This window comes from Novosphingobium sp. (assembly GCF_027486195.1).
Classification (GTDB): domain Bacteria; phylum Pseudomonadota; class Alphaproteobacteria; order Sphingomonadales; family Sphingomonadaceae; genus Novosphingobium.
Window position 1 is genome coordinate 1 of sequence record NZ_JAIXPP010000070.1, and the last position, 57,321, is coordinate 57,321.

At 64.7% G+C, this 57,321-nt stretch carries 51 protein-coding genes (1 of these 51 only partly in view); 34 read left to right on the forward strand and 17 right to left on the reverse strand.

Features of this window, described 5'->3' with window-relative positions:
- The 3 genes from Q0071_RS12945 to Q0071_RS12955 form a co-directional block, all read left to right on the forward strand.
- Window positions 1–1,047 (forward strand): FAD-binding protein (locus tag Q0071_RS12945; RefSeq protein WP_298169880.1); only part of this gene is annotated, 1,047 nt, incomplete at its 5' end.
- Between the two features lie 2 nt (window positions 1,048–1,049).
- A complete protein-coding gene (locus Q0071_RS12950) occupies window positions 1,050–1,460 on the forward strand; it encodes a cupin domain-containing protein (RefSeq protein ID WP_298169883.1) in 411 nt (136 codons plus the stop codon).
- Between the two features lie 121 nt (window positions 1,461–1,581).
- Window positions 1,582–2,001, forward strand: a complete 420-nt coding sequence (locus Q0071_RS12955; protein ID WP_298169885.1) for a hypothetical protein — start codon at window positions 1,582–1,584, stop codon at window positions 1,999–2,001.
- Window positions 2,002–2,004: 3 nt separating this feature from the next.
- On the opposite strand, the gene Q0071_RS12960 is transcribed toward Q0071_RS12955, so the two are convergent.
- Both Q0071_RS12960 and Q0071_RS12965 read right to left on the reverse strand, forming a co-directional pair.
- Window positions 2,005–2,613 (reverse strand): hypothetical protein, encoded by a 609-nt coding sequence (locus Q0071_RS12960; RefSeq protein ID WP_298169887.1) that lies wholly within the window; start codon window positions 2,611–2,613, stop codon window positions 2,005–2,007.
- Between the two features lie 37 nt (window positions 2,614–2,650).
- Window positions 2,651–3,532: a neutral zinc metallopeptidase gene (locus tag Q0071_RS12965; RefSeq protein ID WP_298169890.1), complete on the reverse strand. Its 882-nt coding sequence runs from the start codon at window positions 3,530–3,532 to the stop codon at window positions 2,651–2,653.
- A gap of 180 nt (window positions 3,533–3,712) precedes the next feature.
- Here Q0071_RS12965 and Q0071_RS12970 point away from each other — a divergent pair, with 180 nt between their 5' ends.
- The 4 genes from Q0071_RS12970 (at window position 3,713) to Q0071_RS12985 (ending at window position 8,618) form a co-directional block, all read left to right on the forward strand.
- On the forward strand, window positions 3,713–5,305 hold the full coding sequence (locus Q0071_RS12970) for a M28 family peptidase (RefSeq protein ID WP_298169893.1): 1,593 nt from the start codon (window positions 3,713–3,715) through the stop codon (window positions 5,303–5,305).
- Window positions 5,306–5,385: 80 nt separating this feature from the next.
- Entirely contained in the window at window positions 5,386–6,843 is a 1,458-nt protein-coding gene (guaB, locus tag Q0071_RS12975; protein ID WP_298169896.1) for an IMP dehydrogenase, read from the forward strand.
- 21 nt (window positions 6,844–6,864) lie between these two features.
- Window positions 6,865–8,046: an RsmB/NOP family class I SAM-dependent RNA methyltransferase gene (locus Q0071_RS12980; protein ID WP_298169899.1), complete on the forward strand. Its 1,182-nt coding sequence runs from the start codon at window positions 6,865–6,867 to the stop codon at window positions 8,044–8,046.
- Between the two features lie 65 nt (window positions 8,047–8,111).
- Complete coding sequence (locus tag Q0071_RS12985; protein WP_298169902.1) at window positions 8,112–8,618, forward strand: tetratricopeptide repeat protein; 507 nt, start codon at window positions 8,112–8,114, stop codon at window positions 8,616–8,618.
- Window positions 8,619–8,626: 8 nt separating this feature from the next.
- Here the strand turns inward: Q0071_RS12985 and Q0071_RS12990 are convergent, their stop codons facing one another.
- Together Q0071_RS12990 and Q0071_RS12995 are read right to left on the reverse strand one after the other, a co-directional pair.
- Window positions 8,627–9,112, reverse strand: coding sequence for an RNA pyrophosphohydrolase (locus Q0071_RS12990; protein WP_298169905.1), 486 nt, complete (start codon window positions 9,110–9,112; stop codon window positions 8,627–8,629).
- Window positions 9,112–10,065 (reverse strand): alpha/beta hydrolase, encoded by a 954-nt coding sequence (locus Q0071_RS12995; protein ID WP_298169908.1) that lies wholly within the window; start codon window positions 10,063–10,065, stop codon window positions 9,112–9,114. Before Q0071_RS12995 ends, Q0071_RS12990 begins: the two co-directional genes overlap by 1 nt.
- 247 nt (window positions 10,066–10,312) lie before the next feature.
- On the opposite strand from Q0071_RS12995, the gene Q0071_RS13000 reads away from it, so the two are divergent.
- From Q0071_RS13000 to Q0071_RS13015, 4 genes are read left to right on the forward strand one after another with little or no spacing between them, the layout of a single operon-like run.
- Window positions 10,313–12,202, forward strand: coding sequence for a 2-oxoacid:acceptor oxidoreductase subunit alpha (locus Q0071_RS13000; protein WP_298169911.1), 1,890 nt, complete (start codon window positions 10,313–10,315; stop codon window positions 12,200–12,202).
- A gap of 13 nt (window positions 12,203–12,215) precedes the next feature.
- Complete coding sequence (locus Q0071_RS13005; protein ID WP_298169914.1) at window positions 12,216–13,247, forward strand: 2-oxoacid:ferredoxin oxidoreductase subunit beta; 1,032 nt, start codon at window positions 12,216–12,218, stop codon at window positions 13,245–13,247.
- 23 nt (window positions 13,248–13,270) lie between these two features.
- The gene (locus tag Q0071_RS13010) at window positions 13,271–14,191 is read left to right on the forward strand and encodes a metal-dependent hydrolase (RefSeq protein ID WP_298170209.1); all 921 of its coding nucleotides are present in this window, start codon (window positions 13,271–13,273) and stop codon (window positions 14,189–14,191) included.
- Window positions 14,192–14,248: 57 nt separating this feature from the next.
- Window positions 14,249–15,613 (forward strand): deoxyribodipyrimidine photo-lyase, encoded by a 1,365-nt coding sequence (locus Q0071_RS13015; protein WP_298169917.1) that lies wholly within the window; start codon window positions 14,249–14,251, stop codon window positions 15,611–15,613.
- A gap of 319 nt (window positions 15,614–15,932) precedes the next feature.
- Here Q0071_RS13015 and Q0071_RS13020 read toward each other — a convergent pair whose 3' ends face one another.
- The 3 genes from Q0071_RS13020 to purF all read right to left on the reverse strand — a co-directional run bounded on the left by Q0071_RS13020 (window position 15,933) and on the right by purF (window position 18,597).
- Entirely contained in the window at window positions 15,933–16,295 is a 363-nt protein-coding gene (locus Q0071_RS13020; protein ID WP_298169920.1) for a PilZ domain-containing protein, read from the reverse strand.
- A 68-nt stretch (window positions 16,296–16,363) separates the two neighbouring features.
- The gene (locus Q0071_RS13025) at window positions 16,364–17,110 is read right to left on the reverse strand and encodes an SDR family NAD(P)-dependent oxidoreductase (RefSeq protein ID WP_298169923.1); all 747 of its coding nucleotides are present in this window, start codon (window positions 17,108–17,110) and stop codon (window positions 16,364–16,366) included.
- Window positions 17,107–18,597, reverse strand: coding sequence for an amidophosphoribosyltransferase (gene purF, locus Q0071_RS13030; protein WP_298169926.1), 1,491 nt, complete (start codon window positions 18,595–18,597; stop codon window positions 17,107–17,109). The genes Q0071_RS13025 and purF overlap by 4 nt, the downstream gene beginning before the upstream one ends.
- Before the next feature lie 174 nt (window positions 18,598–18,771).
- Between purF and Q0071_RS13035 the strand changes: the two genes are divergently transcribed.
- The 9 genes from Q0071_RS13035 to Q0071_RS13075 all read left to right on the forward strand — a co-directional run bounded on the left by Q0071_RS13035 (window position 18,772) and on the right by Q0071_RS13075 (window position 28,561).
- A complete protein-coding gene (locus Q0071_RS13035; RefSeq protein WP_298169929.1) occupies window positions 18,772–20,013 on the forward strand; it encodes a lipoprotein-releasing ABC transporter permease subunit in 1,242 nt (413 codons plus the stop codon).
- A complete protein-coding gene (locus tag Q0071_RS13040) occupies window positions 20,006–20,680 on the forward strand; it encodes an ABC transporter ATP-binding protein (protein WP_298169933.1) in 675 nt (224 codons plus the stop codon). Before Q0071_RS13035 ends, Q0071_RS13040 begins: the two co-directional genes overlap by 8 nt.
- Before the next feature lie 70 nt (window positions 20,681–20,750).
- Window positions 20,751–21,239: a glutathione peroxidase gene (locus tag Q0071_RS13045; RefSeq protein WP_298169938.1), complete on the forward strand. Its 489-nt coding sequence runs from the start codon at window positions 20,751–20,753 to the stop codon at window positions 21,237–21,239.
- Window positions 21,240–21,396: 157 nt separating this feature from the next.
- Entirely contained in the window at window positions 21,397–22,098 is a 702-nt protein-coding gene (locus Q0071_RS13050) for a hypothetical protein (RefSeq protein WP_298169941.1), read from the forward strand.
- Window positions 22,099–22,277: 179 nt separating this feature from the next.
- Entirely contained in the window at window positions 22,278–25,871 is a 3,594-nt protein-coding gene (gene dnaE / locus Q0071_RS13055) for a DNA polymerase III subunit alpha (RefSeq protein ID WP_298169944.1), read from the forward strand.
- A 28-nt stretch (window positions 25,872–25,899) separates the two neighbouring features.
- A complete protein-coding gene (locus Q0071_RS13060; protein ID WP_298169946.1) occupies window positions 25,900–27,504 on the forward strand; it encodes a long-chain fatty acid--CoA ligase in 1,605 nt (534 codons plus the stop codon).
- A 1-nt stretch (window position 27,505) separates the two neighbouring features.
- Window positions 27,506–27,931: a DUF1330 domain-containing protein gene (locus tag Q0071_RS13065; RefSeq protein WP_298169948.1), complete on the forward strand. Its 426-nt coding sequence runs from the start codon at window positions 27,506–27,508 to the stop codon at window positions 27,929–27,931.
- A complete protein-coding gene (locus tag Q0071_RS13070) occupies window positions 27,931–28,254 on the forward strand; it encodes a YbjQ family protein (protein ID WP_298169951.1) in 324 nt (107 codons plus the stop codon). Before Q0071_RS13065 ends, Q0071_RS13070 begins: the two co-directional genes overlap by 1 nt.
- Window positions 28,255–28,258: 4 nt before the next feature.
- Entirely contained in the window at window positions 28,259–28,561 is a 303-nt protein-coding gene (locus Q0071_RS13075) for a hypothetical protein (protein WP_298169953.1), read from the forward strand.
- Here the strand turns inward: Q0071_RS13075 and Q0071_RS13080 are convergent.
- Window positions 28,558–29,640, reverse strand: a complete 1,083-nt coding sequence (locus Q0071_RS13080; RefSeq protein WP_298169956.1) for a PA0069 family radical SAM protein — start codon at window positions 29,638–29,640, stop codon at window positions 28,558–28,560. The genes Q0071_RS13075 and Q0071_RS13080 overlap by 4 nt on opposite strands.
- 145 nt (window positions 29,641–29,785) lie before the next feature.
- Between Q0071_RS13080 and Q0071_RS13085 the strand changes: the two genes are divergently transcribed.
- Window positions 29,786–30,481 carry a methyltransferase domain-containing protein gene (locus Q0071_RS13085; protein ID WP_298169958.1) on the forward strand — a complete coding sequence of 232 codons (696 nt, stop codon included), beginning with the start codon at window positions 29,786–29,788 and terminating at the stop codon, window positions 30,479–30,481.
- 43 nt (window positions 30,482–30,524) lie between these two features.
- Here the strand turns inward: Q0071_RS13085 and moaB are convergent, their stop codons facing one another.
- From moaB to Q0071_RS13100, 3 genes are all read right to left on the reverse strand, one after another.
- Entirely contained in the window at window positions 30,525–31,052 is a 528-nt protein-coding gene (gene moaB / locus Q0071_RS13090) for a molybdenum cofactor biosynthesis protein B (protein ID WP_298169961.1), read from the reverse strand.
- Window positions 31,042–32,790: a lytic transglycosylase domain-containing protein gene (locus Q0071_RS13095; RefSeq protein WP_298169963.1), complete on the reverse strand. Its 1,749-nt coding sequence runs from the start codon at window positions 32,788–32,790 to the stop codon at window positions 31,042–31,044. The genes moaB and Q0071_RS13095 overlap by 11 nt, the downstream gene beginning before the upstream one ends.
- 89 nt (window positions 32,791–32,879) lie before the next feature.
- Entirely contained in the window at window positions 32,880–33,743 is an 864-nt protein-coding gene (locus Q0071_RS13100) for a hypothetical protein (protein ID WP_298169966.1), read from the reverse strand.
- A gap of 22 nt (window positions 33,744–33,765) precedes the next feature.
- Between Q0071_RS13100 and Q0071_RS13105 the strand changes: the two genes are divergently transcribed.
- The 6 genes from Q0071_RS13105 to Q0071_RS13130 all read left to right on the forward strand — a co-directional run bounded on the left by Q0071_RS13105 (window position 33,766) and on the right by Q0071_RS13130 (window position 42,060).
- Window positions 33,766–35,412 carry an electron transfer flavoprotein-ubiquinone oxidoreductase gene (locus Q0071_RS13105; protein WP_298169968.1) on the forward strand — a complete coding sequence of 549 codons (1,647 nt, stop codon included), beginning with the start codon at window positions 33,766–33,768 and terminating at the stop codon, window positions 35,410–35,412.
- A gap of 452 nt (window positions 35,413–35,864) precedes the next feature.
- Window positions 35,865–36,662: a 4-(cytidine 5'-diphospho)-2-C-methyl-D-erythritol kinase gene (locus Q0071_RS13110; RefSeq protein ID WP_298169971.1), complete on the forward strand. Its 798-nt coding sequence runs from the start codon at window positions 35,865–35,867 to the stop codon at window positions 36,660–36,662.
- Between the two features lie 90 nt (window positions 36,663–36,752).
- A complete protein-coding gene (locus Q0071_RS13115; RefSeq protein ID WP_298169973.1) occupies window positions 36,753–37,484 on the forward strand; it encodes an N-formylglutamate amidohydrolase in 732 nt (243 codons plus the stop codon).
- 112 nt (window positions 37,485–37,596) lie between these two features.
- Complete coding sequence (ilvD, locus tag Q0071_RS13120) at window positions 37,597–39,465, forward strand: dihydroxy-acid dehydratase (protein WP_298169976.1); 1,869 nt, start codon at window positions 37,597–37,599, stop codon at window positions 39,463–39,465.
- Window positions 39,455–40,852 carry an NAD(P)H-hydrate dehydratase gene (locus tag Q0071_RS13125; protein ID WP_298169978.1) on the forward strand — a complete coding sequence of 466 codons (1,398 nt, stop codon included), beginning with the start codon at window positions 39,455–39,457 and terminating at the stop codon, window positions 40,850–40,852. The genes ilvD and Q0071_RS13125 overlap by 11 nt, the downstream gene beginning before the upstream one ends.
- The gene (locus Q0071_RS13130) at window positions 40,849–42,060 is read left to right on the forward strand and encodes a class I SAM-dependent RNA methyltransferase (RefSeq protein WP_298170212.1); all 1,212 of its coding nucleotides are present in this window, start codon (window positions 40,849–40,851) and stop codon (window positions 42,058–42,060) included. The genes Q0071_RS13125 and Q0071_RS13130 overlap by 4 nt, the downstream gene beginning before the upstream one ends.
- Here the strand turns inward: Q0071_RS13130 and Q0071_RS13135 are convergent.
- Together Q0071_RS13135 and Q0071_RS13140 are read right to left on the reverse strand one after the other, a co-directional pair.
- Window positions 42,050–42,490: an MAPEG family protein gene (locus tag Q0071_RS13135; protein WP_298169981.1), complete on the reverse strand. Its 441-nt coding sequence runs from the start codon at window positions 42,488–42,490 to the stop codon at window positions 42,050–42,052. The two genes, Q0071_RS13130 and Q0071_RS13135, sit on opposite strands and share 11 nt — an antisense overlap.
- A 68-nt stretch (window positions 42,491–42,558) precedes the next feature.
- A complete protein-coding gene (locus Q0071_RS13140) occupies window positions 42,559–43,572 on the reverse strand; it encodes a pyridoxal-phosphate dependent enzyme (RefSeq protein ID WP_298169984.1) in 1,014 nt (337 codons plus the stop codon).
- Between the two features lie 70 nt (window positions 43,573–43,642).
- Between Q0071_RS13140 and Q0071_RS13145 the strand changes: the two genes are divergently transcribed.
- The 5 genes from Q0071_RS13145 (at window position 43,643) to Q0071_RS13165 (ending at window position 49,077) form a co-directional block, all read left to right on the forward strand.
- Entirely contained in the window at window positions 43,643–44,848 is a 1,206-nt protein-coding gene (locus tag Q0071_RS13145) for a saccharopine dehydrogenase family protein (RefSeq protein ID WP_298169987.1), read from the forward strand.
- A 4-nt stretch (window positions 44,849–44,852) separates the two neighbouring features.
- Complete coding sequence (locus tag Q0071_RS13150) at window positions 44,853–45,203, forward strand: DMT family protein (protein WP_298169990.1); 351 nt, start codon at window positions 44,853–44,855, stop codon at window positions 45,201–45,203.
- 13 nt (window positions 45,204–45,216) lie between these two features.
- The gene (locus Q0071_RS13155; RefSeq protein ID WP_298169993.1) at window positions 45,217–46,413 is read left to right on the forward strand and encodes a carboxynorspermidine decarboxylase; all 1,197 of its coding nucleotides are present in this window, start codon (window positions 45,217–45,219) and stop codon (window positions 46,411–46,413) included.
- Window positions 46,414–46,447: 34 nt separating this feature from the next.
- Entirely contained in the window at window positions 46,448–47,680 is a 1,233-nt protein-coding gene (locus Q0071_RS13160; RefSeq protein WP_298169996.1) for a serine hydrolase domain-containing protein, read from the forward strand.
- 173 nt (window positions 47,681–47,853) lie between these two features.
- Complete coding sequence (locus Q0071_RS13165; protein ID WP_298169999.1) at window positions 47,854–49,077, forward strand: type III PLP-dependent enzyme; 1,224 nt, start codon at window positions 47,854–47,856, stop codon at window positions 49,075–49,077.
- 130 nt (window positions 49,078–49,207) lie between these two features.
- Here the strand turns inward: Q0071_RS13165 and Q0071_RS13170 are convergent, their stop codons facing one another.
- The 4 genes from Q0071_RS13170 to murI all read right to left on the reverse strand — a co-directional run bounded on the left by Q0071_RS13170 (window position 49,208) and on the right by murI (window position 55,529).
- On the reverse strand, window positions 49,208–52,120 hold the full coding sequence (locus tag Q0071_RS13170; protein ID WP_298170002.1) for a TonB-dependent receptor: 2,913 nt from the start codon (window positions 52,118–52,120) through the stop codon (window positions 49,208–49,210).
- 219 nt (window positions 52,121–52,339) lie between these two features.
- Window positions 52,340–53,560, reverse strand: a complete 1,221-nt coding sequence (gene hemA / locus Q0071_RS13175) for a 5-aminolevulinate synthase (RefSeq protein WP_298170005.1) — start codon at window positions 53,558–53,560, stop codon at window positions 52,340–52,342.
- A gap of 183 nt (window positions 53,561–53,743) precedes the next feature.
- Window positions 53,744–54,739, reverse strand: coding sequence for a hypothetical protein (locus Q0071_RS13180; protein WP_298170008.1), 996 nt, complete (start codon window positions 54,737–54,739; stop codon window positions 53,744–53,746).
- Window positions 54,711–55,529: a glutamate racemase gene (murI, locus tag Q0071_RS13185; RefSeq protein ID WP_298170012.1), complete on the reverse strand. Its 819-nt coding sequence runs from the start codon at window positions 55,527–55,529 to the stop codon at window positions 54,711–54,713. The genes Q0071_RS13180 and murI overlap by 29 nt, the downstream gene beginning before the upstream one ends.
- An 83-nt stretch (window positions 55,530–55,612) precedes the next feature.
- Here murI and plsY point away from each other — a divergent pair, with 83 nt between their 5' ends.
- A complete protein-coding gene (plsY, locus tag Q0071_RS13190; protein WP_298170215.1) occupies window positions 55,613–56,263 on the forward strand; it encodes a glycerol-3-phosphate 1-O-acyltransferase PlsY in 651 nt (216 codons plus the stop codon).
- Window positions 56,260–57,321, forward strand: the 5' portion of a protein-coding gene (dprA, locus tag Q0071_RS13195) for a DNA-processing protein DprA (protein WP_298170015.1). It continues 78 nt past the right edge of the window; the window shows 1,062 of its 1,140 coding nt (coding positions 1–1,062); its start codon is at window positions 56,260–56,262; its stop codon lies beyond the right edge, outside the window. The genes plsY and dprA overlap by 4 nt, the downstream gene beginning before the upstream one ends.

Sequence of the window (57,321 nt, forward strand, 5' to 3'; positions counted from 1 at the left end):
GGCGTGCTCATCACCGAAGGCGCGCGCGGCGAGGGCGGGTATCTCACCAACTCCGAAGGCGAGCGCTTCATGGAGCGCTATGCGCCTTCCGCGAAGGACCTCGCCAGCCGCGACGTCGTGTCGCGCTCGATGGCGCTCGAAATCCGCGAAGGGCGGGGCGTTGGCCCTCACAAGGACCACATCTACCTGCACCTCGACCACATCGATGCGGGCGTGCTGGCCGAGCGGCTTCCGGGCATTACCGAGAGCGGCAAAATCTTTGCGGGCGTCGACCTGACGCGCCAGCCGCTGCCGGTCGTGCCGACGGTGCACTACAACATGGGCGGCATCCCCTGTAACTATCACGGCGAAGTGGTGACCATCGGCGCAGACGGCAATCCGGAAACGGTAATCCCCGGCCTCTTCGCAGTTGGCGAGGCGGCCTGCGTTTCGGTCCACGGCGCAAACCGTCTTGGCTCCAACTCGCTGATCGATCTCGTCGTCTTCGGCCGCGCCACGGGCCTGCGGCTCAAGGAGATCATCAAGCCGGGCTCGTCGCACAAGGCCTTGCCCAAGGACAGCGCCGACCTTGCGCTTACCCGGCTCGATACCTTCCGCCACGCCAATGGCGGTTCGCCCACTGCGCAAGTGCGGATCGAGATGCAGCGCACGATGTCGGCTCATGCGGCGGTGTTCCGCACCGATGAGCTGATGGACGAGGGCAAGGTCAAGCTCGCTGCGACCTACGAGCGGATGCAGGACATCAAGGTTTCTGACCGCTCGCTGATCTGGAATTCGGACCTCATCGAAACGCTCGAGCTCGACAACCTGATCTCGCAGGCGGCCGTGACGATGCATTCGGCCTCGAACCGCAAGGAAAGCCGCGGCGCGCATGCGCACGAGGATTACCCCGAGCGTAACGATGCCGAGTGGATGAAGCACACCGCCAGCTGGTTCGATGGCTGGGGCGGCAAGGGCGGCACGGTGAAACTCGATTACCGCCCGGTGCACGAATACACGCTGACCGACGATGTTGCGTACATCAAGCCGAAGAAGCGCGTATACTGATCATGCCCGCCCTGTTTGCGATGGGGCGCGGGACATGGCTTCTGATGGCCGGGCTTGCCCTTGTGGCAGGTCCGGCCATTGCCGTTTCTCCGCCGCAAGCGGGTGCCTTGCCCGATCCGCTTGAGGCGGGCTGGAAGGGCCAGCATGTCTGCGTCGTGCTCAAGGAAAACGAGCGCCTGCGCACCCTGCGCTGCACGTTCCCGCCGGGCTGGGGGCATGAACGGCACCATCATGCGCCGCATTGGGGCTATATCCTCCAGGGCTCGACCATGCGTATCACAACGGCGAGCGGCACCGTGGTGCGCGAGCTCAAGGCCGGCGACAGCTGGTGGAGTGACGGGATCGACTGGCACGAGGGCCTCAATATCGGGAAGACCACCGGGGTTTATCTGATCGTCGAGCCCAAGCCCTGACGGGAGATCGCCCGCTGTTCGTCCGGTTCCTGTCTGCCGTTTGACGAAGCGCGGCAGACGCGGGCGGCAGGGCTGGGCATACCGGGGGCATCAGACATCGAACCCCGAGAGGATCTGCCCGATGCATCTTCGCAAATGGACCCTGATCGCATCAGGCACCGCGCTGCTCGCGCTCGGCGGCGTGGCTGCGGCGCAGTCGTCGATGAACAGCGGCATGAGCCCGCCGTCACCGCCCGCGCCCCCGTCACCACCTGCACCCCCTGCGCCGCCGGCTCCTGCCGAAGCACCGACTCCGCCCGAAGCGCCTTATGTGGATCGCGCCGAAATCGACCGCGAAGTCGCCGAAGGCATGGCCGAAGCACGCGCCAGCATGGCAGAAGCCCGCGCCAGCATTGCCGAAGCGAGGAAGGAGATTGCCGAAGCGCGCAGGGAAGTCCTGCGCGAAAAGGACATGCCCGCAGGCGCCCGCGCCCAAGCGCTCGCCGCGCTCGACAAGGCCGAACGCGACGTGGCTAACGCTCTTTCCAGCGCGCGCGACTGATCTTCAGCGGCGGCGGCGGGCTTTTGCGCGCTTGGCGGGCTTGGCCTTTGGCTCGGGCGCAGGCGCGGCGGTTCCCGTCGCCTCTGCTGCCTGGAGCGCAGCGAGTTGCGCTGCGGTTGCCGCGCGCGCCGGATAACGGCAGCCGCGCGCCTGGCCATAGCCCTTCAGGAAGGCCCGGCGGCTTGCCCCGGCATAAAGCGCCACCTGCCACAACCGCTCGCGCGAGGCGGCACCCGTAACTTCGCGCAAGACCCCGCCGAACGGGATGAAGCTGCTGATCACCGATTTCGCCACCTGACCCACGGCATTGCCGCGCTTTTCGCCGCGCGTCTTGTCGGTGACGACATCGATATCGGGTCCGAGCACGGCGTCGAGCCGCCCGACTTCGGCTGCGATCGCGCGGCAGGTGCGCATGCCGGAAACGCCGTAGGTGTCCTCGCGCGCCGCGATCAGGATGGGCGGAATCTCTTCCTTCCTGAGGTTGAGGTTTTCGAGCGGCGACGCCGCGACATCGCCGGCGGTGACGTTCGACGGTGCGACCACCGTTTGCGCGGAGGCCGTGTTGGCCGCCGCTCCGAACAGGAGGGCGATGGCTAGATGGCTGTATTTCATGATTGGTCCCCGCTTCGCCATCACAATGGCTGAGGCCTTATTGTGTTCCCTGCGCTGACCCTGTGCTGAACGTATCGCAGGCATCCTCGTTGCCGGTTTCCAGCCCCTTGCGCAGCCACGCCATGCGCTGGGCGCTGCTGCCGTGGGTAAAGGCCGATTCCACCGGGGAGCGCCCGGCCGAGGCCATCAAGGTATCGTCGCCGATCTGGTGCGCAGCGCGCAGGCCTTCCTCGATATCGCCGGGCTCGATCTTGTCCTTGTTGCGCGCGGCCCAGACGCCTGCATAGCAATCAGCTTGCAGTTCGAGTTTTACGGACAAGCGGTTTGCCATCGGCGGATTGCGGCGCTGCGCCTCGGTCACCTGCTCCGAGGTGCCGACAAGGTTCTGCACATGGTGGCCATATTCGTGCGCCATGACATAGGCCCGCGCGAAATCGCCGCCCGCGCCAAGCTGCTTGTCCATCTCGGTGTAGAAATCGGTATCGATGTAGATGCCCTGGTCCGCCGGGCAATAAAACGGCCCCATCGCGCTTTGCGCCTCGCCGCAGCCCGATTGCCCTTCGCGCGAATAGAACACCAGCTTGGGCGCCTTGAAATCGATCCCTGCCTTGGCGAACAACGGGCTCCACGTCTTGTTGAGCGAGGCGAGGGCATTGCAACTCTCGCGGCTGAAGGCGTTGACCGTGCAGCTTTCGGCAAGGCTTCCGGGCTTGCCGGGCAGGGCCTGCGGGGGCGCAGACCCTTGCATGTTCTGCAAGGTGCCCAGCGTCTGCAGCGGATTGATCCCGAACACCAGCGCGCCCACCAGCGCGATGATCAGACTGCCGCAGCCGATCTTGCCACCCGGTCCGCCAAATCCGCCGCCACCGCCGCGCTGGTCCTCGACCTCGATCGAATTGTCGAAATCATCGAGCCGCATTGTCTGGTCTCCTGTTCCCTGCAAGGGATTGCCCACAACCTTGCCCGGCCTGCAAGAGGGTAGCGCCAGATTGCCCTCGCGGCAGAGGGAACTTGCGCAGGTCCGCCGCTTTTGCCAGCAAGGTGACCACGTTAGGCCGTTCGGGGATAGCGATGAGTCGTTGTGGGTGAACCGCTTGCCATGATCCCCTCTACCCTCACCGATTTCCGGCTTCGGCAGCGCAGGCGTTTGGCGGGGATTTGCCTTGCGGCGCTCTCGATCCTGCCCCTCATGGCCAGCGCTGCGGCACCCACCAAGCGCCAACTCCAGCAGATCGAGGCGCAGCTGCGCCAGCATGTCACCACTCTGTCCAGTGACGAATTTGGCGGCCGTGAACCGGGTACACCCGGTGAAACGCTGACCCTGCGCTACCTTGCCCGCCAATGGTTCGATATCGGGCTGGAATCGGGCACGAACGATCCCGGCAATGCCTGGTTCGCCCCGGTCGAACTGGTCGAGCGCGTGCCGCAGGGTTCGCGCGCGCAGTTCATGCGGGGCAAGCGGCGGGTTGCGGTTGCCGAGGGCGGCTACTTCGTTGTGACCTCCGGCCTGCGCAGCCTGATCGAGAACGCCCCGCTCGTCTATGTCGGCAAGACCACCGGCGGGGATGGCGCCCGGACCGAACTGGCGGGGCGCGTGGCGGTGATCCTTGATAGCGAAGCCCCGCCGCCCGAACCTGCAAAGCCCGGCCCCGGCGGCGCGGCGGCACGTCCGGTGGACCGCGCGGGCAAGCTGCTGGAGAGCGGCGCGGCGGCGGTGCTCACCGTGCTCGATGGCGAACGCACGCTTGAAGACGTGATGGCCCTCCGCCGCCGGGCCGGTTATGCGCTGTCCGGCGAACGCCTTGGCGGCGATATCGAAGTGTTTCTTTCGGCCGACACCGCGAGCCAGGTCCTCGCTGCATCCGGCGCGCCGGATCTTGCCGCGCTTCATGCCGCCGGTGCCGCGCCGGGCTTCAGCGCGAGGCCGCTTGGCATCACCGGATCGTTCGAGGCCACCAGCCGCGAAACGCGGATCAAGACGCACAACCTGATCGGCAAGCTGGAAGGCCGCCGCCCGGGCTCAGGCGCGATCGTATTGATGGCGCACTGGGACCACTTCGGCAAATGCGCGGCGCCGCCGGCCGAAAGGCTGATCTGTCCCGGTGCGGTGGACAATGCCTCCGGCCTTGCGGTCATCACCGAAGTCGCGCGCCAGCTTTCCGGCGGCAAGCCGCTGGACCGCGACGTATACCTTGTCGCAACCACCGGCGAAGAGCTTGGCCTGCTTGGCGCGCAGGCCTTTGCCGAGAATCCGCCGCTGCCGCTTGGCAACGTCGTCGCGGCGTTCAACGTCGACAGCACCGGGCTGGTTCCGGCCGGGCTGCCGGTCAGCGTGGTGGGGCAGGGCATGAGCCCGCTTGATCCGGGCATCGCCAAAGTGCTCAAGACGATGAAGCGCAAGCTTGCGTCAGGAGACGCGGCCAATGCGTTTGCGCGGCGGCAGGACAGCTGGGCGCTGATGCAGCACGATGTCCCCTCGGTCATGGTCAGCACCAGCTATTCGGACCCGGTGCGGCTCGAGGCCTTCATGGACAATATCTATCATCGCCCCGCCGATGATGCCTCGCGCGTCATCTATGGCGGGATGGTCGACGATGTGCTGATCCAGACCGAGCTGGTGCGCTTTTTCGCCGATGCAAAGGCGTGGCCGGGTGTTGGGCCAGGCACTGGACCGGCCCCAAGTGCAAAGTAGGCCCCCGGGGCTAGCCTAACCCGCCCTGCTTGATTACATGGGCCGCCACGATTCTCCCCTAACGGCAAGTGGCGCACCCCATGGATATCCCTCTCGGCCTTACCTTCGACGACGTCCTCCTGCGCCCCGGCGCATCGGACCTGGTGCCGACGCAGGCCGATACCCGCACGCGCCTGACCAGCTCGATCACGCTCAACATCCCGGTGATTTCCGCCGCGATGGACACGGTGACGGAAGCCGACATGGCGATCGTCATGGCGCAGCTTGGCGGCATCGGTGTGCTTCACCGCAACCTTACGGTCGAGCAGCAGGCCGCCGCCGTCCGTGCGGTCAAGCGCTTCGAAAGCGGTATGGTGGTCAACCCCATCACCGTAACCCCCGATGCCACGCTGGGTGATGCACAGGCGATCATGCGCGCCAACAAGATCAGCGGCATTCCGGTGGTGGAGGCGAGCGGCAAGCTCGTCGGCATTCTCACCAACCGCGATGTGCGCTTTGCCGACAATCCCCTGCAGCCGGTGCACGAACTGATGACGCGCGAGAACCTCGCCACGGTCAAGCTCGGCACCTCGGGCGATGAAGCGCGCCGCCTGCTGCATCAGCGCCGGATCGAGAAGCTGCTGGTGGTCGACGATGCCTTCCGCTGCATCGGGCTGATCACCGTCAAGGACATCGAGAAGGCGGTCACTTATCCCGACGCGACCAAGGATGCGAGCGGCCGCCTGCGCGTGGCAGCGGCCACCACCGTCGGCGAAAAGGGCCTCGAGCGCACCCGCGCGCTGGTCGAGGCCGAATGCGATGTGATCATCATCGATACCGCGCACGGCCATAACCGCGACGTTGCCCGCGCGGTCGAGGCGGTGAAGGCCATGTCGAACACCGTGCAGGTAATCGCCGGCAACGTTGCCACCGCTGAAGCGACACGTGCGCTGATCGATGCGGGTGCAGACGGCGTGAAGATCGGCATCGGGCCGGGCTCGATCTGCACCACACGCATTGTCGCCGGTGTCGGCGTGCCGCAGCTCACCGCCGTGCTCGAATGCGCTGCCGAAGCTGCGAAATCAGGTGTGCCGGTGATCGCCGATGGCGGCCTTCGCACTTCGGGTGATGCGGCCAAGGCCCTAGCGGCGGGCGCCAGCACGATCATGGTCGGCTCGATGCTGGCGGGTACCGAGGAAGCGCCCGGAGAGACGTTCCTCTATCAGGGCCGCGCCTATAAGTCGTACCGCGGCATGGGCTCGGTCGGCGCGATGGCGCGCGGTTCGGCGGATCGGTACTTCCAGCAGGACATCAAGGATTCTATGAAGCTGGTGCCCGAAGGCATCGAAGGCCAGGTGCCCTACAAGGGCCCTGCCAAGGATGTTGTCCACCAGCTCGTCGGCGGCATCAAGGCGGCGATGGGCTACACCGGCAGCCCGACGCTAGAGGATCTGCGCACCAATGCGCAGTTCGTGCGCATCACCAATGCGGGCCTGCGCGAAAGCCATGTCCACGATGTGGCGATCACGCGTGAGGCGCCGAACTATCCCTCGCGCTGACCTGCTGCTGAAGGCTCAGCCATGACCCCCGCAGCGCGGGTGCAATCGGCGATCGAAGTGCTCGATGCGGTGATCGCCTCGGTGCGGCGCGAAGGCGCCTCGGCCGAGCGTGTCGCTGCCGAATGGCTCAAGACGCGCCGCTTCATCGGCTCGAAGGACCGCCGCGCGATCCGCGATCTGGCGTGGAACGCGATCCGCCTGTGCGGCGAAGTGCCCGAGACCGGCCGCGCCGCCATGCTCGCGCTCGCCAAGGACGATCCGGTGCTAGCTGCGCTGTTTGATGGCTCGCGCTATGGCCCCGCGTCCATCATATCCGGCGAGCCTGTCGCGGCAAGCGGGCTGGCCCCGGCGTGGCTGGAGGCACGGCTCCTGGCCTCGGGCATCCCGCCTGAGCAAGGCGCTGCCCTGCTGGGCCGCGCGCCGCTCGATCTGCGCGCCAACCGGCTCAAGACCACGCGTGACCGGCTGATGGCAGCGCTGCCAATTCCGGCGACCACGACACAGGCGCCCGACGCGCTGCGACTACCCGGCGGCACCCCGGTCGAGACCTGGCCGGCCTTCGCCGAAGGGCTGTTCGAGGTGCAGGACACCGGCAGTCAGCTGACCTGCAGCGCGCTTGAGGTTTGTCCGGGTGAGACCGTCGTGGATCTTTGCGCCGGGGCAGGGGGCAAGACCCTTGCACTCGCCGCCGCCATGCAGGGCGAAGGCCACCTCATCGCTTGCGATATCGACCGCACCCGCCTTTCGCGCCTGGGGCCGCGCGCCCACCGGGCCGGTGCGCAGGTGGAGACGCGCCTCCTCGATCCGGGCAAGGAGGCGGCGGCGCTGGCTGAGTGGCAGGGCCGGGCCGATGCAGTGATGGTCGATGCGCCCTGTTCGGGCACCGGCACCTGGCGGCGCGGCCCCGAAGCGCGCTGGCGGCTCACCTCGCAGAGCCTTGTCCGCTATGCCCGGGTGCAAGCCGAAGTGCTGCAGATTGGCGCCGAACTGGTGCGGCCTGGCGGCCGGCTGACCTACGTCGTCTGTTCGCTGCTCGATGCCGAAGGGCCGGATGTAGTCGCCGCGTTCCTTGGCCGTAATGCCGGGTGGCGTGCAGCCGAGCAGCAAGTGGGTGCGGGAACCCCGCGCGGCGCTGGCCTGAGGCTTACCCCTTGGGACGATTCGACGGACGGGTTTTTCTTCGCAACACTCCACCGGCTATGATAGGCAACAGGATCATGGACGCCGGGGGACCACGCGCGCCGCATGGCCGGCTCTGGGAGTTGTTGATGCGCTACATGCCTTTGGGGGTTGCCTTGTCCCTTCTCGTGCTGGTTACGGGAAGCGCCGGAACGGCCGGTGTCTCGCTGCCGACAGACCCCCGCGCAAAGGCCCTCGTCGAAACCGGACGTGACCTTCTCGGGCGCGGCGATATCGAAGCCGCCACCGATAGCTTCGAAGCCGCCCTCGCAGTCGATCCGGGCAATCCGACCACCTTCCTCGCCCTCGGTGACGCTGCACGTGCGGCCGGCATGCAGGGCAAGGCGATCCACTACTACCGCGAAGCGCTGGAGCGCGATCCCAACAACCTCGCCGCGCTGTCCGGCGAAGGCGGCGCGATGGCCGAGAAGGGCGCGCTCGACAAGGCCAAGGGCAATCTCGCGCGGCTCGAGGGCCTGTGCGGCCGGACCTGCCCCGAAGCGCAGAATCTCGCCAATGTCATCGCCAAGGGCCCGATCGCGCGGGTGGTCTCTGCCGATGCAGTGAAGCCCGATCCGACCGTCGAGGACAACTGAGGCGCGGCTTAGATCAGCGCGCGGAATTCCTCGACGACCTGCCTGTAGACCCGCTTCTTGAACGGGACGATGAGGTCGGGCAGCTGCTCGGGCTCGACCCAGCGCCAGGCGAGGAATTCCGGGTGCTTGTGCGCATCGAGCCGGATCTGCTCGTCCGTACCGTTGAAGCGCAGCAGTAGCCAGTATTGGCGCTGGCCCCGGTAGCGCCCGCCCCATAGCTTGCCGATCAGGTGGTCCGGCAAGTCGTAGAGATACTCTTCGCGGCTCTCGGCAAGGATCGTGACGAGGTCGGCGGTGACGCCGGTCTCTTCCTCCAGTTCGCGCAAGGCTGCGGGATGGAGTTCCTCACCCTCGTCGATCCCGCCTTGCGGCATCTGCCAGGCGTCCCCTTCCTTGCTGTCGATACGCTGGCCGACGAAGACTCGGCCTTCGGCATTGACCAGCATCACCCCGACGCAGGGGCGGTAGGGGAGCCCGGCAGGATCCTTGCTCATCAGGCCCGGCCCAGCAGCAAGCGGACAGCGGCAAAGATGCGCTGCATGTCGCCATTGGCACTGGGGTACGCCTTGCGCAGCTGGGCAAAGGCGTGGGTCGTGCCCTTCATCTCGAGAAACACCACTTCGGCGCCTGCGCGGATCAGCTCTGCACCATAGACGCGGCCGCTGTCGCGGATCGGATCGAGGCTGGCGGTGACGAGCACTGTCGGCGGGGTATCGGCATGGTTGCCATAGATCGGATAGGCGCGCGGGTTGCCCAGTTCCGCCTTATAGGCGTCCGAAAACCATGCCATCGTCTCGGCAGTCAGCACGAAGCCGTCCGCGAACTGCTGGAACGAGGCGTGGTCGGGCTTGTCGTCGCTGAGCGGATAGATCGGCACCTGCAGCACCACCGGCACCGCTGCCGGGCTTTCAGCGAGCGCCTGCGTGATAACGATGGTGAGGTTACCGCCAGCCGAATCGCCCATGGGGATGAGGCCGGTAATGGTGCGGCCGAGCGCTTCGGGGCTTGTCGCGACCCAGCGCGATGCGGCTTCGCAATCGTCCGGCGCGGCGGGGAAGGGGTGCTCGGGCGCAAGTCGATAATGCACCGCGATCACCGGCAGATCGAGCTCCGCCGCGATTTCGGTGCAGAGCGAGTGGTGGCTATCGAGATCGCCGATCACGAAGCCGCCGCCGTGGAAGAACATGACCGCAGGGCCTGGTTCGCGTGTTTCGCGCGCATCATAGAAGCGCAGCGGTATCTCGCCCGCAGGTCCGGGGCAGGTGAGGTCCTTGATCACCGCCAACTCGCGCGGTTCGGCTTCCGCCAGCAGGCCCATCTGCACATAGCTCGCCCGCGCGCCTTCCGGGCCCATCTGCGACATGGTGGGGCCGGGGACCGAGGCCATGAAATCGAGGAAGCCCTTCACATCGGGCCGGACATACGGGCTGCTGGCAGTGTCTGACATCGGATTCCTCTTCCTCGTGGCGGTCTTGTTCGCTTGAGTCGGCAAGGCTGCCAACTGACAAGACTGTTATTTGCGAGCTTGACGGGCGGGGGCAACCGGATTCATGAACGAGTGCAAGATTTGCGGTGCATCAGTTTTTCTTCTTTGCGCACCGTTAGATGAGGGCATAGGCGCCCCAAGGCGAAGCAAGGTGCGCAAGAGGACGCGGCAGGCCTGAGACCGGCCGGCGCGGATAGCAGAGGATCATATGGCGACAGTTCTTGAGAGCGAACCCGAAGGCCACACCGGCGGGAGCGAGCGTTCCGCCGCGCCCGATGCGGTGGTGGTGCGTTTTGCGGGTGACTCGGGTGACGGCATGCAGCTCACCGGCGGGCAGTTCACGCTCTCGACCGCGCTTGCCGGCAACGATCTGGCGACCTTTCCCGATTTCCCTGCCGAAATCCGCGCGCCGCAGGGCACGCTGTTCGGCGTCTCGGCGTTCCAGATCAACTTCGGCTCGACCGAGATCGATACCGCGGGGGATGCGCCCGACGTGCTCGTCGCGATGAATCCCGCCGCGCTCAAGACCAACGTCGGCGCGCTCAAGGTCGGCGGCCTGATCATTGCCGACTCTGGCGAGTTCAACAAGCGCAACCTCGAAAAGGCCAAGTACGATGTCAGCCCGCTCGAGGATGGCAGCCTCGAAAAGTGGCAGGTCCTCGCGTTCGATATCTCCGCGCTGACGCTGGAAGCCGTGAAGCCCTTCGGTCTCGGCAACAAGGAAGCGCTGCGCTGCAAGAACATGTGGACGCTGGGCCTTGCGCTGTGGATGTTCGACCGTGACCGGCAGCCGCTGATCGATTGGCTCAAGGGCAAGTTCGCCAAGGCGCCGGTGCTCGCGGATGCCAATATCGCGGCGCTCAACGCCGGCCATGCTTATGGCGAAACGGCGGAGCTGTCCGGTCCGCTCAAGCAGTACCACCTCGCCCCTGCCGCCAGCGAGCCGGGCCTCTACCGCACGGTGACGGGTGCCGAGGCGATCAGCTACGGCCTTGTGGCCGGTGCGCAGCTTGCAGGGTTGGAGCTGTTCTTCGGCGGCTATCCGATCACCCCGGCCTCGGCGATCCTGCACAACCTCGCGCGGCTCAAGGAGTTCGGCGTCACTACGTTCCAGGCCGAGGATGAGATCGCCGCGATCGCCGCCGCAATCGGCGCCTCCTATGGTGGGCACCTTGGCGTGACCTCGTCCTCCGGCCCCGGCATCGCCTTGAAGGGTGAGGCGATGGGGCTTGCGATCATGACCGAGTTGCCGCTTGTCATCGTCAATTCGCAGCGCGGCGGGCCTTCGACTGGCCTGCCGACCAAGACCGAACAATCGGACCTCTATCAGGCGGTCTATGGCCGCAACGGTGACGCGCCGATGCCGGTGGTCGCCGCGCGCAGCCCCTCCGATGCCTTCGAATGCGCGATCGAGGCCTGCCGCCTTGCGGTACAATACATGACCCCGGTCATGCTGCTGACGGACGGCTATATCGCCAACGCTGCCGAGCCGTGGAAGGTGCCCGATCCCGCGGAGTTCGAGCCATTCCCGGTCTCGTTCCTCGAAGAACCCAACGGCCCCGATGGCGCGGTGCTGCCCTATGCGCGCGACGCGAAGGGCGCGCGGCCGTGGATCAAGCCCGGCACGCCCGGCCTCATGCACCGCATCGGCGGGATCGAGAAGAACCCCGGCACCGGCAACATCGACTATTCGCCCGCCAGCCACCAGACAATGACCGACGCGCGCAAGGGCAAGATCGACGGCATTGCCGCAGGTATCCCGGCGCAGGACATCACTATCGGCGAAGCCGGCGGCAAGCTGGCGCTGGTCGGTTGGGGCTCTACATACGGCCCGATCCATCAGGCCGTGCGCCGCGCCCGCCGCAAGGGCCTCGATGTGAGCCACATCCACGTGCGCCACGTCTGGCCGCTGCCGGAAAACCTTGGCGAATTGTTGAAGAGCTACGAGATGGTGCTGGTGCCCGAAATGAACACCGGCCAGTTCAAGACCGTGCTGCGCGACCAGTTCCTGATCGACGCCAAGCCGCTGAACAAGACGAGCGGGCAGCCGTTCACCATTGCCGAAATCGAAGCGGCGATTGCCGCGGCGCTGGCCTGAGGGAAGCGAAGCCATGAACGAGATGACCAAGATCGCCGTCCAGACCACTCTGAAGGACTGGGAAACCGATCAGGAAGTCCGCTGGTGCCCGGGCTGCGGCGACTATGCGATCCTAAAGGCGGTGCAGCGCACGCTGCCGGAAATCGGTGCCGATCCGGCCAAGACCGTGTTTGTCTCGGGCATCGGCTGCTCGAGCCGGTTCCCCTACTACGTCGAAAGCTATGGCTTCCACACGATCCACGGCCGCGCCCCGGCCTTCGCAACCGGCCTCAAGCTCGCCAATCCCGAGCTCGATGTGTGGCTGGTGACGGGTGACGGCGACGGCATGTCGATCGGCGGCAACCACACGATGCACGTGCTGCGCCGCAATCTGAACACGCAAATCCTGCTGTTCAACAACGAGATCTACGGGCTCACCAAGGGCCAGTATTCGCCCACCAGCCGCATGGGCACAGTCTCGCCCACCACACCGCTGGGTTCGGTGGACCGTCCGGCCAGCCCCTGTGCCTTCGCGCTGGGTGCAGGCGGGCGCTTCATTGCGCGGGCCTACGACGTCAGCAAGGAACTGCCTGCGGTGCTCAAGGCGGCGCATGCCCATCAGGGCGCGGCGTTCGTCGAAATCTTCCAGAACTGCATCGTTTACAACAAGGACGTCTTCGCCGATTTCACCGAGAAGGCCGGTGCCGCCACGGGCCAGCTCTGGCTGAAACACGGTGAGCCGATGCTGTTTAACAAGGGCACCAAAGGCATCGCGCTCGATACCGATACCTTGTCGCTCAAAGTCGTCGATGTGGTGGACGGTGATTGGGAGACCGCTGGCGTGCGCGTTCACGACGTGAAGAACCGCGCCATGGCGCATCTCCTTGTCGAAATGCCGTTCGGCCCGTTCCCGATGGCGCTCGGCGTGATCTACGACGATCCGCGCCCGACTTTCGAGGCGGCCGTCATCGAGGAACGCGCCCGCGCATCGGCCGGCAAGACCGCCAACCTCGCCGCCCTCCTCAGCAAGGGCCAGACCTGGACGGTCTCCGCCGATCAGGCCTGAGAAGGTAGCCGCCGCTGGACAACATAACGCACAGCCTCGTCGGGTGGGCGCTGGCTGAAACCGGCCTGAAGCGCCGCACCCGGTTCGGCACGGCGGCGCTGGTCCTCGCGGCGAATCTGCCCGATATCGACGTCCTGTTCGGGTGGGTGCCGTGGGAGCCGCTCGCGACGCACCGCGGCTTCACGCATGGGCTGCTCGGCGGCGTGCTTGTCCTGCCGCCGCTGCTGGCCTTGTCGCTCTGGGTCTGGGGCAAGCGCCTACCCGCGCCCGCAGATGCGCCGCCACTGCACTTTGGCTGGCTGCTCGTGCTGACTTGGATCGCCTCGCTCACGCATCCGTTGCTCGATCTGCAGAACATCTATGCTGTGCAACTGCTCTCGCCCTTCAGCGAGCGCTGGTTTCACACTGATGGCCTGTTCATCATCTCGCCGTGGTTGCTGGGCCTGCTGGGCCTTGGCGTCTGGGCCGCCCGGCGTAAGGGTTCGGGAAAGCCGGCCATGGCCGCGCTGGCCGCCAGCGCTGCATTCATCGCGCTCAACATCGGCATCTCGGCGCTGGCGTGGGACGCTCCCAAGGCCAATGCGCCCTATGCCAATCCGGACCGCGTGTTCGCCTCGCCCGAACCGCTGGCCTTCTGGCGCCGCGATGTGGTTTGGCGTGAGGGCGGGGCGATTACCTTCGGCACTTTTGATCCGCTTCAAGGCGGGGCTGGGCTGACGGAATTTGGCAGGACGGTGCCGGACAATATGGCGGATCCGCGCGCCATAAGGGCAGCGCAGGTGACCGCACAGGCGCGCAAGTTCCTCGCATGGTCGCAAATGCCCATGGCCAGAATCGAGACCGAGAGGCGCTGCACAAGGATCAGCTTTGGCGATGCCCGCTTCACCGGCCCGGCACTCAGCCGCAACTTCCGCGCTGTCGTCGATCCCTGCGGGGGCGATTGATCGCGTGCCCCAAGGTGCAGGTGCCCCCCGGAGCCCTGCAAGGTGCAGAGCGCGCTGATGACAACACCCTCCATCGTTTGGCTCCGCCGCGATCTGCGCCTTGCCGATCAGGCCGCCTTTGCCGCCGCCGCTGCTGCCGGGCCGGTGATTCCGGTCTATGTGCTAGATGACGAGATGCCCAAGCACCGCCGCATGGGCGCTGCTTCACGCTGGTGGCTGCATCACAGCCTGGCCAGTCTCGACGCCGACCTCCGGGCCAAGGGCTCACGGCTGATCCTGCGGCGCGGACGCTGCGAGGAAGTGCTGGCAGATCTCGCGCGCGAAACGGGGGCGAAGACCGTCCATTGCCTGCGCCACTACGAACCGTGGTGGCGCAATGCCGAGCGCGCGGTGGGCGAAGTTCTCCACCTGCAGCGCCATGACGGCAACTATCTTGCCCCGCCGGGTTCGGTCACCTCGGGCAGCGGCCAACCCTACAAGATATACACGCCGTTCTGGCGCGCACTCGAAGCCCGCATGCCGCCGATAGCGCCGAGCCCCGCGCCGAGCCATATCCCCGCACCGGAAGTGTGGCCCGCCTCCGACAACCTCGCCGATTGGCACCTTCTGCCGACGACACCGGATTGGACCGGCGGCATGCGCGCCGAGTGGACACCGGGCGAAGCAGGGGCCGCCGCGCGGCTCGAGGCCTTCCTGCCTCGCGCCCGTGCTTATGCCGAGCGCCGCAACCTGCCGTCCGTTCCCGGCACCTCGCGCCTTTCGCCGCACCTGCATTTCGGCGAGATATCGCCTGCAATGATCTGGCACGCGGCGATGGATCGAGGCGGCTCGGTCGGCACCTTCCTCGGCGAACTGGGCTGGCGCGATTATGCGCAGAATGTCATTTTCCAGCTGCCTGACTATGCCGGCAAGCCCGCGCGCGAGCCTTTCGCCAGCTTCCCGTGGCGCGAGGATGCTGCAGGCCTCAAGGCGTGGCAGCAGGGCAGAACCGGCTACCCCATCGTCGATGCCGGGATGCGCGAGCTTTGGGCGACGGGCTGGATGCACAACCGCGTGCGGATGATCGCGGCGAGCTTCCTGATCAAGCACCTCCTCATCGACTGGCGCGAGGGTGAACGCTGGTTCTGGGATACGCTCGTCGATGCCGACTACGGCTCGAACGCGGTCAACTGGCAGTGGAGCGCGGGGACGGGCGTCGATTCCAACATGTTCGTGAGGATCATGGCACCGCTCACCCAGAGCCCCAAGTTCGATGCGGCCGCCTATATTCGCCAGTGGGTGCCCGAACTCGCGCATCTCGGCGACAGCGCGATCCACGATCCCGAGGTCCGCCCGCGCGCCTATCCGCCGCGCATCGTCGGCCATGCTGAAGCCCGCGCGCGGGCGCTGGCGGCCTATGCCGAATGGAACGATCGCAGCTGAGCTTGGGACAAGTGACGTCATCCACCACCATTCCGCCGCCCATGAATGCACAAATGCCCGGGCTGGGCGGGCATCTCATTGCGGGCGGCAGGTCCCTTTCCGGCACGGGCCGAGCCTTCACGCGCCTGTGCGCGCCGGACCGTTTCGCTTGGCCGCATCCTTGAACGGATCGTCGAGCGTTTCGTGCGTCTCTGGTGCTTTTACCTCATGTAGGGCGGGACCGGCTTTGCGGGGGCGGCATCACAGTCAGCCAGTTGACCCTCCTCAAGCGAACTTGAGGTTCGTTGAAAAGTATTAAGAAAAGTTTTACCATCTGGTGTCAGACGACCGGCCGATAGACCCCGTCTCCGCGGTAGCGCAGGATAATGTTGTCGTAGACAATCGGGCTCAGAAGGTGGGCAAAGGCGCAGCCGACCTGCCCGCGCAGCCACCAGACGACCTCGGCCTGTTGGGATTCCAGCCCGGGCAGTGTGAGCCAGCAGGTCGTTCCGACATGCATGCGGTTGAGCGCGGTGGCGGAGAAACCGCCCAGCGACAGATCGTGCACCACGGTATGAAAGCTTTTCGAGCCTGAAGCGCGCAGGCTCGCGGGAATGTTGACCTTGTTGCGCGCCGCGCAGCGGTCTTCCTGAGTCGCGTGGAAATAGGCTTCGTTTGCGTAAGGATCCCAGTCCATGTGCATGGCGATTATCCTGAGCCGAGTCGCGCTTCCCCTGCGGGAAGTCGTGAGCAGACTATCGCCAGACGCGCTTAACCGTTTGTTAGGACTTGTGGTTCCCTGGGCTGGTTAACCGAAACGCGGCTCGGGCTGGCAAACGATTCACCAACAAGCTGGGTGATGAAATCGCCGACCACTTCGGGTGCTTTCACGCTCGCCGGATCTTCGCCCGGATAGGCCTTGGCGCGCATCCCAGTGCGGGTCGCGCCCGGATCGAGGATCGCGACGCGGATCGCCGAAAGGTTGCGCACTTCCTGCGCATAGGCATCGAGCAGGTTCTCGAACGCGGCCTTGGTCGCGCCATAAGCGCCCCAATAGGCGCGCGGGGCGGAGCCGACGCTGGAGGTCACGCCGATCACGCGCGCGTCGGGGCTTTTCTTGAGCATGGGATCGAAGCCCGCGATCAGCGACTGGGTCGCCAGCACATTGAGCGTCATCGCGCGGCTGAGGTCCTTGGGCTCGATCTGCCATACCGGGGTCAGCGTAGGCAGCACCGCCGCGTTGATCACCAGAATGTCGAGCGCCTCCCAGCGCCGGCCGATCGCGGCGGCGAGGCGGGCGATGCCGTCAGGCTCGGCAAGATCGACGGGCGCGATCGTGGCGTTGCCGCCCATCTCGTAGATCGCCTGCTCGGTCGCCTCGAGGTCCTTGCCCGCACGCGCGGTGAGGATCACATGCGCGCCCGCTGCAGCCAGCGCCTTGGCGGTGGCTGCACCGATGCCCCGGCTTGCGCCGGTCACCAGCGCGAGCTGGCCTGAGAGCGGTCCGGTCACGCTCATGCCACCTTGCCCACCGGCAGCGGCAACTGGTCGGCTCCGTCACGGCCGACAAGATCGGTCAGGCGCGTGGGATATTCCCCGCTAAAGCAAGCGTCGCAATACTGCGGGCATGTCTTGTTGCGCGAGGCTTCGCCGACAGCGCGGTAGAGCCCGTCAATCGAAACAAAGGCGAGGCTATCGGCGTGGATGAACTTCGCCATGGCTTCCACGTCCATGCGTGCGGCCAGCAACTTGGAACGCTCGGGCGTATCGACGCCGTAGAAGCACGAATGCTCGGTCGGCGGGCTCGCCACGCGGAAATGGACTTCGCTGGCGCCGGCATCGCGCATCATCTGCACGATCTTCATCGAGGTGGTGCCGCGTACGATCGAATCGTCGATCAGCACGATGCGCTTGCCCGCGACCAGCGCGCGGTTGGCATTGTGCTTGCGCTTCACATCGGCATGGCGCGCGCCGTCCGATGGCTGGATGAACGTGCGGCCGACATAGTGCGAGCGGATGATGCCAAGCTCGAAGGGAATGCCCGACTGGTTGGCAAAGCCGAGCGCGGCAGGAACGCCGCTATCCGGAACCGGGATCACGAGATCGGCATCGACCGCCGATTCCCGCGCGAGCTCCGCGCCGATCGCCTTGCGCACTTCATAGACCGAGCGGCCGCCCATCAGCGAATCCGGGCGGCTGAAATAGACGTGTTCGAAAATGCAAGGGCGGGGGCTGGGATGGCCGAACGGGCGGTGGCAGCGGATTGCGCCGTCGTGATCCACCTGGATCATCTCGCCCGGCTCGACCTCGCGCACGAAATCGGCGCCGATCACGTCGAGAGCGACTGTCTCGCTCGCGAAGACCACTGCATCGCCCAGCTTGCCCATGACGAGCGGACGGATGCCGAGCGGATCACGGCAGGCGATCATGCCTTCGTTGGTGAGGCAGATCAGCGAATAGGCGCCTTCGACCAGCCGCAAGGCGTCGATAAAGCGGTCGAGCAGCGTCGGATAGCGGCTCGTCGCGACGAGGTGGATGATCACTTCGGTATCCGAAGTCGACTGGAAGATCGCGCCCTTGGCGACAAGATCGCGCTTCAGCGTCATCGCGTTCGAGATGTTGCCGTTGTGCGCGATGGCAAAGCCGCCGGTGGCCAGATCGGCGAACAGTGGCTGCACATTGCGCAGGCCCGAACCGCCCGTCGTCGAATAACGCACATGGCCCGCGGCCATGTTGCCGGGCAGTTCGGCGATGGCCTGTCCGCTCGAAAAATTCTGCGCGACGTGCCCAAGGCCGCGGCGGGAGTAGAATTCCTGCCCGTCGAAGCTGGTGATGCCGACAGCTTCCTGCCCGCGATGCTGCAGGGCATGAAGCCCGAGCGCCGCGATGGCTGCTGCGTCACGCGCGCCCAGAACGCCGAAAATCCCGCATTCCTCGCGGAGTTTGTCGCCGTTCTCGTCGTAAAAAGGATGGGCCGCGCCGCAAAGGGGATCGGTGTGGTTCATGGGCGTTCCGGATTCTGCGCTGCGGCGCCCGTACCGACGCCTTCAGCGCGCCATGTGGCGAGCTTTGGGGCGTAACGCAAGTGTCTCCAAACCGCAGCACCGCCTCGTGGACACGGTTGCCACGCCCCGCGCTTGCGCCTAGATGGCGGCACACATGCTGAAGCGAGCCTGCACTTGATCCTCTCGCCCTTCGAATGGACGATCGCCAAGCGCTACATGCTGCCGGGCCGGGGCGAAGCTTTCATCGCTATGGTGGCCGGCATCAGCCTCGTTGCGGTCATGCTTGGCGTTGCCGCGCTGGTTATTGTGATGAGCGTGATGAACGGCTTCCGCGCCGAACTCCTCGACAAGATCGTCGGCCTCAACGGGCATGCGATCATCCAGGCCTATGGCGGGCGGCTCGATGACTGGCAGGATATCCTGAAGCGGGTCGAGGCAACGCCGGGGGTCACCCGCGCGAGCCCGCTGATCGAGCAGCCGCTGCTGGCCACCTTCAACGGGCGGGTCGAGGCGATTCTGGTGCGCGGCAATACCGCCGCCGATCTCAAGCGGCTTGCCGCCAAGCGCGTGGTCGGCAATTTCGCCGAACTCCGTGCCAGTTCGACCAATGTCGCCATTGGCTCACGCCTTGCCGAAAGTCTTGGCGCGCAGATCGGCGATACGATCACGATCATCAATCCGCAGGGCCGCTCCACCCCCTTCGGCACCGTGCCGCGCCAGATCGGCTACCGCGTCGCCGCGATCTTCGAGATCGGCGTCTACGATTATGACAACGCCTATGTCGTGATGCCGATTGCGGATGCGCAGACCCTGCTGCTGACGGGCGATACCATCGGCATGATCGAGGTGACCACGACCAACGCCGATACCGCCGCGCAGACGCTCGCGCCCATCAAGCAGGCGCTGGCGGGCCGCGCGCAAGTGACCGACTGGAAGACGATCAACGCCAGCCTGTTCGAGGCGCTGGCGGTCGAGCGGGTGGCGATGTTCGTGGTGCTTTCGATCATCGTGCTGGTGGCGGTGTTCAACATCCTCTCCTCGCTGATCATGCTGGTGCGCGCCAAGACGCGCGATATCGCGATCCTGAGGACCATGGGGGCGACGCGGAGAAGCCTGCTCAAGGTCTTCGTCACCATCGGCTTTATCATCGGCGCGCTGGGGACTGCGGTGGGCCTCGGCCTTGGTCTCGTGTTTCTCTATTTCCGCCAGAGCGTGGTCAACGGTGTGCAGTATCTCACCGGCCAGCCGCTGTGGGACCCGCAGATCCGCTTCCTCACCGAGTTGCCCAGCCGCAGCGATCCGGTCGAGATCACGGTGATCTGCGTGATGGCGCTCGTCCTCAGCTTCCTCGCCACGCTCTATCCCGCGCTCACGGCGGCGAGCACCGATCCCGTGCAGGTGCTGCGCTATGAGTGAGCCATTCGTGCGCCTTGCCAATCTGCGTCGCAGCTTCAGTCAGGGCGACGAGACCATCGAAGTCCTGCGGGGCATTGATCTGGCCATCCGCCCCGGTGAGATCGTCGCGCTGCTTGGTCCCTCGGGCTCGGGCAAATCAACCATGCTGCAGGCGGTTGGCCTGCTGGAGGGCGGGTTTACCGGGCAGATCGAGATCGCGGGTGTCGAAGCCAGCGCGCTTTCGGCGGATGCGCGCACCACGCTGCGCCGCGATCACCTTGGTTTCGTTTACCAGTTCCACCACCTGCTGCCCGATTTCAACGCGACCGAAAACGTCATTCTGCCGCAGCTGATCGCAGGCAAGAGCGCTGGTGAGGCGAAGGCGCGGGCGGAAGAGCTGCTCACCGCGCTCGGCCTCGGCCACCGCCTCACGCACCGGCCCAGCCAGCTTTCGGGCGGCGAGCAGCAGCGCGTCGCCGTCGCCCGCGCACTCGCCAACCGCCCCGGCCTCGTGCTGGCGGACGAGCCCACCGGCAATCTGGATGAGGCGACTGCCGACAAGGTGCTCGCCGAGTTCCTCAAGCTGGTGCGCGGTGAGGGCAGTTCCGCCCTCGTCGCCACGCACAACGAGCGGCTTGCGCTGCGAATGGACCGCGTGGTCCGCCTGCACGAGGGTTTGCTCGCGTAACGCTCTCCGCTTGATCCGCGCGCGGCCCCGTGCCAGCCTGCGATCAAAGCACATCAGGGGAGCCCGCAGCATGACCAGCCCGCAGACCATCGCCGATTTCACCGTCAAGGTTCCCGGCGGCAAGGACCTCAGCCTTGCCGACAAGGCTGGCAAGGTCCTCCTCGTCGTCAACACCGCCTCCAAATGCGGCTTCACCCCGCAATACGATGGTCTGGAAGCGCTCTGGCGCAAGTATGGCGAACGCGGCTTCGAAGTGCTGGCCTTCCCCTGCAACCAGTTCGGCGGGCAGGAGCCGGGCACGGCGGACGAGATCGAAAGCTTCTGCAAGGTCAATTTCGGCGTGAGCTTTCCGCTCATGGCCAAGATCGAAGTCAACGGCGACGCTGCCGATCCGCTCTACAACTGGCTCAAGGCCGAGGCGCCGGGCGTGCTTGGCACCAAGGGCATCAAGTGGAACTTCACCAAATTTCTGATCGGGCGGGATGGCAAGGTGGTGCGCCGCTATGCCCCCACGGATAAGCCGGAGAAGCTGGCGGCGGATATCGAGGCTTTGCTTTAAAACGGATGCCAGTGATGGATTCATAGATTTCATTGTTCAGAAATAGTTGCGGACAATTTTTCGCTATGTGGGTAATAATGTGAAGATTACTGAAGAGATAATTGCTCGAACGGGAGTTTTCATTCCGGTTCTACACGTATATTCATGCGCTCTATACATGGCTGGATATTCACTAGGTTTCGGAGATCACATTAGCGGATTTTTTACGGCAGGTGATTTTTTTACAATCACAATCAGAAACCTATTATCGGTTTATTTTTTTGGATTGGGACTTCCCTTTATAGTTATCTCTATACGAAACTTTCGCGAGAGTGCGCCGGAGAGTGCTAAGAATATAGATTTAGATGATGAGTGCGGCAGTGATCGTTTGGGAAAAATTTTGGAAATTTTTTATATAAATCCAAGTTTATTTATAGATATTTTTGCGATATATAATCTTATTATTCTTATACTCTGTCTATACTTTAAAGTTCCACCTTGGTATCAATTGACTTTTATTTTTGTGTTTTTTGCTTTTTCTTCTAGATGGTGGAAAATTGCTGTTCAATTAAGTTTATCAAATTTTATCACTGAACTATTATGGTGCATGTTGGTATTTTCGATAAGTGTGTTTGGATTATCTTTGGATCAAGGTTTTTTGGATAGGCATGCGCCATATAAAAGTCTGAGTTATAATAGAGTGAGTTGTGATAAATTTACTGTTCTAACACCAATAGGCAGTAGGTTCATAGCGGTCACATCTGATGATAAACGCCATCTTATTGATGATAAGTGTCAGGTGGTTTTTGAATTTTCGCCTTCATATATTGCGTCATCAGAACCATTATTTGCGACAATGTATAGAATATATAAATATTGACCGTGAGTTTGGCAAATTTTTCTGATAAGAGCTATCTTATATTTCTGAGAAGCGGGCGAGTTATTTGATTTTTTGATCTAAAGCCTCAACTGCTACTGGGGAATTTTCTCGACAGGTTTTGTGGGCAAGCTGCCCCTATGTCCCTCGTAGAATCGCTCTCCACGCCCTAGCGTCTCCTAATGCCCCACGCCTCCTTCGTTCCCCTTCGTGTCTTCTCCTCCTACACGATGCTCGATGGCGCGATCGATCCCAAGGCGATTGCCAAGACGGCGGCGGAGCGGGGATTTCCGGCGGCGGCGATTACCGATCGCAACGGGCTTTATGGCAGTGTTGCCTTTGCCAAGGCCTGCTTCGATGCGGGCGTCCAGCCCGTCATCGGCACCATGCTCGCGGTGGCCCGCCCGGCGCGCGAAGGGGCGGCTAACACCGGCTTCGGGGCCAGTGCGCCCACTATCGACTGGCTCGCGCTCTATGCGCAGGATGCGGCGGGGTACGACAACCTCTGCCACCTCGTCAGCCAGGCGCACCTTGCGCGCCCGCTGGAATTCGCGCCGCATGTGCCGCTGGCCGAACTCGCGGGCCATACCGACGGCCTGCTCTGCCTGACGGCGGCGGGGGAGGGGGCACTCACCCGTCTGCTCGCCGATGGCCAGCAAACCGCCGCCGAGGCCTATCTCGCCGAGATCGAAGCGCTGTTCCCGCAGCGTCTCTATATCGAGCTCGCCCGCCGCAATGATCCCGCGGAAATGGCTGCCGAGGACGCGCTGATCGATCTCGCCTATGCGCGTGATCTTCCGCTTGTCGCGACCAATCCGGCCTGCTTTGCCGAGCGTGCATTCTACGATGCCCACGATGCGATGCTCTGCATCGCCAGCTCCACCCACGTCGATTCCACTGATCGTCCGCGCTCCTCAAAGGAATGGTGGATCAAGCCCGCGCCGATGATGGAAGAGATCTTCGCCGATCTTCCCGAAGCGCTCGCCAACACCCTCGTCGTCGCGCAGCGCACCGCCTACAAGCCGCCCTACCGCAAGCCGATCCTCCCCAGCCTCGCCGGCGACAAGGAAGGCGAGGCGCGGATGATGGCCGAGGATTCGCGCACCGGTCTCGTCGTGCGCCTCAGGCCCTACTACCCCGATGCCGCCGCCGAGGAACTCGCCGCAGCGCTCACCTGTCCGGTCGAGGAGATGGACAGCCTGCCTGCCGAAGTCCTGCGCGCCGAGGGGCACTGGGACGAGGTGAAGCAGTACCGCGACCGGCTCGAATTCGAGATCGGCATCATCAACCGCATGGGGTTTGGCGGGTACTTCCTGATCGTGGCCGACTTCATCAAGTGGGCCAAGGAACAGGGCATTCCGGTGGGGCCGGGGCGTGGATCCGGTGCGGGCTCCCTCGTCGCCTGGGCGCTCACCATCACCGATCTCGATCCAATCAAATTGGGCCTGCTGTTCGAACGCTTTCTCAACCCGGAACGCGTCTCGATGCCGGACTTCGATATCGACTTCTGCGAAACCCGGCGCGGCGAAGTGATCCGCTATGTCCAGCGCAAATATGGCGACGATCACGTCGCGCAGATCATCACCTTCGGCAAGCTGAAGGCCCGCGCGGTGCTGCGCGATACGGGGCGCATCCTCCAGATGAGCTACGGGCAGGTCGACCGCCTGTGCAAGATGGTGCCCAACCATCCGACCGACCCCTGGCCGCTGCCCCGCGCGCTCAATGGCATCGCAGACCTCAAGCGCGAATACGACCGCGATCCCGAAGTGCGCCGCCTCATCGACCTTGCGATGCAATTGGAAGGCCTGCCGCGCAATAGCTCTACCCACGCTGCGGGCGTGGTGATCGGTGATCGGCCCCTTGCGCAGCTCGTCCCGCTCTATCGCGATCCGCGTTCGGACATGCCGGTCACGCAGTTCGACATGAAGTTCGTCGAGGAAGCGGGCCTCGTGAAGTTCGACTTCCTTGGTCTGAAAACGCTCTCGGTGCTGCGCAAGGCGGTCGATCTGATGGCCAAGCGCGGTATCCAGATCGATCTCGACCGGCTCGCGTGGGATGACGCACAGGTCTACAAGCTGCTCCAGTCGGGCGACACCGTCGGCGTGTTCCAGCTGGAATCGGAAGGTATGCGCCGCACGCTGGCGGCGGTGAAACCCACCAATTTCGGCGACATCATCGCGCTCGTTTCGCTCTACCGCCCAGGCCCGATGGACAATATCCCGCTGTTCGGCCGCCGCAAGAACGGTCTGGAAACGATCGAATACCCGCACGAAAAGCTCTCGGTCATCCTCGCCGAGACCTACGGGATTTTCGTCTATCAGGAACAGGTCATGCAGGCCGCGCAGATCCTTGCGGGCTACTCGCTGGGCGACGCCGACTTGCTGCGCCGCGCCATGGGCAAGAAAGTCCAGGCCGAAATGGACGCGCAGCGCCAGCGCTTTGTCGATGGTTGCCTGACCGTTTCAGGGATCGACGCCAAGAAGGCCAATGAGCTGTTCGACTTGATCGACAAGTTCGCAGGCTACGGTTTCAACAAGTCCCACGCCGCTGCTTACGCGCTGCTCGCCTATCAGACGGCCTGGCTCAAGACGCACTATCCGCACGAATTCTACGCCGCCTCGATGTGCTTCGATATGCACCAGTCGGAAAAGCTGGCCGTGTTTGTCGACGACATGCGCCGCTCGGGGATCGCGCTCCATGGGCCGGATATCAACCGCTCCGAAGCTGAATTCACCGTCGAGCGTACCGAAGATGGCTATGCCGTGCGCTATGCGCTCGCCGGGCTGCGCAATGTCGGCGAAAAGGCGATGGACGCCATCGTCGCAGAGCGCGAGGCCTCCGGGCCATACACCAGCCTTGATGACCTTTTTCGCCGCCTGCCTGCGGGTGCGATGAACCGGCGCGGGCTCGAAGCGCTCGCCGCCGCGGGGGCGTTCGATGCGCTGGAGCCCAACCGCGCGCAGATCACGGCCAACGCGGAGCTGCTCATGGCCGTGGCGGACGAAGCCGTCCGTTCGCGCACATCGGGGCAAGCTGGGCTGTTCGGCGCAGAGGACCATGCCGTCCCGGCAACGCGGCTTTCGGAGGCCGCACCTTGGTCGCGCGCCGATCAGATGGCAGCCGAACGTGATACCTTCGGGTTCTATTTCGCCGCGCACCCCGTCACCGAATACCGCGCTGTTGCCTCCGCCAATGGCGCACGCAGCTATGGCAGTCTGATCAGCGGCGACGGAGACGCTGCCGGGGGCCGCACCGGCGCCGTCATGGCCGCGCTCGTCGAGAACGTGAACCGGCGCAAGACGAAGAAGGGCAATGATTTTATTGCCGCCGATTTCTCGGACAGCACCGGCCAGTTCTCCGCCTCGTGCTTCGAGGAAAGCCTCGTCGAGCCCTTCCAGCAATGGGCGCGTGAGGGCACCTGCGTCCTCCTCAATGTCGAGCTGGACCGCCCGAACCCGGATGAGCCCCCGCGCATCACCGTACGCGGCGCGCGCCCGCTGGCCTCGGTCAGCAGCGCCGCGCGCATGCTTTTGAAGCTTGATGTGACCAGGCCCGAGGCCATGTCCGAACTCGCGCTGCTGCTGCCGCGCGCGGAAGGGGCAAGGGGTGAAGTGATCGCCCGCCTGCGCACGGGTACGTCGCGCGAACCGGTCATGCGGCTCGGCAATGATTTCTCACTTGATTCGGATGTAATCGAGCGATTGATTCCGGTGGAAGGGCTTGCCAATGTGGCCCTCACCGCAAGGCCGGACCGGCATCTGCGGCTCGTCGAATAGAACAATCAACGTAAAAGGGGAGTAAGGCATGCAGCTGGGCGCCATGCAGGATTGGTCGCTGCGCGTTACGCGTTTCATCGACCATGCCGCGCGTGAACATGGTGGCCGCGAGATTGTCTCGCGCTGGGCCGATGGCAGCGAGAGCCGCACCACCTGGGCCGGCATCCGCCACGATGCGATGCGGATGGCGCAAAAGCTCGCAAAGCTGGGGATCAAGCCGGGCGACCGCGTCGCGACCCTCGCCATGAACCACCACCGCCACCTCGTGACGTGGTACGGCGCGGTCGGCGTCGGCGGGGTGCTTCACACGATCAATCCCCGCCTGTTCGATGATCAGCTCGATTACATCGCCAACCACGCCGAAGACCGCGTCCTGCTGTTCGATGCTGCCTTCGCGCCGATCATCGAACGGATGAAGCCGCGCTGGAAGACGATCGAGCACTACATCTGCTTCGACAGCAGCGGCCCGGCCGAGCACTTCGAGGACTGGATCGCCAGCGAAGACGGCGAGGGCGAATGGGCCGATGGCGACGAGCGCGATCCTTGCATGCTCTGCTACACCAGCGGCACCACCGGCAATCCGAAGGGCGTGCTCTATGAGCACCGCTCGACCGTACTCCACGCCATGACCGCGATGACCCCGCAGGTCTTCGGCATGGATTGTCGCACCGTCGCGCTGCCGATTGTTCCGATGTTCCATGCCGCGAGCTGGGGTCTACCCTGGGCCGGGGCAGCGGCGGGCGCCAAGTTCGTCTACAGCGCTGTCAACGAGGCATCGGTGCTCTGCGAGTTGATGGAGCGCGAGAAGGTCACAACCTCGGCTGGCGTGCCCACGGTCTGGCTCAGTCTGCTCCAATACATTGACGCCAACAGCAAGGACATCCCGTCCTCGCTGCACACGGTCGTTTGCGGCGGCTCAGCGATGCCGCGCGCGATGATCGAGCGCTTCATGAAGAAGGGCCTGCGCGTCGCCCATGCTTGGGGCATGACCGAAACCTCGCCCATCGGCACGACCGGCACCGAAACCTCGAACTGGGATGAGCTCTCCTTCGACGAGCAGGTCACGGTGAAGGCGATGCAGGGCCGCGTGCCCTTCGGCGTCGAGCTGCGCTGTGTCGATCTCGATGATTACAGCAAGGTCCTGCCCCGCGATGGCAAGGCCTCGGGCGCGCTGCAGGTGCGTGGACCCTGGGTGGTCGGTCGCTACTTCAAGGCCGAAAGCCCCGCGACCGACGCCGAAAACTGGTTCGACACCGGCGATGTCGCGGTGATCCACCCCGACGGCACCCTGCAACTGACCGACCGCACCAAGGACGTGATCAAATCGGGCGGCGAATGGATCAGCTCGGTCGAGCTCGAAAACGCGGCCATCGGCTTCCCCGGCGTGGCTGAGGCCGCCGCCATCGGTGTCTACCACCCGCGCTGGGACGAGCGGCCATTGCTGGTGGTGGTAAAGAAGCCCGGCGTGGATGTCTGCCCGGATGGTCTGCGCGAGTATCTGGGCACCCAGGTCGCCAAGTGGTGGCTGCCCGATGCGGTCGCCTTCGTGGATGAAATTCCCCACACCGGCACCGGCAAGATCAGCAAGAAAGACCTGCGGGACCAGTTCCGCGACTGGCAGTGGAGCGCCTGATATGACCGAAGTCTATATCGATCCAAGCCGCGAGAACTTCGCGAAGTTCAAGGCCCTGCCGCGCGACACGCCGATCCATATGCTCAACCTCGTCCGCTTCCGCGAACTTGCCGCCTATCCCGAAGGCCATCCGTTGGCTGACAAGGGGCTGACGGGTGCGGAGGCCTACCGCGAGTACATGCGGACGATCCAGCCTGTGCTGGCCCGTTCCGGCGGACAGATCGTCTGGGCAGGCGGGTTCGAGGCGATGGTGACCGGGCCTGCCGAATGGGAGTGGGACGAGACCTTTGTCATGGCCTATCCTGATGCCGCATCCTTCATGGGCATGGTCAAGGATCCGGACTATGCTCCGGTCGTCGTCCACCGGCAGGCAGCCGTCGCCACATCGCGGCTCGTTCGCTTTGCTCCAAGGGAAAGCCTGGCCTGATGATCATCGCCACCACCGAAAACGTCGCTGGCCGTGAAGTGACCGAATGCCTTGGGCAGGTCTTCGGCGTGGTGGTGCGCAGCCGGGGCCTTGGCGGCAACATCGTCGCCGGGCTTCGCTCGATCATTGGCGGCGAGATCAAGGAATACTCGGCGCTGGTGGAAGACACGCGCCGCCATGCGATCGACCGCCTTGTGATGAACGCGGCGCTGATGGGCGCGGACGCTGTCGTGATGATGCGCTTCGATTCAGGCTCCATCGGTCAGACGATGAACGAAGTCGTCGCCTATGGCACGGCGGTCAAACTGAAGCCCCAAGGGTGATGGCGTGACGCCGAATGGCCGCATCGCCGCGCTGGTCCTTGCCGGGCTTGCCGCAATCGGCGGCGTGCTGATGCAGGCGGCCGGCAAGGATGGCGGCGGTTTCCCGCTGTTCGTGCTTGCCGCGCTGATCGCGGTCGGCACCGTGTTTGACGCGGGTTACCTCGAGCGTAGACGCCGCCCTCGCGGCACCTGGCAGCTGACGGCTGAGCGCGAGATCGATCACCAGTCCGGCCAGATACTCGAAGTCTGGTACGATCCTATCTCCGGTGAGCGGCGCTATCTCCCCACGGGCGAGCGACCGGATTAGAACAGGTCCAACTGTCCGTCGCGGCTGGGGGCGCGGAACTGGCTGCAATCGAGCACTGGCTTGGCCTGCGGGATACCTGCGCGCTTCATCCCCAGCCGGAAGCGGCCCCGCACCAGATCGGCCCAGACGCCCTTCGGCTTCATCCGGCTGAAAAAGCGCGCGTCGTTGTCCTTGCCCTCGCGCACCGATTGCACAATTCCCATGACCTTGGCGGCACGGTCCGGAAAATGCAGATCAAGCCACTCGCGAAACAGCGGCGCTACTTCGTGCGGCAAGCGCAACATGATCCAGCTCGCCGACTGGACCCCGCGCGCACCCGCTTCGGCGAGGATCTCCTCGATAAAGCTGTCCGTGATCGCCGGAATGATCGGGGAGACGGAGACATTGGCATGCACGCCAGCCTTCGCCAGCGCTTCGAGCGCGGCAAGACGCTTGGCCGGGGCGGAGGCGCGCGGCTCCAGAATGCCCGAGAGCCGCGGATCGAGGCTGGTCACCGAAATCGAAACTGCGGTGAGGCCGCGCTGCGCCAGCGCAGTCAGCAGATCGAGATCATCGAGGACCCGCGCTGATTTGGTGGTGACGGTCACCGGATGCCCGGTTTCGAGGCACACTTCCAGCACGCGGCGGGTGATGCGGTAGCGCGCTTCGATCGGCTGGTAGGGATCGGTATTGGTGCCGAGCGCCAGCGGGGCAGGGCGGTAGCCGCGCGCCGCGAAGGCCTTGCGCAGCAGATCGGGCGCGGAAGGCTTGGCAAACAGCTTCGTCTCGAAATCGAGGCCCGGCGAGAGATCGTGCCAGGCATGCGTCGGCCGCGCATAGCAATAGACGCAGCCATGTTCACACCCGCGATAGGGATTGAGCGATCGATCGAATGGGATGTCGGGCGAAGTGTTCCAGGCGATTGCCGTCTTGGGAAACTCCTCGGTCACCGTCGTGCGCAGCTTGGGCCCCGGTCCATCGACGCTGGCCGCGGTATCGAGCCAGTCGCCGTCAGCCTCCCGCGTGTTCAATCCGAAGCGCGTGGGCACCCGTGCCGATTGCGCCCCGCGTCCGCGTACAATGGAATCGGATCTGCCCATGAACGGAACATATATAGAACATGTATGGATTTCCAGCGCTTTTCCAGCACCCGCGCTGCTGCTCTAGCTCCATTTCGGGGCCGACTGAGATTGCGACGCTGGCGTCAGTCCGCTTCTGTCGGCGAACGGGTGGACGGAGCATGGAATGGAAGACGGCTATCTTCACTATCAGGCGCTCAAGGGCTGGGATGACGCACCGTTCATGCAGCCCTCGCCGACCGATGCGCAGTTCTTCGCGCACTATCTGGGCGGTGCGGTGGCGGCGGGTGCGCTGGTGGCCGAAGTCGGCTTTGGCAATGGCAATTTCCTCGGCTGGGCAGCGGGTCGGGGTGCGCAGGTCTTCGGTTCGGAAGTCCAGGCCGCCGCGCGGGAAAAGGCCGTGGCTGCCGGCGTGGGGCTCCTTCCGCTGGACTTCACCGCGTGGAAGGACGTCCTGCCGGGCCGCCTTCGCGTGATCGCCGCGATCGATGTGATGGAACACCTGACGCGCGCTCAGAACAGCGAACTGCTCGCCGCCGCCGCGCGCCTGCTGGAGCCGGACGGATTGCTGTTCGCCCGGTTCCCGAACGGGCAGAGCCCGCTTTCGCTGCCGATCCAGCATGGCGACCAGACGCACGTATCCGTGCTGTCGGCCCCGATTGTCGAACAGATGGCGCAGGGCCTCGCGCTCGAGGTGGTCTATGCCGGGCGGCCATTCAGGCCCTATGCCGGTGGCCTTCCCGGCCGCATCGCGCGCAAGGCGCAAGATGTTGTGCGCGGCGGATGCGACCGCGCGATCCGCATGGTCTACGGACCGCTGCAGATGCATGCCAACACGGTCATGGTGCTGCGCCGGACGTGACGTTTTGCCGCGAGGGCTCGCAGCGGTCCTAGGTGCGGTGAGCCTACTTTTCGAGCAGGCGGGGCATGAGCTCGACGAAGTTGCAGGGCCGGTTGCGGCTGTCGAGCTGCTCGGCAAGGATTCCGTCCCAGCCGTCCTTCACCGCCCCGTTGGAGCCGGGGAGGGCGAAGATATATGTGCCCCGCGCCACCACCGCGCAGGCGCGCGACTGGATGGTGCTGGTGCCGATAGTCTTGAAGCTGAGCCAGCGAAACAGCTCGCCAAAGCCCGGAATATCGCGGGTCTTCACGCGGTCGAGAGCTTCGGGCGTCACGTCGCGGCCGGTCAGGCCCGTGCCACCGGTGATCACCACCGCATCCACGCTGCGGTCGTCGATCCAGTTGTTGAGGCGGCTCGCGATGCGGCCAGCATCGTCCTTCTCGATCGCCCGCGCGACGAGATGGTGGCCTGCGCCCTTGACCCGTTCGGCGAGGATATCGCCGGAGGTATCGTCCTCCGGCCCGCGCGTGTCCGAAACGGTCAGGACCGCGATGTTGATCGGCTTGAAGGTGCGCGAAGTGTCAATTGCCACGCGAAGCCATCCTCACGCTTTCCGCGCCGGTCAGGCCCGGAAACTTCGGCCACATGCCCTGCGCAAGGCCGATGCGGCTTTCTGAAGGGCCGCCGGCCTGGCGCTCGTACATCCAGTAATTGCGCATCACGATTGAAACGTAGCCGCGCGTTTCCCAATAGGGGATCGATTCCATCCACAGCAACGGATCGCCATTGTCGCGGATCTCGCTGTTCCAGCGCGCGATTGGCATCGGCCCGGCGTTGTAGGCCGCGATCACCTTGGGCAGCAGGCCGCCGGTCGCGCCCGAATCCTTGAGCTGCACCAGATACCCCTGGCCGAACGCCATGTTGACGTCTGGCAGGTCGAGCTGCTTCTCGCGGCCGACCATGGCCGGTTCATTGCGGGTAAGGCCGCGGGCGGTGCCGGGGAGGACCTGCATCAGCCCGCGCGCGCCGGCAGGGCTGACGACTGCCGTGCGGAAGTTCGATTCCTGCAGCGAATGGGCAAACAGCAGCGCCGGATCGACCTTCCAGCCCGTCGCCGGCACCCAGCGCGGCGCAGGGAAGCGCGCGGCGGCATCGGCCTTGGCGCCGGACGGCGCGTTGTAGGCCATCCACAGCTGCGTTGCAGGCAGGCCGAGATCGCGCGCAAGGCGCGAAAGCGGCGCGTATAGCGAGGGATCGCCGATCCGGGCCTGATGGCGCAGCAATTCGTCGGCAAGGCCATCTTCGCCGATCTCGGCCAGTTCCACCGCAAGGCGCACGTTGCTGACCTGACGGAGTTGCTGCCAGTCTTCCGAGGTGAAGTCCGGCGCCGAGGCGAGGCTGGTTTCCTTGAGGCCGAGCGCTTCGCTGGCGATCATGCCATAAAGCGTATCGCGCAGCCGCGCCGCGCTGCGCAGCGCGGTGGCAACCTTTTCCGGCGCCCGGCAGCGCATCCACGCGCGCCCGGCCCAATAGTTGGCGGCGGCGTTCAGTTCATCGTTCTGCGCAGCGCTGGCCGCTTGTTCGAAGCTTGCCGCTGCGTTCTGGCAATCTCCCTGCCGCCAGGCGGCAAGCCCGGCCGTCCACAGCGCTTCGGCTACCCACGGCCCGTTTGCCCCTTGCAGCGCGCCGAGCGAGACATTGCGCGCATTAGCGTCGTCGTTCTCGATATAGAAGGCCCAGCCCACGCGCTGGTGCCATTCGGCCCGTGCTTCGACCGAGAGGCTGGACTCGATCCCGTCGAGCAGCACGCGCGCGCCAAGTGGATCGTCGTTCTTGATGCGGTCCTGGATCGCCAGCGCCACGCTGTCAGGCATCGTGCCGTCTGCCACGGGGCGCGGCTTGATGCGCTTGGGCAGGCCGGGAAGCGAGACCATCGGCTGTGCGCTGGGGAGGGCGGGTAGCTCGGTCGCGCCGCGCTTGAGGGCAAGGCGGCCCAGCTGCTCCGCCCAGGGCAATTCGGGTGCGGTGGACAGAACCTGCGTCAGCGGCGCCAGTTCGGCACGCGGCGAACTCGCCGCGAGGTAGTATTGTGCCCGCGCCACGGCGTGGAGCGGGCCATCGGCGCGCTGCGTGAGCAGCGTCTGCACAGTGGTCCAATCCTCGCGCTCGATCGCGCCGAACATCTGCTTGTAGTAGGCGCGGTCTTCCTGGCTGAGCAGGGCAGGGACCGACGTGCGGTCAGCGCGCGAACGGAAATACTCGGCGGCAGCGCTATTGGCGGCAGCCGGGGCGGCCGTACCGATCGCAAGCACGGCGGCCGCAGCAAGCATGGCGGTGCGGCTCACTTTCATTAATGATTGGCCCCGCACGAATATCCCACTCCGGATCTCTTCCCGTTTCAGTCTGCCAGCTCTTGTCGTCATGCCGCAGCAGCATCCGTTGCTGCCCCGTCCAACCATCGCTGCCAGACCCCCGCCTTCCAGCTCGGCTTGGCCAGCAAAGTCTCGAGATCGTATTCGAAACCCGCCATAACTGTGCCAGTCTCATGGTTAAGTGCGCGTAAATGGTGAGCATTATGCGCTGAGCCGTGCCCCAATAGCGCCGAGATGTCGCCGCGGCCGAATACCAGCATACGCTGCGGTGCGGCGAGCGCGACATGTCGTTTGAGCACGTCACCAAGGCCAGCGCTGCCCAGTCCTGCCCAATCGGGCAAGGCGATTCGGGCGGGAAGAGCGGAGGCGCGGTAGACTTCGCCCGGATCGATGCCCATGGCGGATAGCATGGCATCGAGCAGTTTGCCGCACCGGCCCGAAAGCAGCGCCTCGCCATCGTCCTCGGCCGGCATCGGCACCAGAACCATGAGTTTAGCACCATGTCGCCCAACCGGTGCGAGCCGCTTTGCACCGCGCGGCGCAAGCGATGGTTCGGAGAGCCACCAGGTAGCAAAATCTTCTATTTTTTCGGGCCATCCGCTGCGATCTTCAGCAATTGGCCCAGGTTCTGCCACCTGCGCGGAGACGCGCGGCGGCCGCTTCTCGGTCGGCGGAAGGGCTGGCGCCGCTTTGGCCGCAGGCGTCGGAGCCTCAGCCGCCAGCCAGTCCTGCGGCGCATCGACAAAGGCCATGTCGACCCCGGCCTCGGCCCACCAGCCAAGCGCGGCTTCAAGCGCCTTGCCCAATGACCTGTCACTTGTGTCTTGCAGTCCCATCACCAAGCGGTCTTGACCTTGCTGGCCGCAGCTTTCAAGGCAGGGGCTTGAGCTTTCGGGGCACAGCGTGCCCAATATGGGGTCGGAGCGAGAGAGAATGAGCGAACGGGAATCGATGCCGTATGACGTCGTGATTGTCGGCGGCGGGCCTGCCGGCCTCGCAGCGGCGATCCGCCTCAAGCAGGTCAATTCCGAGATATCGGTCTGTATCCTCGAAAAAGGCTCGGAAATCGGCGCCCACATCCTCTCGGGCGCGGTGGTCGATCCCAAGGCGCTCGATGAACTCCTGCCGGAATGGCGAGAGGCGGGCTGCCCGATGGCGGAAACGCCAGTCACCGACAACTGGCACTGGGTGCTGACCCGCTCCGGCAAGACGGCGCTGCCGCACTGGCCAATGCCTCCCTTCATGTCGAACCACGGCAACTACACTGGCAGCCTTGGCAGCCTCTGCCGCTGGCTGGCCGATCAGGCGACCGAGCTCGGTGTCGAGATCTTCCCGGGCTTCCCCGCCGCCGAAATTCTCTACGACGACAATGGGTCGGTGCGCGGCGTCGCCACCGGCGACATGGGCATCGCCAAGGATGGCAGCAAGAAGCCGGACTATCAGCCGGGCATGGAGCTGCTTGCGAAATATACATTGTTTGCAGAGGGTGCGCGCGGACACCTCACAAAGCAGCTCAAGGCCAAGTACGACCTTGAGCGCGATTGCCAGCCGCAAGTCTACGGCATCGGCATCAAGGAACTGTGGGACATCGATCCTGAAAAGCATGTGCCCGGCCGCGTGATCCACACGCAGGGCTGGCCGCTTTCGGAGAGCAATGCGTGGGGCGGCGGCTTCCTCTATCATCAGGCGAACAATCAGGTCGCCCTGGGCTTTGTTACCGCGCTGGATTACGCGAACCCCTACGTCTACCCTTACGAGGAATTCCAGCGCTGGAAGCAGCATCCGGCGATCCGCGCAATCCTCGAAGGCGGCCGCCGCGTGTCCTACGGCGCGCGGGCGATCAACGAAGGTGGCTGGCAGTCAGTGCCGCGCCTTGCTTTCCCGGGCGGTGCGCTCATCGGGTGCTCGGCAGGCTTCGTAAACGTGCCGCGCATCAAGGGCAGCCACACCGCGATGAAGAGCGGCATGCTCGCCGCCGAAGCGATTGCCTCTGCCATGGCCAATGGCCGCGAACAGGATGAGCTTGGCGAATACGACAGCGCCGTGCGGGAAAGCTGGATCGCCAAGGAATTGAAGCTCGTCCAGAACGCGCAGCCGCTGGTTGCCAAGTTCGGCGGCTCGCTCGGCACCGTGCTGGCCGGTGCGGACATGTGGGCGCGCGTGCTCAAGGTGAATCCGATCGGCGCGATGAAGCACCACAAGGACAGCGAGCACACGATGCGCGCCGACCTGTTCAAGCCGATCGAATATCCCAAGCCCGACGGCGTGATCAGCTTCGACCGCCTGACCTCGGTCTCGTTCTCCTACACAAATCACGAGGAGGACCAGCCGTGCCACCTCGTGCTCAAGGACCCGAGCGTTCCGACCGCGATCAACCTGCCGCTTTACGCCGGGCCTGAAGCACGCTTCTGCCCCGCTGGTGTCTATGAATTCCTCACCGGCGAAGACGGCAACCCGCGCCTCCAGATCAACGCCCAGAACTGCGTCCACTGCAAGACCTGCGACATCAAGGACACGACGCAGAACATCGAATGGGTGACGCCCGAAGGCGGCGGCGGCCCGAACTATCCGAATATGTGATGGAGCGGAGGCCAGAGCTTCTCCAACTTTCCAAGCAAACAGGGTGACCCATGGATGATAGCGCTCAAGGTGCATCCTCATCACTGAGGAAGAGCATTGGGACACTTTCTGGTTTTTTGAGGATATCTATTCCGAGTTGCCGGGTTTTGAGTTCTGGCCTCAGGGGGCAACTCGACGGACTAATCTGGGAGATAGGACGAAGGGGTTTTGAAGCCGGCTTTAAAGCAGCGCATGAAGAATGTGCGAGGAGGGCAGAGAGCACCGGTGAATTTCCAACCTCTATCACGTTTCATGGAAGTCCGCGCCTTGCGCCTCAAGCTGACGGGGCAGTCACAGTTCGCTCATCAGTTCAGAAAACCAAAATCTTTAAAATGCCTAAGTTTGCTCGTGAGGTCTCTTTCTGGGATCGGTTCGACTTTCGTCGCAAGTGACGAAAACAGGAATAAGTCACGATGCGCGAAACCGCCTACGCCAAGATCAACCTTGCGCTCCACATCAGGCGGCGGCGCGAGGATGGCTATCACGAGCTCGAGACGTTGTTCGCGTTCGTCGATGCGGGCGATGAACTGGCAGCGGAACCTGCGGGCGCAGACAGCCTTCATGTGGTGGGCGAGTTTGCCACAGGACTCTCCGATCCTTTCGGCAATATCGTCGCCAAAGCCTTGAATTCCTTGCCCCATGGCAAGGGCTGGGCCGTGACGCTCGAAAAGCGGCTACCCGTTGCGGCAGGTCTCGGCGGCGGTTCGGCCGATGCCGGTGCGGTTTTCCGCATGGTCGAGCGGGAGCACGGGCTGCCGGATGATTGGCACGCCCGCGCTGCGAAGCTTGGGGCAGATGTGCCTGCCTGCGTGCTCAGCACGGCCTGCATCGGGCGCGGCACCGGCACCGAGCTTGAACCTGTGCCCAACGATCTCGCCGGAACCCCGGTCCTCCTCGTCAATCCGCGCATCCCGCTCGCCACAGGGCCGGTGTTCAAGGGCTGGGACGGGATCGACCGCGGCCCCATGCCACCAGGCGATCTGCGCACCATCGCGCTCGAAGGCCGCAACGATCTGGAACCCAGCGCCATCGCGCTCGTTCCTGAAATCGCTGACGTCATCGCCACCCTCGCTGCCAGCGGCGCATGGCTTGCCCGCATGTCCGGCTCCGGCGCTACCTGTTTTGCGCTCTACGACACGCCGGAGGCGCGCGACGCCGCTGCCAAGACAATGCCAGCGGCATGGTGGCATCTTGCTGGCAAGCTTCGCTAACCCCAACCCGTTCGTGTCGAGCGAAGTCGAGACACTATGCGACGTGCGTGGTGTCTCGACTTCGCTCGACACGAACGGCTAAAGGAAATCATGAAGTCTGAAGCCTACGAAATTCTCGGTACACCGCGCTTTGGCGGCATTCTCGTCGTGTCCGATCACGCATCGAACCGGGTTCCTGCCGATATCGATCTCGGCATCCATCCCGCGCTGCTGGATCAGCACATTGCCGTCGATATCGGTGTTGCCGGTGTGGCTGCCCATATGGCCCAGCGCCCCGGAATCGCCGCGTTCCTGGGCGGGGTCAGCCGTCTCGTATGCGATTTCAACCGCGATGAGCATGGCCCCACCGTCTGCCCCATTGCCAGTGACGGCCATGCCATTCCCGGCAATGCGCTTGATCATGCCGGCCACGAAGCCCGCCTCGCACGCTTCTACCGGCCCTACCATGAAGCGCTCGCGGCGCTGCTCGACTCGGCACCGCCAGCGCTGATCCTGTCGCTCCACAGTTTTACGCCGCAGCTTGCGAGCGATCCCGCGCAGCAGCGCCCCTGGCAGGTCGGCGTGCTCTACAACGAAGATGACCGCGCCGCGCGCCTCGCGATTCCGTTGCTTGAAGCCGAAGGCCTCGTCGTCGGCGATCAGGAACCCTATTCGGGCCGCCTTCTCAACGCGACGATGAACCGCCACGCCGAGGCCGAAGGGCGGCCCTATTTCGGCATCGAGGTGCGGCAGGACCAGATTGCGGACCCTGCCAACCACGCCTTGTGGGCCGAACGCCTCGCCCGCATCGCCAATCAGGTTGCCATCGCGCTCGGCGCATAAGGGTGATCCGCAGGATGGTTGCGGAGATTACTTTCGACCCGAAAGCCCGCTTGCGGTAGGTGCGCTGCATGATCGCCTGCGGGCGAATCCCAATCTTCGAGAGAGAATGCCAATGCCGGTCTATCGTTCCAGAACCACCACCCACGGCCGCAACATGGCGGGCGCGCGCGGCCTGTGGCGCGCTACGGGCATGAAGGACAGCGATTTCGGCAAGCCGATCATCGCTGTCGTCAACAGCTTCACCCAGTTCGTGCCCGGCCACGTCCATCTCAAGGACCTCGGCCAACTCGTCGCGCGCGAGATCGAGGCGGCAGGCGGCGTCGCCAAGGAATTCAACACGATCGCGGTCGATGATGGCATCGCCATGGGCCACGACGGGATGCTCTATTCGCTCCCCAGCCGCGATCTCATTGCCGACAGCGTGGAGTACATGGTCAACGCGCACTGCGCCGATGCCATGGTCTGCATCTCGAACTGCGACAAGATCACCCCTGGCATGCTCATGGCCGCGATGCGCATCAATGTGCCCGCGGTGTTTGTTTCGGGCGGGCCGATGGAGGCGGGCAAGGTTGTCCTCAATGGCAAGGAAGTCGCGCTCGATCTCGTGGACGCGATGGTCGCGGCTGCGGACGACAAGTATACCGACGAAGAAGTCACGGCGATCGAGCGCTCTGCGTGCCCGACCTGCGGTTCGTGCTCGGGCATGTTCACGGCAAACTCGATGAACTGCCTGACGGAGGCGCTCGGCCTCTCGCTCCCCGGCAACGGCTCGGTGCTGGCAACGCACGCCGACCGCGAGCGGCTGTTCCGCGAAGCGGGTCGCCGCGCGGTCGCGCTGTGCCGCAGCTACTACGAAGAGAACGACGAGAGCGTGCTCCCGCGCCAGATCGCCAGCTTCCGCGCGTTCGAGAACGCGATGAGCCTTGATATCGCGATGGGCGGGTCGACCAACACCGTGCTCCATCTGCTGGCGGCTGCGCACGAGGCCGGCGTCGACTTCACCATGGCGGATATCGACCGCCTTTCGCGCCGCGTGCCGTGCCTCTCCAAGGTCGCGCCGGCCAAGTCCGACGTCCACATGGAAGACGTTCATCGCGCTGGCGGGATCATGGCGATCCTTGGCCAATTGGAGCGGGCAGGGCTGCTCCATACCGACTTGCCCACCGTCCACAGCCCGACCATGGCGGCGGCGATCGAGAAGTGGGACATTTCTCGTAGCAATGACCCGCAAGTGCATGAATTCTTTAAAGCGGCACCCGGCGGCGTGCCGACACAGGTCGCCTTCAGCCAATCGCGCCGCTGGAAGGAACTCGACCTCGACCGCGAGACTGGCGTGATCCGCTCAGCCGAGCATGCCTTCAGCCAGGATGGCGGGCTTGCCGTCCTCTTCGGCAATCTCGCCAAGGATGGCTGCATCGTGAAGACGGCGGGCGTCGACGAGAAGATCCTCAAGTTCAGCGGTCCAGCCAAGGTTTACGAAAGCCAGGACGCTGCCGTCACCGCGATCCTCACCGGGCAGGTCGAAGCAGGGGACGTCGTCCTGATCCGCTACGAAGGCCCACGCGGCGGCCCCGGCATGCAGGAAATGCTCTATCCCACGAGCTACCTCAAGTCCAAGGGCCTCGGCGCTGCCTGCGCGCTCGTTACGGATGGACGCTTCTCGGGCGGCACCTCGGGCCTCTCCATCGGCCATTGCTCGCCCGAAGCGGCCGAGGGCGGCACGATCGGCCTTGTCGAAACGGGCGACCGCATCGAGATCGATATTCCCGCCCGCTCGATCAATCTCATGGTCGATGACGCCACGCTCGCCGAGCGCCGCAAGGCCGCCGAAGCGCGCGGATGGCAGCCGGTGAAGCCGCGCCCGCGCAAGGTCAGCCTCGCGCTTCAAGCCTATGCCCTGATGACGACCAGCGCCGCGCGCGGCGGTGTGCGCGATCTCTCCGGTATTGTCCGCACGAGCGGCACGCAGGATGCCGGCTGACCTAGACCAGGTCCTCGATGTCGCCGCGATGCGCGCCGCCGAAGCGGCCCTCATCGACGGCGGCATACCTGCGCAGACGCTGATGGAAGTGGCAGGCCGCGCGCTCGGTGAGTGGGCGCGGCGGCTCGGGAGCGGGCGTCCGGTCACGGTGCTCTGCGGTCCCGGCAACAACGGCGGCGATGGTTACGTTGCGGCGCGCTACCTCATGGAACAGGGCGTTCCCGTCACCGTGATCGCCGCGCGTGAACCCCTGACGCCGGAGGCCCGCACGGCGCGCGCGCTCTTCTTGGGCGAAGTCCATGCGCCCGGCGCGTTCCCAGCAGGCGCGGTGCTGCTCGATTGCCTTTTCGGCAGCGGCCTCTCGCGGCCCTTGCCGGACGACTTGTTCGCCCTACTCACCGGCCTCGCCGAGGGGCATACCCTGCGCATCGCCGCAGATCTCCCCAGCGGAATCGAGGCGGATAGCGGCGCTGTGCTCAATCCCGGCCTTCCGACGTGTAACGTAACGGTTGCGCTCGGCGCCTGGAAGCACGCGCACTATGCCATGCCCGCCGCTCCGCTGATGGGTGCGCTGCGGCTTGTCGAAATCGGCGTGGCGGCGGTGCCGGGCGCAGCGCGAGTGCTCGCCAAGCCCCGCATATCGCCGCCCGCGCCGGATGCGCACAAATACAAGCGCGGCCTGCTCGCGGTTGTCGCCGGCATGATGCCCGGCGCGGCGCTGCTCTCGGCCGAGGCCGCGCAACGCTCCGGAGCGGGCTACGTCAAACTGCTCGCCCCCGCGCGGCCCGAAGGCGTCCCGCCTACGCTGGTCTGTGACGTCAGTGATCTTGCCGCGCTTGCCGATCCGCGCATTGCCGCCCTGCTCGTCGGTCCGGGGCTGGGGAGGAGCGCCGAGGCCGCGGCCCGTCTTGCCGCTGCTCTTTCCGCAAATCGTCCCATCGTGATCGACGCGGACGCGCTGGTGCTGCTGCGCCCGGAAAGCCCAGGCATGGCACCACGCGTCCTCACCCCGCACGAAGGCGAAATGGCTGCGCTTGAAGCTGCTTTCGGCCTTGCCGCCACCGGCACCCGCCGCGCCCGCGCGCTGGCCTTGGCAAAGGCCGCGAAGGCCGTTGTCCTCCTCAAAGGCCCGGACAGCCTGATCGCCAACCCCGGCGGTGACGTCATCGTCAGCCCCCGCGCTTCCGCCTGGCTTTCGGTCGCGGGCAGCGGCGACGTCCTTGCCGGGATTATCGCCAGCCGCTTGGCCGTCCACGGAGATGCCTTCCTCGCCGCGCAAGAAGGCCTGTGGCTCCATGGAGAAGCCGCGCGGCGGTGCGGGCCTGCCTTTACTGCCGGAGACCTTGCGGCTGCCACGGGTTATGCCCTAAGCGCCGCGTGTCCATGAACAACCTCGGCCTTATCATTCGCGTCGCCGCCAAGGGCGAAGGCCAGACGGTTGACGGCCGTTACGTTGCGCTTGCCGCGCCCGGTGACGTGCTCGAGGCGGACGGCACGCTGACGCCCGGTCCGGACCATGCCGCGCCGTCATGCCGGCACTTTCCGACCTGCGGGGGCTGCCAACTCCAGCACCTCTCGGAAAGCGCGCTCACCGCTTATGTCGGTGGCCGGGTTGAGGGCGCTGCACGCGGGCAGGGCCTCGATCCGGGCGAAGTCGCGCCGCCGCACTTGTCCCCGCCCGCCACACGCCGCCGCGCCACGCTCCATGCGCAGGCCATCGGCAAGCGCGTCGTGCTGGGTTTTCGCGAGCAGGGTTCGCACAAGATCGTCGATTGTAAGGAATGCCCGGTCCTTGCGCCCGAGCTCGCCGCACTGATCGGCCCCTTGCGCCGCCTGCTCGAAACGCGCAGCGAGCGTAGCCTTTCCGTCGATGTCGCGCTGACTTTGGCCGATCAGGGACCGACCGTCGATATGGCCGGCCTCAAGATGGAAGGGCTCGCGCAGACCGAACGCTTGCTCGATTTCGCGCGCGACAACGGCGTCGCCCGCCTCACGCTCGATCAGGGCGATGGGCCCGAGACGGTTTGGGAGCCCGATCCCGTTACCGTAACGCTCGGAGGCGTGCCTGTCGGCCTGCCGCCCGGTGCGTTCTTGCAGGCCACGCATGATGGCGAAGAGGCGCTCATTGCCGCCGCCCGTGTGTGGCTAGCGAATGCGCCCACCATCGCCGATCTGTTCTCCGGCCTTGGCACTTTCGCCTTCGCGCTGGCGGGGCAGGGGGCAGGCACCAAAGTCCTCGCGGTCGAGGCTGCGCGCGATGCGCATATGGCCTGCCAGGCTGCCGCCCGCATGCACGGAAGGCCGGTCCACGCGCTTCACCGCGATCTGTTCCGCAATCCGCTCCAGAAGGCCGAGCTGGACCGGTTCGCAGCCGTCCTGCTCGATCCCCCCCGCGCCGGTGCGCGCGATCAGGTGGTGCAACTCGCCACGTCGGTGGTCCCGCGCATCGTCTATATCAGCTGCAACCCGGCCAGCTGGGCCAAGGATGCCGTTACTCTGATCGAGGGCGGGTATCGGCTCGCCGGGCTCGTGCCGGTGGGCCAGTTCCGCTGGTCCACCCACGTCGAGCTGGCGAGCCTATTCGTCAGGCCGTAAATACTGCCATCGCGGCGTGCAGGATCAGCGCCATCAGCGCCAAGCTCGAAAGCGCAAATAGCGCAAAGCGCGGCGCCACCTTGTTCACGGTCGACTGGAAGATCGAGTGGACCACACGCAGTCCCACATAGGCCCAGGCGATCATCAGATTGACCCCATCGCCCTGCTGAATCAGCGCCAGCACCAGCGCCACTGCATAGAACACTGTAGGTGCCTCATGCAGATGATTGTAATTGTGCGCTTTCCACTGGATGCTTGGCGATAGCAGGCCTTCCAGTTTGGCACCCGTCCAGCCCACATCAGCCTTGGGATCATCCGTTTTCGGCAGTGCCGTGATCGCGGGGATGCGGGTGGCATACATCCAGAACCACATCACCATCGTCCAGATCGCAAGCGCGACCACCGGCTTCAGGATTTCCATTCCCGTCATGTTTTGCTCCCCACAGTATTGCTGACACTGTGGTGAATAGGCCCGATTCGATTGTCAATTGCAACCGATCATCCCTCCGCGATCACTTTGGCAAACGCAGCCGGATCAACGTTCCCGCCGGAAAGGATCACCGCCGTCCGCCCGTCCGCCGGGACTTTGCCTGCCAGCACCGCCGCAAGTGCCGCCGCGCCGCCCGGCTCGACCACCAGGCGGAGCTTGCTGAAGGCATAGCGCTGCGCCGCGCGCACTTCAGCCTCGCTCACCGCCACGCCGCGCATCCCGTGCGCGGTCATGACGGCAAAGTTGATCGGGAACGTAGCCAAGGTCTGCAAGGCATCGCAGGCCGTCGGCGGCGGCGCGCTGCCGACACTGACAATGGCGCCTCCCGCCAGACTGCGGGTGACGTCATCCCAGCCTTCGGGTTCTACCGGCACGACCTCAGCATCGGGGCACGCCAGCGCCAGCCCCGATGCGAGCCCGCCGCCGCCACACGGCGCAACAATTCTTGTAGGCGCGCCGCCGGCAAAGCATTCCATCTGGCCTGCAAGCTCGATCCCGGTCGATCCCTGACCCTCGATCACCCAGGGATCGCCATAGGCGTGGACCAGCACCGAGCCCTGCTCGGCGCAAATCGCGGCGGCAATGGCATCGCGCGATTGGGTCAGCCGTTCGTATTGCACGACCTCAGCCCCCAACCGCCGCGTCTCGTTCAGCTTCACCGCAGGTGCATCGGCGGGCATCACGATCGTCGCGGCAATCCCCAGCCGCCGCGCTGACCAGGCTACGCCCTGCGCATGGTTGCCGCTCGAAACTGCGACCACGCCGCGCGTGCGCTCTTCCTCGGTCAGGTCGGTCATCCGGTGCCACGCGCCGCGGATCTTGAAGGCCCCCATCGGTTGCAGGCATTCGGCCTTGCACCAGACGGTTGGGCCGCCATTCGGCAGCTCCAGCGCCAGCAGGGGCGTATGCGGGACCAGCGCGCTCACTTTGACAGCCGCGCGCAGCACGCCTTCTCGAGTTGGGGCGCGCGTCGGTTCGCGGACCAAGGGGGCAGGGTTCATTTCGGGACTTGGGTTTGTCATGCCCATACCCTAAAGGCACCGCTTTCGAAGCGCCAGCAGACGCTGTGCCGATCCGGATTGGAGTTTCCCTATGGCCAAGGTCCTTGTCATCGGCGCAGGCGGCGTCGGCTCGGTTGCCGTTCACAAGATGGCGATGAACCCTGATATCTTCAGCGAAGTTGCGCTCGCCAGCCGCACGCTGCCCAAGTGCGAGGCGATTGCCGCCTCGGTCAAGGAGCGCACTGGCCGCGATGTCGCGACCTACCAGCTCGACGCCGACGACGTCGCCGCCACCACCGCGCTGCTGAACGAACTCAAGCCCGCGCTCGTCGTCAACCTCGCGCTGCCCTATCAGGACCTCAACATCATGGAGGCCTGCCTCGCTGCCGGGGTCAACTACATGGACACAGCGAACTACGAGCCGATCGACGAGGCCAAGTTCGAATACAAGTGGCAGTGGGCCTATCAGGAGCGCTTCAAGGCTGCCGGCCTCACCGCGCTGCTCGGCTCGGGCTTCGATCCGGGCGTTACCTCGGTCTTCGCGACCTGGCTCAAAAAGCACAAGCTCGATACGATCCGCACGCTTGATATCCTCGATTGCAATGGCGGCGATCACGGCCAGCCCTTTGCGACCAACTTCAACCCGGAAATCAACATCCGCGAAATCACCGCCCCGGCGCGCCGCTGGGAAAAGGGCGCGTGGGTGGAAACGCCGGCGCTCACCATCCGCCAGACCTTCGATTTCGAAGCGGTCGGCCCCAAGAACATGTACCTGATGTACCACGAGGAGCTCGAAAGCCTCGCGCATCACCTGCCTGAGATCGAGCGCATCCGCTTCTGGATGACCTTCGGTGATGCCTATATCACTCACCTCACCGTGCTGCAGAATGTCGGCATGACGCGGATCGACCCCGTCCTGTACGAGGGCAAGGAGATCGTGCCGCTCCAGTTCCTCAAGGCCGTCCTGCCCGAACCCGCCAGCCTCGGCGCGCTCACCAAGGGCAAGACCAATATCGGCGATATCGCGACGGGCCTGAAGGACGGGGTGGAAAAGACTTTCTACATCTACAACATCTGCGATCACGAAGAGGCCTATGCCGAAACCGGCAACCAGGCGATCAGCTACACCACGGGCGTCCCGGCGATGATCGGTGCGGCCATGCTGGTCACCGGTACATGGGGCGGCGCTGGCGTGTTCAACATCGAACAGTTCGATCCCGATCCCTATATGGACATGCTCAACAAGCACGGCCTGCCGTGGCAGGTGAAGGAGCTTGAGGGGCCGCTGGAGTTCTGAGGGCATGCCGACTTCGCTCTGGCTTCCGCCGTTGATGCTGGTCGGCTCCAACATCGTGATGAACATTGCCTGGTACGCGCATCTCAAGGCGCCGCACCGGGCGCTGTGGATCGCGGTCCTCTCCAGTTGGGCGCTGGCGCTGTTTGAGTACATGCTCGCCGTGCCGGCCAACCGGATCGGGGCGAGCCGGTACTCGCTGGCGCAGTTGAAGACGATGCAGGAAGCGATCACCCTCGTGACCTTCGTGGGTGTCGCCTATTTCCTGTTCGGCACGCGGCCAAATCTGTCGCAGCTGGCAGGTTTTGTGTTGATCGTGGCCGGCGCGGCGCTCGTGTTCCGCTCGCCGTTTGGATGAAGGGACAGGACCGATGGAAACCAGAGCCGGCGATCCGGGCGCCTTTGCCCATTTCGACCTGACGCGCGTCGACAGCCCGGCCTTCGTGGTCGATGCCGCGCGCCTCAGGCAGAATCTGAGCATTCTCGTCGATGTGCGTGATCGGGCTGGCATTAAGGTCCTCGCCGCGCTCAAGGCTTTCTCGATGTGGCGGGTCGCGCCGCTGATCGGGGAATACCTTGACGGAGTGTGCACCTCTGGCCTGTGGGAATCGCGGCTTGCTGCAGATTACTATGCCGGTGAGATTGCCACCTACTGCGCAGCCTACAAGGCGGAGGACCTGCCCGAAATCTTCCAGCACTCGGATCATGTGATCTTCAATTCGCCCGGCCAGCATGCCCGCTTTGCCGCTGAAATCGCGGCCGCACGTGCCGCAGGTGAGCCATTCGATATCGGCTTGCGTATCAATCCCTTGCACGCGGAAGGTGAAGTGCCGCGTTATGATCCCTGCGCGCCCCATTCGCGCCTTGGCTTCCCCATCGACCAGTTGAAGCCCGAGCACCTCGAAGGCGTCAGCGGCATCCATTTTCACACCTTGTGCGAGCAGGATTTCGAGCCGCTCGCACGCACCTGGGCCGCGCTGAAGCCCTATCTCGCGCCATACTTCGGCCAGCTCAAATGGCTGAACTTCGGCGGCGGCCACCACATCACCCGCGCCGACTATCAGCGCGACGAACTTGTCGCGTTCCTGCAAGCAGTTAGGGCCGAAACCGGCTGCGAGATCTACCTTGAGCCCGGCGAGGCCGTCGCGCTCGATGCGGGCATTCTCGTCGGCACCGTGCTCGATACCCACGTCAACGGCATGCAACTTGGCGTGACGGACATTTCCGCCACCTGCCACATGCCCGATGTCATCGAGGCGCCCTATCGCCCGGCCATGCTCGGCGAACTGCCTATTGATGAATACGAGGATGGGGAAGGTGATGTCCCGGTTCGCCTCGGCGGCCCCTCGTGCCTCGCGGGTGACGTCATCGGCGATTACCGCAAGCCGGGCCTTGCCGAGCCCGGCGCGCGCTTCGCATTCCTTGATCAGGCGCATTATTCGATGGTCAAGACCACGACCTTCAACGGCGTGCCGCTCCCCTCGATCTGGCTGTGGGACAGCGAGACCGACGCGCTCGAATGCGTGAAGCGTTTTTCGTGGGAGGACTTCCGCGCCCGCGTTTCGTGAGGCAATCTCGCCGCGAAGAACACAAGGCGGAGAGATGGAAATGGCGGATGTGCAACTGGACGGCGTGACCAGTGACCCGGTGGCAATGGGATGGATGGTAGGCGCCCCGCCACCGCCTGAAAAGCGCATCCTTGGCGCGCGCGCCGATCACATGCGCTTCCCGATGATCCGCTGGTCCTATTCCAACATGCGCAGCTTCTGCCCCACCGCGCGCGTCGCAGCGAGCGGGGAGGGTACGCCGTTCGCGCGCGGACTGCGTGAGGAGCTGGGCACTGTGCGCTTCACCCCGCTTGGCCTGGACGCCGAAATCAGTTTCGACGACTCGCTGCTCTCAGCCTTCACCGATGGCATTCTCGTGCTCCACAGAGGCGAAGTCGTGTTCGAACGCTGGTTCGGCGTAACCGGCCCGGAAACGCGCCATATCGCCTTCTCGGTCACCAAGAGCTTTGTTGGCACGCTGGTCCAGATGCTGGTCGGGGAAGGACGGATCGACCTTGCCGCGCGGGTGGACAGCGTGATCCCCGAACTCGCCCCCAGCGGCTTCGGCAGCGCCACCATCGGCCAGGTCCTCGACATGACGACCGCGCTCGATTTCTCCGAGGAGTACGGCAATCCCAACTCCGGGATCGGAGCCTACAGCGCCGCGCTCGGCCTCACCCCGCGCCCGGCCAGCTACACCGGCCCGCACAACCTGTGGGATTATCTCACCACCGTCCCCGGGCAGGGCACCCACGGGGCAGGTTTCGTCTACCGCACGCCCAACACCGATGTGCTGGCCTGGATCATCACCCGAGTCACCGGCAAACCCTTCACGCAGGTCCTATCAGAGCGCCTGTGGCAGCCGCTCGGCATGCTCGGTGATGCAGACCTCATTGTTGATGAAGCCGGCGCGCCTTTTGCCGGCGGGGGCCTCAATCTGCGGCTCGAAGATCTCGCCCGCTTCGGCGAGGCGCTGCGCCTCGGCGGGCTCGGCGTGATCCCGGCGGCGGATGTCGAACGCATCCGGCAGGGCGGCGATCCGGAGCGCTTCCACAAGGCGGCCTACCCGCTGCTGGGCGGGTGGAGCTATGGCAGCCAGTGGTGGCATGCACACGATAACCACGGCTGTTTCAGCGCGCGCGGCATTCACGGGCAGACGCTTTGGATCGACCCTGTGGCCGAAATGGTCGTCGCGCGATTCGCCTCGCATCCCACGGCGGCAAACGGCGCGAACGACCCGCACTCGCTCCCGGCATGGCGTGCGCTCGCGCAAGCCTTGATGGCTTAAGGTTTTCCGCGCCTCGCCCCGAAAGTGTTTCACCTTTGTGACATCAACGTGAGGTGCCCATTTTTTCACTTGATGTTCAGGGCGGGGGGGCTATTTACCCCCTCGCTGCCCCATGGGGACTTCCAAACCGCAAGGCAGCTTTGTCGCATTTTTCCGTTTGGGGGTCCCTTGAGTTGCACATCCATCCTGATGCATTGGCTGTAGTCGGCGCAGCCGCGCCCGACCAACCTGCCATTCTGAACCGTCCGCACGCTGCGGCGCGCGCTGCCCGTTTCTTCGTCGAGAAGTTTCCGGGGCGCTCGCTCTATGCGGTCAAGGCCAATCCCTCACCGGAATTGCTCCGCGTGCTGTGGGATGCCGGGATCACGCATTACGACGTGGCCTCGGTTGCCGAGGTGCGCATGGCGCGCGCGGCGTTGCCCGATGCCACGCTGTGCTTCATGCATCCGGTCAAGACGCCGAGCGCGATCGTGGAGGCTTACCGCGACCACGGCGTGCGCGTGTTCAGCCTCGATTCGATCGAGGAACTGGAAAAGATCAGCGAAGCGACCACGGTGGCCAATGGCGGCGTGCTGCCCGAGGATCTGACGCTGTGCGTGCGCCTGCGCGTCTCGTCTGAAGGCTCCGAGCTCAGCCTCGCCTCGAAGTTCGGCTGCGATCTCACGGGCGCTGGGGAGCTTTTGCAGGCCACGCGTCAGGTCGCCGATTCGCTTGGTGTGTGCTTCCATGTCGGCAGCCAGTCGATGAGCCCGCACGCCTATGTCCAGGCGCTCGAGCGCGTGCGCGCGGCGATCGTCGATGCATCGGTTACGGTTGATATCATCGACGTCGGCGGCGGCTTCCCCTCGATCTACCCGGGCATGGAACCGCCCCCGCTGGAAGATTACTTCGGCGTGATCGACCGCACCTATGAATCGCTGCCGGTGTCCTACTCGGCCGAGCTGTGGTGCGAGCCGGGCCGCGCGCTTTGCGCGGAGTACAACTCGATGATCGTGCGCGTCGAACGGCGCCGGGGCACCGAGCTGTTCATCAACGACGGCGCTTATGGCGCGCTGTTCGATGCCGCACACGTGGGCTGGCGCTTTCCCGTCCGCCTGCTGCGTGAGAGCGCGGCGAACGAGGACGGCGAGACCGAACAGGCGGACTTCAGCTTCTGGGGCCCGACCTGCGACGACATGGACCACATGGAAGGGCCCTTCGCGCTTCCGGCGGACATCAAGGCTGGCGATTTCATCGAGATCGGCATGCTCGGAGCCTACGGCGCGGCCATGAAGACCGCGTTCAACGGTTTCGGCGCGACCGAGGTCTTCGAAGTCTCGGACGAGCCGATGGCCAGCCAGTACCGCGGTGATCGCCGCGATCCGCGCGTATCGGACAACGTCGTTTCGCTGCGCTGACAATCAAGAACACCGGTTGAAGTCCGGGTCGCAAAAGAAAGGCCCCGCGATCGCTCGCGGGGCCTTTCTCGTTTGGGGTTGTGCCGCGCGGAGAGCGGACTTGTGGTCCTCTCCCCGTATGGGCAGAGTATCAGAACTTGGCGCGGAAGCCCGCGTAGAACGACGTCCCGCTCGTTTCGGTCGGATAGGTGGTCGAACCGAGATCGGGCTGCTGGTTGAACAGGTTGTTCACGCCGCCGTAGAACTCCATCTTCTTGTTGACGGTGAGGTTGGCCGAGATGTTGTGCACCCAGCGCTGCTTGTACCAGGCGTACTTGGGATCGACGTAGTTCGGATTGCCCGCCAGACGGTCGGCCGAGTAGCGCAGGGTCTTGTCCCACCAAGAAAGGCTGTAGTTGAAGCCGAACGCCCCGCGCTGGTAGCTCGCGCTCACAAAGGCCTGGTACTGCGGCTGATAGGTCTCGCCCAGCGTGCTGCGCGGCTCGGCTCCCGGCGAATCCACGAAGGTAAGCTTGTTCAAATAGTTGCCGACGAGCTTGAGCTGGAACTCGCCCAGCTTCTCGATCGAGAAATTGTAGTTGATGTTGAGCTCCAGGCCCGAGGTCCGGAACGCGGCAACGTTCTGCGGGGAAACCGTGTAATCGACGATCAGACCGGTCCCCGGCTGCCGCTTGATCGCAGCGCAGAAAGGGTTGTCGATCGTTGCCTGATCAACGCAGAGCTCCGCCAGCTTCTGGGCGTCGACCGTGTTGATCGCCTGCTTGAGCTTGATGTCATACCAGTCGATCGCGATGGCGAGGCCGCGGATGAAGCTCGGCTGCAGCACCACACCGGCAGTCCAGGTCCGCGCCTTCTCCGGTTGCAGATTGGCATTGCCGCTGCTGATGCCCGGGACGTTCACCGTACGGGTGTCCTCGAACCCGGCGATCTGCGGTGGGGTAAGGCCTGCAGCGGTCAGGACCGCCTGACAGTTGGCTGGACGGGTCGATTTGCCCAGCCCGAGGTTCGAGGGCAGGCAGGGATCGTCGAAGAAGGTGAAGGTCTGCCCGGCCGCGCCATAGAGTTCGCCAATATTGGGCGCGCGGACAGCCTGCGAGAGTGTGCCACGGAAGCGGATATCACGCACCGGCGCCCAGGCTGCGTCGACCTTCCAGGTCGTGGCGCCACCGGTCGACGAGTAGTCTGCATAACGCACCGCGCCGCTGATATCGAGGACGTAGGCCAAAGGCTTGTCCTTGAGCAGCGGCAGGTCGAGTTCGCCGAACACTTCCTTCACATCGAACTTGCCTTGACTGATCCCCAGCTTGTTGGAGAACGTCAGGCCTTGTTGCTCCAACTCGTCGGGAACGAACCGCGAGCTTTCTTTGCGGTATTCACCGCCAACCACGAAGCCAACCGGTCCGCCGGGGAGCGAGAAGAAGCCGCGCGTATCTCCGGACAATGAAGCGTTCACAACATGCTGGGTGATGCGCGAACGCTCGGTCGTGTTGGCGCGTACAAAATCGACGCCGGCCGGGTCGCTTACGCCTTCACCGAAAAGATTGATGGGTCGGCACTCACCCGGTTGGAACGTCACCGCGCTTCCGGCGGTGGGATCGAGGTTGATCCGGCAAGTAACCTGACCAGTCGCCGGATCGCGTACCGCATCGAGCGCGGCGTTGAAGCGGTCGGTGTAGCGGTCGTTGACGAAGCGGTTGGTCACGGTCGTGCGACCGAACACATAGGACACTTCATAGTGCAGCGAGGATGAGAGATCGCCCTCGGCCCCGATTACCGAGCGGAAGGTATCGCGCTTGATGTTTTCGCCGCGCTGGCCAAGGTCGAAGTTATCCCGCGTGACCAGCACGCCGCCGAGTTCCGGATCGATCGCCGAACGAATGCTCGCCGGGATGTAGGGGTTATCTTGCGGAACATAGATATAATAGTCGAACGTCGGCTGACCGAGCGAATACGACTTGGTCGCTGCGTACTTGGCTTCGGCAAAGACCTTGAAGGCGCTCGACACTTCGTAGCGCGCGTTGAGATTGACCACATGGCGCGTGATCGCGGGCAACAGATCGTTGCCATAGTCTGAGACGAGCGTGTCGTCGCTCCCGCGCGAATAGCCGCCGGGAATTGATTGGCCGAGGTTGTAGGGCTTGCCGTCACCGCGGTAGTCCGGCTCGCCGTTGAAGTCGACATCGACCGCGCCCATGCGCGACGACCATTCGTAGCGCACGTCGTTCAGCGGGATCCGGCTGTAAACGCCCGGGGTATTGGGCGTGTAGTCCGGGTTGCGGTAGAAGCCGATCGAACGCGATCCCGTGTACTGCGGGCGATCCCGCGTCTGCAGCCGGTCGCTGTCGCCGAATTCATACGCCAACGTCACGTTGCCGCGCCCGCCATCGAAATTGTGCCCGGCGGTGATGGCTGCGAACCGGTCGCCAGAATCGCCGTACCTGCTGATCCCGGCCTGTGCTTGCGCGCTCACGCCCTCGAAGTTCTGCTTGAGAACGAAGTTGACCACGCCGGTCACGCCGTCCGCACCGTAAATGGCCGAGGCGCCGCCGGTCAGCACGTCCACGCGCTCGATCAGGCTGACGGGGATCGTGTTGATGTCGACTGCCTGCGACCCTTCGACACCGGCAACCTGGCGGCGGCCATTGATCAGCACCAGCGTGCGATCGACACCCAGATTGCGCAGGTTGAGCAGATTCAGGCCGGTGTAGCCGATGCCGGCCCGATCACCTGAGTTGTCACGCGAGGTCGATGAACCGACAAGCGCGGGCAGCGCAGTGGTCAGGAAGGTCGTGACATTGGTGACACCTTGCTTTTCGAGCAGGTCTTTCCCGAACGAAATTGTCGGGCTCGCGGTCTGGTAATCCGGGCGGCGCAGGCGCGTGCCGGTCACCACGATGCTCTCAGGTGGCGGGGCATCGGCTGCCGCAGCCGCATCGGGCTGCGGCTCTGCCTGTGCATAGGCAAGGGTAGGTAGGACGCCGACGAGAGCTAGCGTGGAAACGGCAAGATTGAGCGCGGTGCGTGACGAACGATTGCGGAACATGACTTCCCCCATGCAGAAGATCCAAAATGGCTGGAACGTGACGGTCGTTCAAGTCATTGAATCTTATCAACTGCTTTAACTTACGTAAGTGATGCATCCCTGCCACATGGCAAGGGTACTGCACGAACGCAGCAACAGTTTGTCGCAGTGGGAAATTTCTCCAGCCACCCGGCCTTAGGTGCAATTACCTATCGGCCTGGCGGCGCAGGCAAGGCGGGTTCAGGCGGCCTTGCGCTTCTCCAGCTCAAGGCGCTGCCAGATCTCGACCAGCGCATCGGTCAGTTCGATCATCATCGCTTCGGTGTGCGCCGGCCCCGGCGTGAAGCGCAGGCGCTCGGTCCCGCGCGGCACGGTGGGATAGTTGATCGGCTGCACGTAGACGCCGTACTCGGCGAGCAGGATGTCGCTCACCTTCTTGGCGCGCACGGGATCGCCGACCATCAGCGGCACGATATGCGTGGTTGAAGGCATCACCGGCAGGCCCGCATCGGCAAAGGCCTGCTTGAGGAACGCTGCGGCGGCCTGCTGGCCTTCGCGCTCGACGCTTGAGGCCTTGAGGTGGCGCACCGCCGCCAGCACGCCCGCCGCCAGCACGGGCGAAAGCGAGGTGGTGAAGATGAATCCCGGAGCATAGCTCCTGATCACGTCGATGATCCGCGAATCCGCCGCGATATAGCCGCCCATCACACCGAAGGCCTTGCCCAGCGTGCCTTCGATGATGTCGATGCGGTGCGCGGCCTCGTCACGCTCGGAAATGCCGCCGCCGCGCGCACCGTACATGCCGACCGCGTGGACTTCGTCGATGTAGGTGAGGGCGTTGTACTTCTCGGCCAGGTCGCAGATCGCGTGGATCGGGGCGACGTCGCCGTCCATCGAATAGACGCTTTCAAACGCGATCAGCTTGGGAATCGCTGGATCGCACTCGGCCAGCAGTTCTTCCAGATGTTCCACGTCATTGTGACGGAACACGCGCTTTTCTGCGCCCGAATTGCGGATACCGGCGATCATGCTGGCGTGGTTGAGCTCATCGGAAAAAATCACGCAGCCGGGCAGGATCTTGGCAAGCGTCGAAAGCGTGGCGTCGTTCGAGACATAGCCGCTGGTGAACAGCAGCGCGCCCTGCTTGCCGTGCAGATCGGCAAGTTCGGCCTCAAGATCGACGTGATAATGGGTGTTGCCGCCGATGTTGCGCGTGCCGCCGGAGCCTGCGCCGACATCGTGCAGCGCTTCCTCCATCGCGCCGATGACCTTGGGGTGCTGGCCCATCGCAAGGTAATCGTTCGAGCACCACACGGTGATCGGCTTGGGGCCATTGTGCCCGGCAAAGCAGCGGGCATTCGGGTAGGCACCCTTGTTGCGCAGAATGTCGATAAAGACGCGGTAACGACCTTCCGTATGCAGACGCTCGATCGCGGAATCGAAAACCTGATCGTAATTCACCCACGGCTCCCTATGAACCAGTTGTCACGCACATCTGCGCCATGCGCGCCCTGAAACCTGTCTCCATGGTGCGCCAGAACGACCGCCAGACCATGTCGGGCCGGAGCGGCGAGCGGCGCTTTACGCCGCTTGCAACGCCAATACCAGCGGCATTTGGGTCATATTCCCGCGTGGGAAAGCAGCTTACCGTGCGGCCTTTCGCGCCGGTGCGGGGAGCGGGCCGGCAGGCGCTGCGGCAAATTGCAACTGCTGCGCGTTGTCCTTCAGCCAGCCGAAGTCATGCCCGTAGACCACCGTCAGGCCGGGCTCGCGCTGCTTGAGTGAGGCGAGTCCCTTGATCCAGCCGAGGGTGGCGGCGCGATCCTCACTGCCGAGCCATTCCGCCACATACCGCGAACGGGGGCGCTGCCAGGTGACATTCCGGCGCATCGGCGCGGAGTCTCCGGCAAACAGAAACTCCCGGCCATTCTGGAGGCGGACGTAGATCATCTGCGTCCCGTCAAGATAGCCGGGCGTGCGCATGACCGCGATGCCTGGGGCGATTGCGGCATAACCGGCCGGATCGGCCAGAGCTGCGGGCGGGGGACCGAGCGAATCCATGAGCACCGGCGCCAGCGCTCGCAGCGCATCGATCTGCCGGGGATTGCCGATCAGCTTTCCGGCGATCTTCCGGTCCGCGAGCACGAGCGAAACCAGTCCGCCGATGTGATCGATATCCTCGCTGGTAAAAATGATCCGCTGTGAGGAACGCAACCAGCTGTTCGCGGTCTGCTGCATCTCGGGGTGATAAGCCTCGTAGCCGGTCGCAAGGGACTGGTCCCTGGTGAGGCCCGAATTGATCACGGTATCGCCGCCCGGCGTGATCAGGCGCCAGATGAAGACCGCCGTTTCGTCGGTCCTCAGGCCGCCGCCTGCAACCAGCAGCGTGCCGGGTTCATTGTCCGTCGCCACTGCGGCATACTGGATTCCCACCGGCCGCTGCCCCTGCTGGCTCTCGGCCAGACTGCGCAGACGCGCGATGTCGATTGTGCGCGGCGCAACCGAGGTCGGGCCGGGGTCCATCAGCAGCCAGTAATAGGGCACCGCGACAAGCAGGATCAGCAGCAGGGCAATGCGGGTAAACATGGTCAGTCCGATATCCCTGATACGGTCAGAACGCCAGTCGCCGGGCGATGCCATAGTGTGCCAATGCGGGCATGAGCCGCTCATCCTCGGGGTCATCCTTGGTGAACAGCGCTAGGTCTCCGGTTTTACTAGGTGCCCAGGCCTGACCTTGGGTCAGAAACGCGATCCGCCGCGCGATCCCGTCGGAGCCATCGATAAAGCGTACGTCAGGTCCGAATGCCTCGGCCAGCTCCGCTTCGAGCAACGGGAAGTGCGTGCAGGCCAGCACCACCGTGTCGATTCGCTTGCCGTCCGGCATGGCGCGCAGCGCGGCGGCGGCGCGGGCGAAAACGGCAGGATCGACCCGCTCACCGCGCAGCTTCGCCTCGGCCGCTGCGACAAGTTCGGGCGCGCCGTGGCGCAGCAAGCGCTTGTCGGCGGCGAATTCGGCCTCCAGTCGGTCGACGTAGCCTTGCCGGATCGTCGCCTCGGTGCCGAGCAGGCCGATCACTCCGGTTTGCGTCATCGCGGCTGCGGGCTTGATGGCGGGAACGGTGCCCACGATCGGCACTTCCAGCACCTCGCGCACCGAAGCGAGCGCGATCGTGCTGGCGGTGTTGCAGGCAATGCAGACGAGACGTGGGCGAAAGCGCTCGGTCAGCCGCCCCAGCAGGCCCGAAACCCGCGCCGCGATCTGCGCCTCGGTCTTGCTGCCATAGGGCAGGCCCGCATTGTCGGAAACGTACATCAACGGCGCCTGCGGCAGCAGCTTGCGCACCTTGCCGAGCACCGAGAGGCCGCCGACACCGGAATCGAAGAGCAGGATCGGTGAGGCTGGATCTGCGGAAGCGGGGGCAACGGTCATCGGGCACCCTTCTATCGGGAACGGCGGCAAAAAGGAAAGCATGCCTCTCCCCTTTGTGCCCGGTGGCGGTTAAGACCGGGCGCATGAACTCTCCATTTCTCTTGATCGCAGCCGTGTTTCTCGCTGGCTATCTCGTCGGCTCGGTGCCGTTTGGTCTGCTGCTCACGCGCCTTGCGGGCGGGGGAGACATCCGCGCCATTGGCTCGGGCAACATCGGCGCGACCAACGTGCTGCGCACTGGCCGCAAGGGGCTAGCTGCCGCCACCTTGCTGCTTGACGCTGGCAAAGGGGCGCTGGCGGTGGTCCTGGCGGATTGGTGGTTCGCGGATGATTTCGGTTTCGCCACCTTGGCTGGTTTGGGGGCAATGGTCGGCCACTGCTTCCCGCTATGGCTCGGATTCAAGGGCGGGAAGGGCGTTGCCACTATGCTGGGCATCAGCTTTGCGCTGGACTGGCGGATCGGGGCCGCCGCCGCCGCAACATGGCTGGTGATGACGCTGCTGACCCGGATCTCATCGGTGGGAGGGATGAGCGCCGCACTGGCCGCGCCTGTAAGCGCCTTGGTCCTGCTCCGCATCCCCCGCACCGATATCGGCAATTTCACGGTCGGTCTGGATTTGTTTTTTGCGATGATTGGCCTTTCAATCATGGCGGCCATCGTGCTGTGGCGGCACCGCGCCAACATCGCCCGCCTGCGCGCCGGGACCGAGCCGCGCATCGGACAAAAGGGATGAGCCTCCCCGGGCCTGAGCTGTCTGACGCTGACGTTTTTGCGCGCATCCGCCTGCTGCGCTCGCCCGGCATCGGCCCCGTCAGCTATTTCCAGCTCCTGCGCCGCTTCGGCGATGCCACCGCTGCGCTCGATGCGCTGCCCGATCTCGCCGCGCGGGGCGGGGCGCCCTACCGCCCGATCCCAGCCGACCGGGTCGAGGCTGAGATCGCCCGCCTGCACGCCGCTGGCGGAGGCTATCTCTTTCACGATTCCCCGGCCTATCCGCGGCTTCTGTCCGCGTTGGAAACGCCGCCGCCGGTGCTCACCTGGCGCGGCGACCTCTCGCTGCTGGGGCAAGGCGCGGTCGCCCTCGTCGGTGCGCGCAATGCTTCTGCCGGGGCGTGCCGCCTTGCGCGGGACTATGGCGCTGCGCTGGCGGCGCGGGGCTATGCCGTCGTCTCCGGCCTTGCGCGCGGGATCGATGCCGCCGCCCATCGCGGCGCGCTCGCGGCCATGGGCCAAGGCGGCGGCACGATTGGCGTCATCGCCAGCGGGATCGATGTGACCTACCCGCCAGAACATGCCGAACTGCAGGAGGACGTCGCCCGGCGCGGGCTGCTGCTTGCCGAAATGCCTCCGGGCACCGAGCCGCTCGCCCGCCATTTCCCCTTCCGCAACCGCATCATCGCCGGGCTCGCCGCAGGCACGGTTGTGGTGGAAGCCGCGCCGCGCTCAGGCTCGCTGATCACCGCCCGCCTCGCTGCCGAGGCTGGGCGCGAAGTCATGGCCGTCCCTGGCTCCCCGCTCGACAGCCGCTCGCGCGGGTGCAACGAACTGATCCGCGACGGGGCAATCCTCGTGCAGTCCGCTGACGATATCGCCGAGCTACTCGAACGCTTTGACGGACCGTCGCGGCTCAAGCTGCGCGAGCCGGTCTGGGCCAGTATGAACGAGCATTCCGTGCATTTTGCCCCTGAACCGGACGACGACGACGGCCCTGCCGAGATCGCCCATCTCCTCGGCATAGCTCCTGTCGCCACGGATGAGCTCATCCGCCAGAGCGGTGCCAGCGCAGGTGCC

Bases quoted from the DNA above. Each gene is read 5' to 3' on its own strand.
- Q0071_RS12950 (WP_298169883.1), top strand. From the start codon at position 1,050: ATGCCCGCCCTGTTTGCGATGGGGCGCGGGACATGGCTTCTGATGGCC.
- Q0071_RS12955 (WP_298169885.1), top strand. From the start codon at position 1,582: ATGCATCTTCGCAAATGGACCCTGATCGCATCAGGCACCGCGCTGCTC.
- Q0071_RS12960 (WP_298169887.1), bottom strand. From the start codon at position 2,613: ATGAAATACAGCCATCTAGCCATCGCCCTCCTGTTCGGAGCGGCGGCC.
- Q0071_RS12965 (WP_298169890.1), bottom strand. From the start codon at position 3,532: ATGCGGCTCGATGATTTCGACAATTCGATCGAGGTCGAGGACCAGCGC.
- Q0071_RS12970 (WP_298169893.1), top strand. From the start codon at position 3,713: ATGATCCCCTCTACCCTCACCGATTTCCGGCTTCGGCAGCGCAGGCGT.
- guaB (WP_298169896.1), top strand. From the start codon at position 5,386: ATGGATATCCCTCTCGGCCTTACCTTCGACGACGTCCTCCTGCGCCCC.
- Q0071_RS12980 (WP_298169899.1), top strand. From the start codon at position 6,865: ATGACCCCCGCAGCGCGGGTGCAATCGGCGATCGAAGTGCTCGATGCG.
- Q0071_RS12985 (WP_298169902.1), top strand. From the start codon at position 8,112: ATGCGCTACATGCCTTTGGGGGTTGCCTTGTCCCTTCTCGTGCTGGTT.
- Q0071_RS12990 (WP_298169905.1), bottom strand. From the start codon at position 9,112: ATGAGCAAGGATCCTGCCGGGCTCCCCTACCGCCCCTGCGTCGGGGTG.
- Q0071_RS12995 (WP_298169908.1), bottom strand. From the start codon at position 10,065: ATGTCAGACACTGCCAGCAGCCCGTATGTCCGGCCCGATGTGAAGGGC.
- Q0071_RS13000 (WP_298169911.1), top strand. From the start codon at position 10,313: ATGGCGACAGTTCTTGAGAGCGAACCCGAAGGCCACACCGGCGGGAGC.
- Q0071_RS13005 (WP_298169914.1), top strand. From the start codon at position 12,216: ATGAACGAGATGACCAAGATCGCCGTCCAGACCACTCTGAAGGACTGG.
- Q0071_RS13015 (WP_298169917.1), top strand. From the start codon at position 14,249: ATGACAACACCCTCCATCGTTTGGCTCCGCCGCGATCTGCGCCTTGCC.
- Q0071_RS13020 (WP_298169920.1), bottom strand. From the start codon at position 16,295: ATGCACATGGACTGGGATCCTTACGCAAACGAAGCCTATTTCCACGCG.
- Q0071_RS13025 (WP_298169923.1), bottom strand. From the start codon at position 17,110: ATGAGCGTGACCGGACCGCTCTCAGGCCAGCTCGCGCTGGTGACCGGC.
- purF (WP_298169926.1), bottom strand. From the start codon at position 18,597: ATGAACCACACCGATCCCCTTTGCGGCGCGGCCCATCCTTTTTACGAC.
- Q0071_RS13040 (WP_298169933.1), top strand. From the start codon at position 20,006: ATGAGTGAGCCATTCGTGCGCCTTGCCAATCTGCGTCGCAGCTTCAGT.
- Q0071_RS13045 (WP_298169938.1), top strand. From the start codon at position 20,751: ATGACCAGCCCGCAGACCATCGCCGATTTCACCGTCAAGGTTCCCGGC.
- Q0071_RS13050 (WP_298169941.1), top strand. From the start codon at position 21,397: ATGGCTGGATATTCACTAGGTTTCGGAGATCACATTAGCGGATTTTTT.
- dnaE (WP_298169944.1), top strand. From the start codon at position 22,278: ATGCCCCACGCCTCCTTCGTTCCCCTTCGTGTCTTCTCCTCCTACACG.
- Q0071_RS13060 (WP_298169946.1), top strand. From the start codon at position 25,900: ATGCAGCTGGGCGCCATGCAGGATTGGTCGCTGCGCGTTACGCGTTTC.
- Q0071_RS13065 (WP_298169948.1), top strand. From the start codon at position 27,506: ATGACCGAAGTCTATATCGATCCAAGCCGCGAGAACTTCGCGAAGTTC.
- Q0071_RS13070 (WP_298169951.1), top strand. From the start codon at position 27,931: ATGATCATCGCCACCACCGAAAACGTCGCTGGCCGTGAAGTGACCGAA.
- Q0071_RS13080 (WP_298169956.1), bottom strand. From the start codon at position 29,640: ATGGGCAGATCCGATTCCATTGTACGCGGACGCGGGGCGCAATCGGCA.
- Q0071_RS13085 (WP_298169958.1), top strand. From the start codon at position 29,786: ATGGAAGACGGCTATCTTCACTATCAGGCGCTCAAGGGCTGGGATGAC.
- Q0071_RS13095 (WP_298169963.1), bottom strand. From the start codon at position 32,790: ATGCTTGCTGCGGCCGCCGTGCTTGCGATCGGTACGGCCGCCCCGGCT.
- Q0071_RS13105 (WP_298169968.1), top strand. From the start codon at position 33,766: ATGAGCGAACGGGAATCGATGCCGTATGACGTCGTGATTGTCGGCGGC.
- Q0071_RS13110 (WP_298169971.1), top strand. From the start codon at position 35,865: ATGCGCGAAACCGCCTACGCCAAGATCAACCTTGCGCTCCACATCAGG.
- Q0071_RS13115 (WP_298169973.1), top strand. From the start codon at position 36,753: ATGAAGTCTGAAGCCTACGAAATTCTCGGTACACCGCGCTTTGGCGGC.
- ilvD (WP_298169976.1), top strand. From the start codon at position 37,597: ATGCCGGTCTATCGTTCCAGAACCACCACCCACGGCCGCAACATGGCG.
- Q0071_RS13125 (WP_298169978.1), top strand. From the start codon at position 39,455: ATGCCGGCTGACCTAGACCAGGTCCTCGATGTCGCCGCGATGCGCGCC.
- Q0071_RS13130 (WP_298170212.1), top strand. From the start codon at position 40,849: ATGAACAACCTCGGCCTTATCATTCGCGTCGCCGCCAAGGGCGAAGGC.
- Q0071_RS13135 (WP_298169981.1), bottom strand. From the start codon at position 42,490: ATGACGGGAATGGAAATCCTGAAGCCGGTGGTCGCGCTTGCGATCTGG.
- Q0071_RS13140 (WP_298169984.1), bottom strand. From the start codon at position 43,572: ATGACAAACCCAAGTCCCGAAATGAACCCTGCCCCCTTGGTCCGCGAA.
- Q0071_RS13145 (WP_298169987.1), top strand. From the start codon at position 43,643: ATGGCCAAGGTCCTTGTCATCGGCGCAGGCGGCGTCGGCTCGGTTGCC.
- Q0071_RS13150 (WP_298169990.1), top strand. From the start codon at position 44,853: ATGCCGACTTCGCTCTGGCTTCCGCCGTTGATGCTGGTCGGCTCCAAC.
- Q0071_RS13155 (WP_298169993.1), top strand. From the start codon at position 45,217: ATGGAAACCAGAGCCGGCGATCCGGGCGCCTTTGCCCATTTCGACCTG.
- Q0071_RS13160 (WP_298169996.1), top strand. From the start codon at position 46,448: ATGGAAATGGCGGATGTGCAACTGGACGGCGTGACCAGTGACCCGGTG.
- Q0071_RS13170 (WP_298170002.1), bottom strand. From the start codon at position 52,120: ATGTTCCGCAATCGTTCGTCACGCACCGCGCTCAATCTTGCCGTTTCC.
- Q0071_RS13180 (WP_298170008.1), bottom strand. From the start codon at position 54,739: ATGGCATCGCCCGGCGACTGGCGTTCTGACCGTATCAGGGATATCGGA.
- murI (WP_298170012.1), bottom strand. From the start codon at position 55,529: ATGACCGTTGCCCCCGCTTCCGCAGATCCAGCCTCACCGATCCTGCTC.
- plsY (WP_298170215.1), top strand. From the start codon at position 55,613: ATGAACTCTCCATTTCTCTTGATCGCAGCCGTGTTTCTCGCTGGCTAT.